Origin of the sequence: Massilia sp. ZL223 (assembly GCF_018119395.1) — a bacterium.
GTDB lineage: Bacteria > Pseudomonadota > Gammaproteobacteria > Burkholderiales > Burkholderiaceae_D > Telluria.
This window is the reverse complement of sequence record NZ_JAGPWD010000022.1, coordinates 1-57,440: the sequence shown is the minus strand read 5'-3', so window position 1 is coordinate 57,440 and position 57,440 is coordinate 1. Positions and strand designations below refer to the sequence as shown.

The window sequence follows — 57,440 nt, the reverse complement described above, 5'->3', positions numbered from 1 at the left end:
TAAATGATTGTAAGGGCGGTTGAGGCTGAGGGAGTATTCGCGTTACCATGCAGCATTCCCTCACTCTCGACCGTCCCATGAAGCGTTTTCTCGTCGTAGCAAGTCTGCTGTTCTGCTCCGTGGCCCACGCCGATCCGCTGGCCGACGCCCACGCCCTGTTCGCCAAAAAAGCCTATCCCGAAGCCCTCCAGGCCTATACCAAGCTCGCCAATGCCGGCAATGTCGAAGCGCAGCAGGCGCTCGGCCAGATGTACTGGTATGGCGAAGCGGGGCAGGTGGACGAAGCCAAGGCCAGGGAATTGTTCAAGAAAGCGGCCGCGAAAGGCAACAAGATCGCCGCCGCCTCGCTGGACGTGATGGACCAGCGCGTCAAGCGCCGCACGGAGATCGATTACTGGATCAGGGAGTACGACGGCGCGGAACTCAAATCGGGCGAATTCCGCTGCCCGGCGCCGCGCATTCCGGCGATGTCGAAGCTGAATGACGAAATCGACCGCGTCAGCGGCGCGGTGGCGACCTGGCAGAACTGCTACAACAAGTTCGTCACGAACCTGAACGCATCCTCGCCGCTGTCGAAGAAGATCCCGGCGGATATCGCCAAGCTGATGAACAAGCAGGAGACCGATGCGGCGCACGCTCACCTGGAGCGGGTGCGCGAGAACCTGGCGGAGGAAGCGAAGGTGAGTTCCAAGCTGATCCTCGCGGACTTCGCGGCCTGGCGTGCGGCGACCGAGGCGTATGTGTCGGAGCACAACGCGATGATCAAGCAGAATAAATAAGGTGGGGAGCTGAAGGGGCCGGAGTTAAGTTTCCGGCTGCTCGGGGAAACTTGGTCCCGGCCCCCGCCGGGACCCAAGTTTGCAGGGCAGTGTTATCGCAGCCGACGCGATCAGTGCCAGCTACGCATCAAGCCAACCGCCAGGCCCTCGAGCGCGAACTCGTCGCCCGGCTCCACGCGAATCACCTTGAAATCCGGATTCTCCGGCAGCAGCTCGACGGTCTCGCCCGTCTTGCGGTAGCGCTTGACGGTGACTTCTTCACCGAGGCGGGCCACGACGATCTGGCCGTTCTTGGCGCTGTCGATCTTCTTGACCGCCAGGAAGTCGCCGTCGCAGATGCCCGCATCGCGCATCGACCACCCCTTGACCTTCAGCAGGAAGTCCGGCCGCGCCGAGAACATGGCGGCGTCGACGCTGTAGGTGGCTTCCACGTGTTCCTGGGCCAGGATGGGCGAACCGGCGGCCACGCGGCCGACCAGGGGCAGGGACATCATGAGCGCAGGCGGCGGCATGGGGATCTGTTCGACGCTGGCGCCGACCAGGCGGATTCCGCGCGAAGTGCCCGGCGAAATCTCGATCGCGCCTTTGCGCGCCAGGGCCTGCAGGTGCTCCTCGGCGGCGTTGGCCGACTTGAAGCCCAGTTCCGCCGCGATTTCGGCGCGGGTCGGCGGGAACCCGGTGTTGTCGATCGCTTCCCTGATCAGGTTCAGGATCTGTTCTTGCCTTGCAGTGAGCTTGAGCATGTCGTGCGGCTGGATAGTTGTAGGACCAGACTGTATTTTTATACAGTATTTCGCAAGACGCAAGGGAAAACAGGAATATTTTTAGGGCGGGAGCGGCCGCGTTGGTTTTTTCCACGCGCACCGCTCCCGCGCGCCCGGCTGCCCTGGCCGCCGGGTACGAAGCCTCAGCTTACCACTCGCAGCCTTCTTCGGTGTAGTCGAAGTATGCGGTCTGCTGGCCGGTGGTGATCATGTAGCCGCGGCAAGTGAAGGTCTGCGAACCGACCTGGGTGGTCATGGTGGAGTCCGAATAATAAACCCGGGTCCAGGTGCTCGAGGGCCAGGCGTAGGCCGCTGCGGATACCGTGATCGCCAATACTGCAACGTACAGTTTCTTCAGTTTCATATTGTCTCCAGGTGTGTGCGACATGTCGTTTCTTAGGCTGAACTTGTGTTCAGCCAGGACATGCTAGCACCGCACATGAAACAAAAATGATGTGAGAATTCACATTCTTGCATATTATGCAGCAGCCATCTTTTCGCACGGGCGTGGGAAAAGCGAAGGCATCCGGGACCGACCGGTTGCCTGCGGCTTGTGCACGTGTTACCATAGCAGGCTTTCCCTTCCCACACTCGTCTTGACGCCGAGGTGGGCATTTGTTTAAACGTCCTCAAGGAGTGTTGCATGCGTCATTATGAAATCGTTTTTATCGTCCACCCGGACCAGAGCGAACAAGTTCCGGCGATGATCGAGCGTTACAAGACCACGGTGACCAGCCGCGGCGGTAACATCCATCGCGTGGAAGACTGGGGCCGTCGCCAGATGGCTTACCAGATCCAGAAGCTGCCGAAGGCTCACTACATCTGCATGAACATCGAGTGCGACAACGAGACCCTGGTCGAGCTGGAAACCGCATTCAAATTCAATGATGCTGTCCTGCGTCATCTGACCGTTAAGATGAAGAAAGCTGAAACCGCACCGTCGCCGATGATGAAGTCGGTCCAGCGCGAAGACGCAGCCAAGAGCCACCGCGCAGAAGCAGCAGCCGCTGCCCCGGCCGCAGCTGCCTAAGTTTTTCTCCAGGAATTCGTAGTAAACGGAATTAGTGAACCAGCTCGAGCTCGAAGCGACCATCGCCGAGCGTGATGTCCTGCGCTACACCCCGGCCGGCGTACCCATCGTGTCCGCCATCCTGATGCACAGTGGGCAGCAGGAAGAGGCCGGCGTCGCAAGGCAGGTCGAGTTCGAGATCCCCGCCTTCGCCGCGGGTGAGATCTCGGGCAGGTTCGGCAGCGCGGAACTCGGCGCCAGCTACCGTTTCAGCGGATTCCTCGCAAAGAAAAACCGCAACAGCAAAGCCCTGGTGTTTCACATCATTGATTTTCAAGCCGCCTAAGCGGCACTAGATAGATACAGGAGCCTCAAAATGGCATTCGGTAAAAAGTTCGACAAAAACAAAGCTAAAGAAAAACTCAAGCGCAAACAGCAGAACCCGCTGTTCAAGCGCAAGAAGTTCTGCCGCTTCACCGCCGCCGGCGTGGAACAGGTGGACTACAAGGACGTCGACACCCTGAAGGACTTCGTCCAGGAAAACGGCAAGATCATGCCGGCACGCCTGACCGGCACCAAGGCGCACTACCAGCGCCAGGTCGACACCGCGATCAAGCGCGCACGCTACCTCGCGCTGCTGCCGTACACCGACCTGCACAACGCCTAATCGTCGGCCACGACAGTCAGATATCCTGGAGATAAAACATGCAAGTTATTCTGTTGGAAAAAGTAGTCAACGTCGGCAACCTGGGCGACGTCGTCAAAGTCAAGGACGGTTACGCACGTAACTTCCTGATCCCGCAAAAGATGGCACGCCGCGCGACCCAGTCGGCTGTGGCCGAGTTCGAAGCCAAGCGCGCCGAACTGGAAAAAGCCGCCGCTGAAAAGCTGGCTGCTGCCCAGGCGCAAGGCGACAAGCTGAGCGGCATGACCGTCACCATCGCCCAGAAGGCGGGCGTGGACGGCCGTCTGTTCGGTTCGGTCACCAACTTCGACATCGCCGAAGCTCTGAGCAAGCAAGGCTTCCCGGTCGAGAAGTCGCAGGTTCGCCTGCCGACCGGCCCGCTGAAGACCACCGGCGAATTCCCGGTGGCCGTCGCCCTGCACACCGATGTGGTCTCGGAGATCACCATCGCCGTCGTGGGCGAAGCAGCCTAAGCTGTTGTTGTATAAAAGAAAAAAGCCGGGTTCGCCCGGCTTTTTTTATTGGCAAGATTCACCAATTATTTCAGCCGCGTGACCGGAGCAGGTATAATGCCGCCCATGAATTCCGCACCCGCCGATCCGCAAATCGAATCCCTGCGCATCCCGCCGCACTCCATCGAAGCAGAACAGTCCGTCATCGGCGGCCTGCTGCGCGATAACGCGGCCTGGGACCGCATTGCCGATTTCATGCATGCGGACGACTTCTACCGCTACGACCACCGCATCATCTTCGAACAGATGATCCGCCTGATCAACTCGGGCAAGCCGGCGGACGTGATCACGGTCTACGAGGCCTGCAACCAGCTCGGCAAGGCCGAGGAAGTGGGCGGACTGCAATACCTGAACGCGATGGCGCAGAACACGCCGTCGGCGGCCAACATCCGCCGCTACGCCGAGATCGTGCGCGACCGCGGCATCCTGCGCAAGCTCATCACCGTCGCCGACGAGATCTCCGGCAATGCCTTCAATCCGCAAGGCAAGGAAGTCAAGCAGATGCTCGACGAGGCCGAGTCCAAGATCTTCGCGATCGCGGAGCAGGGCGCCCGCGGCGCCCAGGGCTGGACCGCGGTGCAGCCGCTGCTGACCCAGGTGGTGGAGCGCATCGACGAACTGTATTCGCGCGAGAACCAGGGCGAGATCACCGGCGTGCCGACCGGCTTCATCGACCTCGACCGCATGACTTCCGGCCTGCAGCCGGGCGACCTGGTCATCGTGGCCGGCCGTCCGTCGATGGGCAAGACCGCGTTCTCGGTCAACATCGGCGAGAACGTCGCCATCGAAGCGGGCCTGCCTGTCGCCGTGTTTTCCATGGAAATGGGCGGCGCCCAGCTGGCCATGCGTATGCTGGGCTCGGTCGGCCAGCTCGACCAGCACCGCCTGCGTACCGGCCGCCTGAACGACGAGGACTGGCCCCGCCTGACGCACGCCATCCAGAAGATGAACGACGCCCAGCTCTACATCGACGAGACGCCGGCGCTGAACCCGATCGAGATGCGCGCACGCGCGCGCCGCCTGGCCCGCCAATGCGGCAAACTGGGCCTCATCATCGTCGACTACCTGCAGCTGATGCAGGGCAGCCAGCCGGGCGACAACCGCGCCTCCGAGATCTCGGAGATTTCGCGTTCGCTCAAGGGCCTGGCCAAGGAATTGCATTGCCCGGTCATCGCGCTGTCCCAGCTGAACCGCTCGCTGGAACAACGCCCCAACAAACGTCCCGTCATGTCCGACTTGCGCGAATCCGGCGCTATCGAACAGGATGCGGACGTGATCATCTTCCTGTATCGCGACGAGGTCTACAACCCGGACTCGCCCGACAAAGGAACCGCCGAGATCATTATCGGCAAGCAGCGTAACGGTCCTATCGGCGCGATTCGCCTGACCTGGATCGGCCAGTACACCAAGTTTGGCAATTACAGCGGTAACCTCGCCATCTACCAGGGCGATTAAGCCGTCGAATACTTTGCCGCTGCCGACCGGTCCAGCGGTTTCGAAGTCCCAAGAGATTCACAACGGAGAACAATATGTTTGGACGCCTGATGCCCCAGGAGGGCAAGTTTTTTGATCTGTTCAACCAGCACGCCGCATTGTGCGTGAAGGGTGCGCAGGAAATGGTTGGCCTGATGACCAATTTCGACGACCTGGAAAACCGCACCCACGCTGTGGAGAGCATCGAAAAACAGGCTGACAAGATCACCTACGCCTGCGTCGACCTGCTGCACAAGACCTTCATCACCCCGCTCGACCGCGACGACATCCACAAGCTGATCACCCGCATGGACGACATCCTCGACATGATGGAAGACGCGGCCCAGACCATCTCGCTGTACGACCTGCATGCGGTGACCCCGGAAGCCAAGCGCCTGGCCGAGCTGTGCCTGTCGGCTTGCCTGAAGGTGCAGGACGCTGTCGCCCTGCTGCACGACATGGGCAACGCCCAGAAGATCGTCGCCATCTGCGAAGAGATCGACCGCTTCGAGTCCGACGCCGACCACGTGATGCGCGCCGCCATGTCCAAGCTGTTCCGCGACGAGCCGGACGTGCGCAACCTGATCAAGATGAAAGCCATCTACGAGATCCTCGAAACCGTCACCGACCGTTGCGAAGATGTCGCCAACATCATCGAAGGCATCATTGTCGAGAACGCGTAACGCGGCCACAGAACAAGAATAACTATGGAAACTCTACACATCAGCATTTACGTGCTGGGCATGCTGGTGCTGCTGGCGCTGGTGTTCGACTTCATGAACGGCTTCCACGATTCGGCGAACGCGATCGCGACCGTCGTCTCGACCGGCGTCCTGAAGCCGCAAACCGCAGTCGCCATGGCCGCGTTCTTCAACTTCATCGCGATCTTCGTGGTCAGCATGAAGGTGGCGCAAACCATCGGCAAGGGGACCATCGATCCGCATGTGGTGGACCACTATGTGATCTTCGGCGCCCTGGTCGGGGCCATCGTCTGGAACATCATCACCTGGTACTACGGCATTCCGTCCTCGTCCTCGCACGCGCTGATCGGCGGCCTGGTCGGCGCCGCGGTGGCCAAGTCCGGCACCGGCGCCCTGATCTCGGCGGGCCTGATCAAGACCGTGATGTTCATCGTGCTGGCGCCGCTGCTCGGCTTCGTGCTCGGCTCGGTCATCATGCTGATGGTGTCCTGGATCTTCGTGAAGTCCACCCCGCGCAAGGTCGACGTGTGGTTCCGCCGCCTGCAGCTGGCCTCGGCCGCCGGCTATTCGCTGGGCCACGGCGGCAACGACGCGCAAAAGACCATGGGCATCATCTGGATGCTCCTGATCGCGGCAGGCTATACCAGCCCGACCGATGCGCTTCCGCCGACCTGGGTCATCATCTCCTGCTATGCGGCGATCAGCTTCGGCACGCTGTTCGGCGGCTGGCGCATCGTCAAGACCATGGGACAGAAGATCACCAAGCTCAAGCCGGTCGGCGGCTTCTGCGCCGAGACCGGTGGCGCCATGACCCTCCTGATGGCCAGCTTCTGGGGCATCCCGGTCTCGACCACCCACACCATCACCGGCGCGATCGTCGGCGTGGGCGCCTCGCAGAAGGCTTCGGCCGTGCGCTGGGGCGTCGCGGGCAACATCGTCTGGGCCTGGATCTTCACCATCCCGGCGTCGGCCTTCATGGCGGCGGTGGCGTGGTGGATCGGCACCCACATCATGTAATTCCCGGCTGGTCCGGTACGAAAAAGCGGAGCGCATGCTCCGCTTTTTTTTCGCCTGTCGCGCAATCGCCGCAGCGTGCATACTTCTTTACATTTTTGCTAACGCTAGTAGTAATATTACACAGTGACCGCTGGCCACCGCTGCCGCCGGTACTGAAGCCTCGCTATGAAGGCAGCGCAGACAAAAATACAGAGGAGACACAATGTTCGATGCACGTAGTTTCACTTCACGGCTGCGAGTGCTTGCCGCTGTGCTCGCCGCAGGCGGCCTGCTGGCCGGGTGCGGGGGAGGAGAGGATCCCGCCGTGTCCGGCATGTCCGCCAACCGCAGCCTGGCCGGCACCACCGCGGCAGCAAGCAGCGAAGCGCTGGCGCCCGGCAGCATCCGCGTCCACTTCCGCCGCGTCCAGAACGATACCGCCGAGTGGGGCGTGTACTCCTGGGACGGCCCGCAAAACCCGAGCACGGCCTGGATCACCACCCGCTTCATGTTCACGAAAACGGACGGCTTCGGCGGCTACGTCGACATCCCGCTGGCCGCGGGCAAGAGCGCGTTCTGGTTCCTGGTCACGGACGGCAACGGCACCAAGAACTGCGGCAATGACCAGGGCGCGGCCCTGAACGCCGACGTCTGGCAGAAAGGCCAGGAGATCTGGCTGCTGGAAGGCGACTGCACGATCTACAACTCGCCGCCGGCGATCAGCTTCGGCAACCTGTCCAGCGCCAGCGCCCACTGGCTGTCCGCGCGCCACCTGGCCTGGCCGGGCGTGCCGTCCAGCGGCAGCTACCGCCTGTATTACGCGCGCGAAGGGGGCCTGGGCTCCGGCATCGAGGGCGTCACCGGCGCCGACGGCACCTTCGCGCTCCAGCCGGCGAGCCTCCCCGAATCCGTGCGCCAGAAATTCCCGCACCTCGCCGGCGCCACCGGCCTGGCCCTGTCGGACGCGGACGCCGCCCAGGCTGCAGGTTTGGCCAGCGCCCAGTTCGCGATCGCCCAGTTCGGCGCCGACGGCCGCCTGGTGCAGGTGACCTCGCTGCAGAACGCCGGCATGCTCGACGAGGTCTTTGCGGCCAAGGCCATGAACGCCCAGCTGGGCCTCACCTTCGACCGCGCCGGCGTGCCGACCTTCCGCGTCTGGGCGCCGACCGCGCGCTCCGTCAGCCTCGACATCTATGCGGATGCGTCCGCTCCCGCCGCCACCCAGGTGGCGATGCGGCGCGACGCCGCCAGCGGCCTGTGGACCTATACCGCCCCGAACGCCGACTGGACCAACCGCGCCTGGTACACCTACACGGTCAAGGTGCTGTCGCGCTGGGCGAACAATGCGGTGGTGACGAATACCGTGACCGACCCGTATTCGGTCAGCCTCAACGCCAACGGCCGCCGCAGTTTCGTCGGCAACCTGGACAGCGCCGCGCTCAAGCCGGCCGGCTGGGACGACCAGCGCAGCCCCAAGCTCGCGCATCCGGCCGACATCTCGCTGTACGAGCTGCATGTGCGCGACTTCAGCGCTGTTGATGCCACCGTGCCCGCCGGCCACCGCGGCAAGTACCTGGCCTTCGCCGACCGCGACTCGAACGGCATGCGCCACCTGAAATCGCTGCAGAAGGCGGGCCTGAGCCACGTGCACCTGCTGCCGGTGTTCGACATCGCCAGCGTCGACGAAACCGGCTGCGTCAGCCCGGCCATCCCGAACGCGGCGCCGGACTCCGAGAGCCAGCAGGCGGCGGTGGACGCGGTGCGCGACAGCGACTGCTTCAACTGGGGCTACGACCCGGTCCACTACAACGCCCCGGACGGCAGCTACGCCACCGATGCCAACGACGGCGCGGCCCGCGTGCGCGAGTTCCGTTCCATGGTCCAGGCCCTGCATGAAACCGGCCTGCGCGTGACCATGGACGTGGTCTTCAACCACACCAGCGGCTCGCAGCAGGGCCCGACATCGGTGCTGGACAAGATCGTCCCGGCCTATTACTACCGCCTCAACAACAGCGGCTCGATCCTGAACGACAGCTGCTGCGCCGACACCGCCGCCGAGCACGCGATGATGGGCAAGCTGATGATCGACTCGGTGTCCCTGTGGGCGAAGCACTACCAGGTCGACAGCTTCCGCTTCGACATCATGGGCTTCGCGCCGCTGGACCTGATGAAGCGCCTGCAGGCCGAGGTGAACCGCTCCGCCGGCCGCGAGATCTACCTGTACGGCGAAGCCTGGAACTTCGGCACGGTCGGCAACGACGCGCGCTTCGTGCAGGCGCGCCAGGCCAATATGTTCGGCAGCGGCATCGGTTCCTTCAACGACCGCCTGCGCGACGCGGTGCGCGGCGGCGGCTGTTGCGACGGCGGCGGCAACCTGGTGAGCCAGCAGGGCTTCATCAACGGCGCGTGGTATGACCCGAACGCCTGGGCCAGCCAGTCGAAGGACGATGCGCTGCGCCTGGCCGACCTGGTGCGCGTCGGCCTGTCCGGCACCCTGCGCGACTACCGCTTCGTCGACCGTTTCGGTTCGCTGCGCAGCAATGCCCAGATCGACTACTTCGGCCAGCAGGCGGGCTTCGCGGCCGCGCCCAGCGAGACCATCAACTACATCGAAGCCCACGACAACCAGACCCTGTTCGACATCAACGCCTTCCGCCTCCCGCAGAACACCAGCGTGGCGGACCGGGTGCGGGTGCAGAACCTGGGCGCGGCCATCGTGCTGCTGTCGCAGGGCGTGCCTTTCATCCACGCGGGCCAGGAAATCCTGCGTTCCAAGTCGCTCGACCGCGACAGCTATAACGCCGGCGACTGGTTCAACCGCCTGGACTACAGCTACGCGTCGAACAACTTCGGCGTGGGCCTGCCGATGGCGGGCGTCAACCGCGACAACTGGTGGGTGATGCAGCCTATCCTGGCCAATCCGCTGATCAAGCCGGACAGCGGCGCGATCCAGTCGGCCAAGGCGGTGTTTGAGGAATTCCTGGCGATCCGCAAGGACAGCAGCCTGTTCCGCCTGCGCAGCGCCCAGGACGTCAGCGAGCGCCTGACTTTCCTGAATACGGGTCCGGACCAGGTGCCTGGCCTGGTGGCGATGCGCATCGCGGGCGACCAGCCGAGCCGCTACCCGGAGGCCCAGTACCGCAGCGTGGTGGTGCTGTTCAACGTGGACAAGGCGGCCAAGACCATCGCCATCCCGGAACTGCGCGGCGCCCGCCTGTCGCTGCACAAGCTGCAGCGCAAATCGGCTGACGCGGTGGTGCAGGGCTCGCGCTTCGATCCGGCCAGCGCCAGCTTCACGGTGCCGGCGCGTACGGCGGCCGTGTTCGTCGAGCAGTAAGCGGCATGAGCCGGCGGCGCGGTGCGCCGCCGGCCTTTATTTGATGCAGACGGCCCGCACCATCTTCATGTCGGTCAGGCCGGCCAGCACTTTTTCGACCCCGTCCATCTTGAGGGTCTGCATGCCGTCCTCGAGGGCGTTCGAGAGCAGGGCGGCCACGCGCGCGTGCTCGACGATCAGGCGCTTGAGGCCATCGGTGCCGAGCATCAGCTCGTGCAGGCCGACCCGGCCCCGGTAGCCCTTGGTGCAGGCATCGCAGCCGACCGCGCGGTACAAGGTGAAACGGCCTTCGCCGTCGGCGTGGCGGGCGCGCCAGCCCGCCAGCACCTTGTCGCGCGCGGCCACCGGATCGCTGCGGAAGGCGCTGGTGGCGACCAGGTCCTCGCAGTATTCGAACAGCAGGGCCTCGATCTCGTGCTCGTCCGGATGGTAGGCTGCGCGGCAGGAAGTGCACAGGCGCCGCGCCAGGCGCTGGGCCAGGATGCCGACCAGGGCGTCGGCGAAGTTGAACGGGTCCATGCCCATGTCCATCAGGCGCACGATCGATTCCGGCGCGCTGTTGGTGTGCAGGGTCGCGAACACCAGGTGGCCGGTCAGCGAAGCTTCGATGCCGGTGCTGACCGTTTCCTTGTCGCGCATCTCGCCGACCATGATGATATCGGGGTCGGCGCGCAGGAAGGCCCGCATCACGGCGGCGAAGTCCAGGCCGGCCTTGCGGTTCACCTGCACCTGGCGCAAGCCCTTCTGGGTGATCTCGACCGGGTCTTCCGCGGTCCAGATCTTGGTCTCGGGCGTGTTCAGGTGGGCCAGGATCGAGTGCAGGGTGGTGGTCTTGCCCGAGCCGGTGGGGCCGCACACGAAGAACAGGCCGTAGGGCTTCTCGATGGCCGGCACCAGGCGTTCCAGGTTGCCCGGGCTGATGCCCAGCTGGCCGAGCGGGATCGGCTCGCCCGCCTGCAGGATGCGCATCACCACGTCCTCGACCCCGCCGCTCGACGGGATGGTCGCCACGCGCAGCTCGATGTCGAGCGGCCCGTACTTGCGGAACTTGATCTTGCCGTCCTGGGGCTTGCGGCGCTCCGAGATGTCGAGGTCGCACATGATCTTCACGCGCGCCACCAGGGCGTTGCGGTAGCTGGACGGAATCTCGATATAGGGCACCAGGATGCCGTCCTTGCGGAAGCGGATGCCGGTCTTGCCCTTGCCGGGCTGGGGTTCGATGTGGATGTCCGATACGCCCTGGCGGTAGGCGTCCACGATCACCTTGTTGAGCAGCTTGACCAGTTCGTTCTCGACCGCTTCCGATACCTCGGATGAGCCTTCGCCGTCCTCGTCGTCCTCCAGCCCGGACAGCAGCTCGCCCACCGATTCGTTGCTGGCCGGGCCGGTGCCGAAGAACTGGTCGGCGGTCTGGCGGAATTCGCGGCGCGTGGTGACGCGCCAGAGCACCTTCGCCTTTGGGAAGAGCTGGGACACGATGCGCGATGCGCTGGTGCGGTCCGGGTCGATCGCCAGCACCACCAGGCCGTCGCGCCCGTCCTCGAGCGGCAGCCAGCCGCTTTCCTCGACATACTGGAGCTTCAGGTTGCGCAGCAGCTCGATCGGCTTGATCCGGTCGGCGCGGAAGGGTTCGTAGGGCACGCCGTAGTGGGCGGCCAGCGCGGCGCCGATCGCCGCGCGGCGCACGCGCAGTTCGTCGGCCAGCAGGTCCTCGATGTCGAGGTCGCGGTCGCGCGCTGCGCGGGTGGCCTGTTCCAGCTCGGCCGCGGACAGCACGGCTTCCTGCACCAGGGCGTCGTACTTGCCGCGCACCGGCTGCGGGCCCAGGCGCTTGTCGAGCGCCACCGCCAGCGTGTCGCACAGCTGGCGCACGCCGTCCAGGTAGAGGGCGGGGAAGGGTCCGCCGTCGCGGTGGTTGATGAACTGGACCACGCCCAGCAGCTCGCCGCCCTGCGCCACCAGGGGCGCCGCCAGCATCTCGCGGGTGCGGTAGCCGGTGCGCTGGTCGACCCCGCGCTGGAAGTGCAGCTCGGGCGAAAGGCGGCGCAGCTCGTCCTCGTCGTAGACGTCGGCGATCGAGATCGTCTGGCGCGTCAGCGCCGCATAGCCCGCCACCGAGCTGGGCGCGATGCGCAGGCGCAGGTCGCGGAAGGAGGTTAGCCCGGTCTTGACCTTGGAGACGATGTGCTCCTTGTCCGGCGCCACCGCGTACAGGGTGAAGCGGTCGCAGTGGAACAGGTCGCAGAAGTCCATGCCCAGGTCGAGCATGATCTCGTCCAGCTTGGAGGTGGCGTGGATCTTGGTGGTGGTGTGCTGGAGCTTGCCCAGGAAGTCCAGGCGCCGCTCGGCGTCGCCGGCGGAGGGGCTGAGGGCGTCGTTCATGGCAGTTCGACTTCCAGGCCTTCGTAGGCCAGGTGGACCCGCAAGCCGCCCAGCTTGTGCGCGTAGCGCGCCAGCACGTCGGCGAACACCGCTTCGAGCTCGTCGTCGCCGCGCGTCGGTTCGTGATGGGTGCAGTAGAGCGCGCGCGCGCCGACCCGCAGCGCCATCTCGATGGCGGCGTCGAAGGTGCCGTGGCCCCAGCCCAGCTTGGACGGGTATTCCTCACGGGTATAGGAGCAGTCGACGATCAGGGCGTCCACGCCGCGCATGGCGGCGTCGATCTCGCGCTCGCGCGCGGCCAGGTGCTCTTCGAAGGCGGCGTGCTCGCTGCCGCCCGGCGGATGCGGGTTGTGCCAGGGTTCGTGGTCGCCGGTGAAGAACACCGATTTGCCGCCGCAGGCGATGCGGTAGCCGAGGTTGGTGACCGGGTGGTTCATCAGGACATTCGAAACCCGCGCATCGCCGACCTCGATCGCCTGGCCGATCTCCAGGGTGCGGTATTCGATGGTGGCGTCCATCTGGGTCTCGCTGACCGGGAAGTAGCTGTTCTGCAGCTGCACCGCCATCACGTGCTCGATGCCCTTGCCGGTGACCGGGTCGTAGGCGCCGTGCAGGCGCACCCGGCTGCCCTTGACGAACAGCGGGGTGAAGAAGGGCAGGCCGTGGATGTGGTCCCAGTGGCTGTGGGTGATGAAGATGTTGGCGGCGATCCCGCCTTCGCGCGCAGTTTGCTGACTGCGGGCGAGGAGGTGCTGGGCCAGCGGGAACAGGCCGGTGCCGCCGTCCAGCACGATCAGGGTGTCGTCGTCGGTGCGCACTTCGATGCAGGTCGTGTTGCCGCCGTAGCGTGCGGTGCGGGGACCCGGTGACGGGATCGATCCCCGTACGCCCCAGAAGCGGAATTTCATCAGGACACTCCTGCCAGAACTTGTCTTTTTGTTGTGAAAACAGGTTCGATGATAGCGGGTTTGTGTCTCTGTGGCTCTAAAAATTGCGACTCATCACCAGAATATGTGGTCAGCCTGCCGTAAGAAAGCTACACTGCGGAAAGATACCATTTTGCAATTCACATTGCCGTCGAAACATGGAAGAGCTGACCCCGTCCCAACTCGCGCAACGTCTGCATCAGCTGACCGAGGTCAGCGTGGCGCTCGGCGGCAACCGCGACACCGCCGCGCTGCTCGACCGCATCCTGCGCGTCGCCAAGCAGATGACCGACGCCGACGGCGGCACCCTGTACCGCCCGAGCGAGGACGGGGAGCACCTGTGCTTCCACATCTCGATCAACGACACGCTCGGCATCTACCAGGGCGGAGTGAGCGGCAAGCCGATCGACATCCAGCCGGTGCCGCTCTACGACAGCTACGGCAACAAGAACCTGGCCTCGGTGGCGGCTTATGCGGCCAACTTCAACCAGTCGGTCAACATCGAGGACGTGTACAAGGCGGACGTCTTCAATTTCTCCGGCATGCGCGCCTTCGACGCGGCCTTCGGCTATCACTCGCAATCCTTCCTGACGGTGCCGATGACCGACCACGAGGGCGAGCTGGTGGGCGTGCTCCAGCTGGTCAACGCCAAGGACCGCGAGACCGGGACCATCCGCGCCTTCACCCAGACCGACCAGCGCTTCATCGAGGCCCTGGCCGCGCAGGCCGCGGTGGCGCTGACCAACCAGCAGCTGGTCAAGCAGCTCGAAGGCCTGCTCGAAGCCCTGGTCAACCTGATCAACATCGGCATCGACGAGAAATCGCCCTATACCGGCCGCCATTGCCAGTTCGTGCCCGAGCTGACCATGATGCTGGCCGAGGCCGCACACGGTTCCGGCAGCGGGCCGCTGGCGGCCTTCAGCATGACCGACGCCGACCGCCGCGAGCTGTGGCTTGCCGGCCTGCTGCACGACTGCGGCAAGATCACGACCCCGGTGCACGTGGTCGACAAGGCCACCAAGCTGCAGACCATCTTCGACCGCATCCACCTGGTCGACACCCGCTTCGAAGTGCTGCTGCGCGACGCCGAGATCCGCGCCCTGCGCGCCAGGCTGGAGCCGGACGCCGACACTGCCGCCATCGAGGACCGGCTGCTGTCGGAACAGAACCGCATCCGCGCCGACCGCGACTTCCTGCGCCGCGCCAACGTCGGCGGCGAAGGCATGGCGCCGGAAGACCAGGAACGCGTGCGCCGCATCGCCCGCACCCCGTGGACCGGGCCGGATGGGCAGGAACAGGACTTCCTCAGCGCCGAGGAGGTGCTGAACCTGACCGTGCGCTTCGGCACCCTGACCGAGGAAGAGCGCAAGATCATCAACAACCACATCGTGGTGACGATCCGCATGCTGGAGTCGCTGCCCTGGCCCAAGCACCTCAAGAACGTGCCGGAATACGCGGGCGGCCACCACGAACGCATGGACGGCAAGGGCTATCCGCGCGGCCTGACGCGCGAGCAGATGTCGGTCCAGGCGCGCATCATGGCCATCGCCGACATCTTCGAAGCGCTCACCGCGCGCGACCGGCCCTACAAGAAGGGCAAGACCCTGTCGGAGTCGCTGCACATCCTCGGCAAGTTCGCGCTCAACGGCCACATCGACCCCGACCTGTTCGACGTCTTCGTGCGCCGGAAGGTCTACCTGGAGTTCGCCCGCAAGAACCTGGACCCGTCGCAGATCGACGAGGTCGACGAGGCGGCGATTCCCGGCTACCAGCCCTGAGCTGCGGGGAAGGGCATGGGAAGCATCCGGCAGGCTTTCGGCCGCGCGTGGTCGAAATACGGTGTCCGCTGGACCGCCGGTGTGCTGCTCACCCTGGTCGCGGCGCTGTACCCGCTGGATGTCTGGACCAGCCACACGATCGCGCGCCAGGACACGATCATCTCGGACCTGCGCATGCGCCTGGAACCCTTCGAGCTCGATCCTTCGATCGTCATCGTCGATATCGACAGCAAGAGCCTGGACGAGATCGGGCGCTTTCCATGGCCGCGCCATGTGCTGGCCAGGCTGGTGGAGCAGCTCACGCGCCATTACGAAACCGGCGCCGTGGGCTTCGACATCTCGTTCCCGGAACCGGACCTGAGCTCCGGCTATGCCGTGCTGGAGCGCCTGGCCGCGCGCGAGCTCAAGGACGTGCCGGGCCTGCAGCGCGAACTCGGCCAGATCAAGGGACAGCTCGACTACGACGGGCGCTTCGCCGAGGCCTTGCGCGGGCAGCCGGTGGTGCTCGGCTTTAACCTGTCCGCGGAAGTGAAGAAGGGCGTGCTGCCCGCGCCTTCGTTCACCGGCGAAGACCTGAACGGCCGCTCGCTGCTGAGCTACGCGGGAACGGGATATGAAGCGAACATCGCGCGCCTCCAGGAGGCCGCGGCCGGCGCCGGCATCTTCACGACCCTGCCGGGCGCGGATGGACTGATCCGTTCGTCGCCCCTGATCTTCCGCATCGGCGATGGCTACTATCCCTCGCTGTCGGTGGCCACGGCCGCCGTCTTCGCCGAGGCCACCGCGGTCAAGCCGCGTTTCACCGAGACGGTCGATACGCTGTCGGCGCTCGAGCGCGAGGCCGATTCGGTCGAGTACCTCGATATGTTCTTGCCGGGACGGCGCGCGACAGGCATCCCGGTCGGCCAGGCGATGACGGTCGCCGTCCAGTACCGCGGCAGCGGCGGACCGGAAGGCGGCGCTTTCCGTTACGTTTCCGCCGCCGACGTGCTGGCCGGCCGGGTGCCGAAGCAGGTGCTGGAGGGGACGATCGTCCTGGTCGGCACCACGGCGCCGGGCCTGCAGGACTTGCGCGCCACGCCCGTGAACCCGGTCTTCCCCGGGGTCGAGGTGCACGCCAACCTGATCAAGTCGATGCTGGACGGCCGCTTCAAGACCCGTCCCTGGTGGGCGCAATCGGTGGAGGCGATCCAGGTCGCCGTGGTCGGCCTGGTCCTGAGCGCGGCGCTGGCGCTGCTGTCGCCCGCCTGGTCGGTGCTGCTGGCCGGCGCGGTGTTCGCCCTCTGCGCCTGGTTCAACTTCTACCTCTACACCGAGCACGACATGGTGCTCGACATCTTCATCTGCCTGCTGCTGGTCGGCGCGCTGTTCGTGCTCAACCTGGCCTGGGGCTACTTCTTCGAATTCCGCAAGGGCAGGGCGCTGGTTTCGCGCTTCGGCGAATACGTCGCGCCCGAGCTGGTGGCCAGGATGGCCGAGGACCCGGCCGCCTACAACATGGACGGCGAAAGCCGCGAGCTGACCGTGATGTTCGTCGACGTGCGCGGCTTCACCACCATCTCCGAGGGCCTGAGCCCGAAGGAGCTGCGCGAGTACATCAACCTTTACCTGACCGCGATGTCCGAGGACATCCGTTCCAGCCACCAGGGCACGCTCGACAAGTACATCGGCGACGCCGTGATGGCCTTCTGGGGCGCGCCCGTGCACTTCGCCGACCACGCCAGCCGTGCGGTGGCGACGGCGCTCCTGATGCAGGAGAGCGCCGAACGCCTGAACCGCGAGTTCCTGCAGCGCGGCTGGCCGGCGCTCAGGATCGGCATCGGCCTGAACAGCGGCCTGATGCACGTGGGCGACATGGGCTCGGCGATCCGCCGCGCCTACACGGTGATGGGCGACGCGGTCAACCTGGGCTCGCGCCTGGAAGGCATTACCAAGGTCTACGGCGTGGGCATCGCGGCCGGCGAGGCGACCCGCCTGGCGGCGCCGGAATTCGCCTGGCGCGAGCTGGACCTTGTGCGGGTCAAGGGCAAGAACGAGCCGGTCGCGATCTTCGAGCCGCTCGGCAGGGCAGGCGAACTCGATGCGGCCGTGCATGGCGAGCTGGCGGCCTGGGACGCCGCACTGGCGCTGGTGCGAGCGCAGCAGTGGGACGCGGCGCAGGAAGCCATTCAGGCGCTGCAGGATCGGCATCCGCAGCAGGCCCTGTATGCCCTCTACCTGGAACGCCTTGCCCACTACCGGCGTCGACCTCCAGGGCCGGACTGGGACGGCGTCACCAGTTTCGAGACCAAATGACATCTGAAGTTGCATAAGAACAACAATGTGACGTCTTCCTTCCCCCTACGCGTGGGGGAAGTTGCTTTTCATACCTTACTTTTTCTCCATTGCAAGTTAAAGCTGGGTACACTCACCATGCATGCAGTCCCGCCAGCGCGCCTCCGGGTGCGCTCGGTCCGCGCCAAAAACAGATAAGAACAAACACCGTAGAGCTAACACATGAAACAACGCTTCGCACGCCTGCTCGCAGGCTCCGTGCTTGCCGTCGCCGTCGGCGCAGCCTGGGCCCAGGAAGGGCCCCAGGCCGCCGCGCCCGCGTCCGATGATATCGTCCGGTTCGAGATCAGCCGTTTCGACGTGGCCGGCAACACCCTGCTCGACCCGAAGGAGATCGAGCAGGCGGTCGCCCCCTACGCGGGACCGGACCGCGACTTCGGCGACGTCCAGCGCGCCCTGGAGGCGCTCGAAGCCCTGTACCACGCGCGCGGCTACAACGTCGTGACCGTGCAGCTGCCGGAACAGGAGCTGAATGGCGGGGTGGTGCGCCTGAAGGTGTTGCAGACGAAGATCGGCAGCATCAAGGTCGGCGGCAACGCCTGGCATAGCGAAGAGAACATCCGCCGCAGCCTGCCGGCCCTGGCCGCGGGACAGACGCCCAACCTCAAGGAGGTGTCGGCCAACCTCAAGCTGGCCAACGAGAACCCGTCCAAGAAGATCAAGCTGAGCCTGGGCAGCGGCGCGGCCGACGACAGCGTCGACGCCAGCATCGAGGTGCAGGACGAGAAGCCCTGGAGCGTGATGCTCAACCTCGACAACACCGGCACCGACGAAACCGGCAAGACCCACGCGGGCGTGGTGCTGCAGCATGCAAACCTGGGGGGGCGCGACCATGTCGGCAGCCTGCAGTACACCACCACCGTCGAAAAGCCCGACCAGGTCGCCGTCTGGGGCCTGGGCTACCACATTCCCCTGTATGCGCAAGGCGCGGCGCTGGACTTCTACGCCAGCTATTCGGACGTCGACTCCGGCGTGGTGAGCGCGGGCCTGTTCGACCTGGCCGTGAGCGGCCGCGGCGCCGTATATGGCGCGCGCTATACGAAGATCCTGCCCAAGAGCCTCCTGGGCGGGCGCGACTTCGAAGCGCGCCTGCTGCTGGGCGCCGACATCAAGGCCTACAAGAACAGCGTGCTGTTCGCGGACCAGGACTTCGGCAACGACGTCACCGTGCGTCCGCTCAGCATCGGCTACGCGGGCCGGGTAGCGCTCGACGGCGGCGAAGCGAATTTCGCCTTGACCCTGCTGCGCAACCTGCCGGGCGGATCGCGCGGTTCGGACGAGGATTTCAAGCGTGCGCGCCTGAACGCCAAGCCGGGCTACACCGCGCTGCGCCTGTCCGGCGCCTGGAGCCAGGCCCTGGGCGAGAGCGACTGGCAGGCGCGCCTGCTGGCCAACGGCCAGCTCAGCCCGGACGCTCTGGTGCCGGGCGAGCAGTTCGGCGCCGGCGGCTCGACCTCGGTGCGCGGCTTCCGCGAGCGCGAACTGTCGACGGACTCGGGCCTGAACGCCAACCTGGAACTGTACACGCCCAACTGGTGCAGCCGCGCCGGCTGGCAATGCCGCGCGCTCGCCTTCTACGACAGCGCCTACGGCAAGCGCAAGCATCCGCTGCCGGGTGAGCTGGACAGCACCACCATCGCCGGCGCGGGCCTCGGCCTGCGCTTCGCCGCCGGCAGCGCGGCTTCGCTGCAGGTCGATTACGGCCATGTCGTGAAAGCGGGCGCGCTGGGGACGGTCAGCAAGGGCAGCGACAAGCTGCACGTGCGTATCGGCCTGGCCTACTAAAGGAAGACCAGATGAACAAACCACTCTTCAAGATCCGCAAGGCGGCGCTGCTCGTGGCCGCCGCCGTGGCGGGCGTCGGCGGCGCCCAGGCAGCGCCGGCCTCGCCGCAGGTCGTCGCCGGCCAGGCCAGCTTCTCGCAGCAGGGCAACGTGTTCTCGATCACGAACACGCCCGGCACGATCATCAACTGGCAAAGCTTCTCGGTCAATGCGGGCGAGGTCACGCGCTTCATCCAGCAAAGCAGCGACAGCGCGGTGCTCAACCGCATCCTGGGCCAGGACCCGAGCCGCATCCTGGGCGCGCTGCAGTCGAACGGCAAGGTCTTCCTGATCAACCCGAACGGCATCGTGTTCGGCCGCGACGCGCGCGTCGACGTGAACGGCCTGGTGGCCTCGACCCTGAACATGAGCGACGCCGACTTCCTGGCCGGGAAGAAGCGCTTCAAGGAGGGAGCGGCCGCCGGTGCTGTGCGCAACGAAGGCGCCATCGCCACGCCGAACGGCGGCAAGGTGTTCCTGGTCGCACCGAACATCGAGAACAGCGGGGTGATCAGCGCGCCCAACGGCGAGATCGTGCTCGCTGCCGGGCGCAGCGTGGAGCTGGTCGACGCCGGCAACCCCGACCTGCACGTGGTCGTGTCGGCGCCCCAGGACCAGGCGATCAACCTGGGCCAGGTGGTGGCCAGCAGCGGCCGCATCGGCATCTACGGCGCCCTGGTGAACCAGCGCGGCGCGGTCAATGCCGACAGCGCCGTGGTCGGCGCCAACGGCAAGATCGTCCTCAAGGCCAGCCGCGACGCCGTGCTGGGGCAGGGCAGCGTCACCAGTGCGCGCGGCGCCGGCAAGGGCGGCGACATCCACCTGCTGGGCGAACGCGTCGGCCTGGCCGGCAACGCCGCGGTGGACGCGAGCGGCCAGCTGGGCGGCGGCACGGTGCTGGCCGGCGGCGATTACCAGGGCAAGAACCCGCTGCTGCCCAACGCGCGGCAGACCTGGTTCGGCAAGGACGCCAGCATCCGCGCCGACGCGCTCGCGCAGGGCGAGGGCGGCAAGGTGGTGCTGTGGTCGGATGGCGCGACCGCGGCCTACGGCAGCATCTCGGCGCGCGGCATGGGCCAGGGCGGCCTGGTCGAGACCTCGGGCCACGACCTGGACGTCGCCGGCATCCGCGTCGATGCGGGTTCCGCACAGGGGCGCCAGGGCACCTGGCTGCTCGACCCCTACGACATCGTGGTCGGGGCCGGCGGCGAGGCCAGCGCGCTCGAAGTCGCGGTGTTCGGCAGCGGACCGGCCAGCGGCGTGAGCCGGGTCTCGCCGCAGACCCTGCTGGACACCAAGGCCGACATCGTCCTCCAGGCCCAGCACGACCTGACATTCGAACTGGGCATCGACACGCCCTACAACCTGCGCGCCGAGGCGGGCAACGACATCGTCGTCAACGCGGCGCTGCGGGTCGGGGGCACCGCCGATTTCCGCGCCAAGGGCAGCTTCACGCTCGACCAGGAAGGCTCGGTCTCCAGCCCCGGCTACATCGACTTCAAAGCCTCCCGCATGAATTTCTTCGGCAAGGTCGGCGGTGTGAACGGCGTGTTGCCGACGGTGAGCTTCACCACCTATAACGACGCCACCGCCATCAAGGTGGCCGAGATCGGCAGCTATTACGACACCGGCTCCCTGAGCCTGCAGCCGTCCCAGCTGGCGAAGATGGACGTCTACCAGATCAGCATCGGCAATAGCGCCCACAACGGGATGGTCAGGATCGACAGTCCCGTGACCCTGGCGGGCAACCTGGTGATCGACACGCGCGGCGCGATCAGCATCGGCGCCCCGGTCACGCTCACCGGCGCCAACAGCCAGTTCGTCGGCAACCTGCACCCCAGGCTGGGCGGCGCAAGCGTGTCGGTGGACCGCGCCGCCACCATCGAGGCCAGCGCCGGCGTCAAGCTGAGCGGCAACGCGCTCAGCGTGGATGGCGCCATCAAGTCGAGCGACGTCGTGCTCGAGGCCGGCGAAAGCCTGAGCTTGTCGGGCGCGGTGAACGCGAGCGGCCTGGTGGACCTGAGCGCACGCGGTTCGATCAACGGGTCGGGCGCGATCACGACGCGCGACCTGGCCGTGCAGGGCGGCACGGTGTACCTGAGCGGCGCCAACAAGGTCGACGGCGCCCTGGCAGGCGCCGCGTCCGGCCACCAGTTTCATTTCAACTGGATCGACAGCCTGCGCGTCGCCACCCTGGGCGAGCTGGTGGGCGTGAAAGCAGGGGTGGAAGTGAACCTGCGCGGCGGCGACCTGCTCGTCGACAGCGCGCTCGAAGGAACCGCCGTGCTGATCGACGCGGATTCCATCGGCGGCGCCGGCGCGCTGAAGGGCAGCTACCTGTCGCTGACCTCGCGCGGCGGCATCGGCAGCGACAAGCTCCCGCTGCATACCAGCGCCAACATCCTCTCGGCCACCAATACGGCGGCCGGCATCGCCCCGATCAACATCGTCAACGACCGCCCGCTGATCCTGCAGGACGTGGTGCAGGCCGGCAGCGGCAACGGCGGCGCGATCGCGATCGAGAGCACCGGCGGCCTGACCGTGGCGGCGACCGAGTCCTATGAACAGGGCATCAAGACGGGCAGCGGCAACATCAGCCTGATCACCCACAGCCCGCTGACCATCGAAGGCAGCGTGAGCTCGGACAGCGGCAACATCCGCCTGTTCGCCGACAATGGCGGCGCGGTCACCATCGGCGCCGCCGCGCGCGTGAACACCGCCAGCGGCAGCGTGAGCGTGGAGGGCGGCTCGACCTCGATCGCACCGGGCAGCATCCTGGTGCCGGCGGACCGCCTCACGGTGACCACCACCGGTTCGGAGCCGGATCCGAAGCCGGACCCGCAACCGGACCCGAAGCCGGACCCGCAACCCGATCCGCAACCGGACCCGCAACCGGACCCGCAACCCGATCCGCAACCCGACCCGCAACCCGAGCCGCAGCCGGACCCGAAGCCGGATCCGCAACCCGAGCCGCAGCCGGATCCGCAACCGGACCCGAAACCGGATCCGCAACCTGAACCGGAACCGCTCCCGCCGCCGCCGCTGTCCGCCTGCCTGGTCAATCCGGCGCTGCCGGGCTGCGCCCCGGTGCTGGATGCCGCGCTGCAGGTTTGCATCGTCAATCCGGCCGGCCCGGACTGCGGCAGCATCCTGCCCCCGCTGTCCCAGTGCCAGCTCAACCCAAAGCAGCCGGGCTGCGAACCGGTGATCCGGCGCGCCACCTTCGAGGCTTGCCTGGTCAACCCGACGGGGCCGAACTGCGCCGTGGTGTTGCCGCCCATCGAGGTGTGCAAGGTGAATCCGGGCCAGGAAGGCTGCGCCCAGACCGTGCAGGTGACCTTCGATTCCTGCCTGGTGGACCCGGGCGCCCCGGTGTGCGAAGGCGTGCTGCCGACGCTGTCGGAGTGCATCGTCAAGCCAGGCGCGCCGGGCTGCGGCGTGGTGCTGCCGACCTTGGCGCAGTGCATCGGCAGCCCGTCCCTGCAGGGTTGCGAAGTGCGCCTGCCGAAGCTGGCGCAGTGCGTGGTGTCGCCAAACCTGCAAGGCTGCGAAGCGGTGCTGCCGACGGCCGTGCTGTGCTCGAAAGATCCGACCCTGCCGGCCTGCCAGGTATCGACCCCCGGCCAGGGCAAGGCGACCGCACCGATCGACGACACGCAGCGCGTGGCGGTCAACCTGATCAACCGCCAGAACGAGGCGAAGGCCGATGCGGGCCAGGGCGGTCCGGAACAGCCGGAGAAGAACGAGAAGCAGGCCGGTCCTGCGTCCGCGGAGAACACTGGAGTGAAGAATGAAAAACCTGCTGCAAAAATGTACTGCAATTAAGGCGCTGCTGTTCGCGCTGCTGCTCGGTGCCGGCGGCGCGGCCTGGGCGGCGCAGGTGGCCGGCATGGTGACGCACCTGAGCGGCCCGCTGCTGGCGAAGAAGGCGGACGGCAGCGTCAAGGTGCTGGCTCTGCGTTCCGAGATCGAAAGCGGCGACACCCTGGTGTCGGAGAAGAACACCTACGCCCAGATCAAGTTCGTGGACAACAGCGAGATCACGCTGCGCCCCGGCACCACTTTCAAGGTCGAGAACTTCTCCTATGACGAGAACAAGCCGGAAGCGGACAACGCCAGCTACAGCCTGGTGAAGGGCGGCCTGCGCTCGATCACCGGCCTGATGGGCAAGCGCAACAAGGAAAAGTTCTCGCTCAAGACGCCGACCGCGACCATCGGCATCCGCGGCACCACCTTCGTGGCGCAGTACGTGCCGCCCCCGCCGCCGGCCGGCATTCGCATCGAGTACAACACCAGTGCGCTGCCGCAGTCGAACCCGGCGGAGAAGACACCGATTGGCGCGGGCGGCAAGCTTCCCCGTGGTGCGGACGGTCCGGCGGCGCCGCCGCCCCTGGCCCCGGGCCTGCACCTGCAGGTGACCGACGGCGCCATCATCGTCACCAACAATGGCGGCGCGCTCGGCTTCCAGGCCGGCCAGTTCGGTTATGTGCCGAACGTGAACCAGCCGCCGGTGATCGTGCCGTCGAACCCGGGCATCCAGTTCGTTCCGCCGCCGAGCTTCGACGCCGGCAGCGGCGGTCCGGTGGCCAGCAATGGCGCAGGACCCGGACAGGGACAGTCGACCGACTGCATCGTACGCTGACCGTGTCCTCCACCAAAACCCCGCGGCTCCCGGCCGCGGGGTTTTGTCATTGTTGGGAGGCCGCGCGCTCGAGCAGCAGTTCGCGCTCGCGCGCGTTGGAAGTCAGGGCGGCGGCGCGTTCGAATTCTTGCTTCGCTTCGCGCCCGCGTCCGAGCTTGGCGAGCAGGTCGCCGCGCACGCTCGGCAGCCAGTGGTAGCCGACCAGCTTGCCGCCGGCGGCCAGCTGGTCGACCAGGGCCAGCCCGGCGGCCGGTCCGTCCGCCATGCCGACGGCGACCGCGCGGTTGAGCTCCACCACCGGCGAGGGCTGGATCGCGGCCAGCTCCGCGTACAGGTCCGCGATGCGGCGCCAGTCGGTCAGCTCGGCGCGGTGGGCGCGGGCGTGGCAGGCCGCGAGTTCGGCCTGCAGCACGTAGGGGCCGCGCGGCAGGTCCAGCTTCGCGGCGCGTTCCAGGGCTGCCAGCCCGCGCCGGATCAGCACCCCGTCCCAGCGCGCACGGTCCTGCTCGAGCAGCAGCACCGGCTTGCCGGCGCCGTCCAGGCGCGCATGCATGCGCGAGGCCTGCAGTTCCATCAGGGCCACCAGGCCGTGCACCTCCGGTTCGCCGGGCGCGAGTTCGGCCAGGATGCGGCCCAGGCGCAGGGCTTCCTCGAGCAGCTGCGGGCGCATCCAGTCTTCGCCGGCGGTGGCCGAGTAGCCTTCGTTGAAGACCAGGTAGACCACTTCCAGCACCGTCCCCAGGCGTTCGTCGAGTTCCTCGGGCGGCGGCAGCTCGAAGGCGACCCTGGCCTCGCCCAGGCTGCGCTTGGCGCGCACGATGCGCTGGGCCATGGTGGCTTCCGGCACCAGGAAGGCGCGCGCGATTTCCTGGGTCGACAGGCCGCCCAGCAGCTTGAGGGTGAGCGCCACCCGGGCGTCGGCCGGCAGCACCGGGTGGCAGGCGGTGAACATCAGGCGCAGCATGTCGTCCTGGAACACGTCGCGCCGCTTGTCGTCCAGGCTGTCGGAGAAGTCGGGCACCACGAGCGCCTCCTGGGCCTCGAGGTCGAGGCCGATCTGTTCCAGTTTGTCGCGCAGCGAGCGGTCGCGCCGCAGGCGGTCGAGGGCGTTGTTGCGCGCGGCGGTGAGCAGCCAGGCGCCGGGACGCTCGGGAATGCCGTCCCGGGGCCAGTGCTCGAGCGCCGCGACCAGCGCGTCCTGGGCCAGCTCCTCGGCCAGCCCGACGTCGCGCACGATGCGCGCCACGCTCGCGACGATGCGGGCCGACTCGATACGCCAGACGCCCGCAATCGCCTGATCGACGCTGGCGTCCATCAGGCCTGCGCCGGGGGCATCGACGCCATATAGGCCAGCTCCCAGATATGGCCGTCCGGGTCTTCGAAGCCGTGCTGGTACATGAAGCCGTAGTCGCGCGCTTCGGCCGGCACGCTGCCGCCGGCTTCGCGCGCCTTGGCCACCATCTCGTCGACCGCCGCGCGGCTGTCGCGCGACAGGCAGACCAGCACCTCGGTGCTGTCCCTGGCGCTTGAGATCGGCTTGCGCGTGAAGCCCTGGAAGAAGGGCTCGGCCAGCAGCATCACATAGGCGTCGGGATTGACGATCATGCAGGCGGCGTTCTGGTCGCTGAACTGGGGATTGAAGCTGAAGCCGAGCGCGCCGAAGAAGGCCTTGCTGCGTTCGAGGTCCTTGACCGGGAGGTTCACGTAGATCTGGGTATGCATCATTGCTCCTTGTGGGCTTGGGCGTAGGCGGGGAGGTCGTCCATCTCGTACAGCGGGCGCACTTCGATCTCGGCCGCGGCGCCCTCGCCGTGCGGGTTGGGGAAGCGGCGCGCCCATTCGAGCGCTTCTTCGCGCGAGCGGACCTGGATCAGGGTGTAGCCGGCGATCAGCTCCTTGGTCTCGGCGAAGGGGCCGTCGATCACGCTGCGCTGCTTGCCTTCGTAGCGGATGCGCCAGCCCTGGCTGCTCGGCTTGAGGCCGTTGGCGTCGAGCAAGACGCCGGCGCGGGCCAGTTCCTGGTGGTACTCGCCCATCGCGGCGAACAGGCTGGCGTCGGGCATGACGCCCGCTTCCGTCGCGCCGGTCGCCTTGACGATGATCATGAAACGCATGTCGTTCTCCTTGGTTGGAAAGCGGCGCATGCCGCCTTTCATTCCCTACGACGAACGGCGGCGCGGCGTTTCGACATCGCCGCTGATATTTTTTTATGTTTCGAAGCAGGGCGCCAAGGCGCGCACCTCGACCGTCGCCCATTCGGCGGCTGGGCAGGTCTGCGCCAGGGCCACGGCTTCCTCGCGCGTGTCCACGTTGACCAGGAAGAAGCCGCCAACCATTTCCTTGGCTTCCGCGAAGGGGCCGTCGACGATGCGCGCCCGGCCGCCGCCGGTGCTGACGCGCACTGCGTGCTCGGTCGAGGCCAGCGATTCGGCGCCCAGCAGCAGGCCGCGGGCTTTCAGGTCGTCGCCCCAGCGCAGCATGCGGTCGTAGACGGCGCGGCCTTCCGGATCGCTGCGGGTGGCGCGCTGGCCGACGGGTTCGTGGATCAGCAACATGTGGGGCATCCCGGTCTCCTTGTGTATGGTGAATCGAGCTATTTTAAGCGGGCCATGGCGGCGCGCAAGCCCAGCTGCACTGCCAGGGCGCACACCGTGGCCGCGAGGAAGGCCGGCGCCAGCGGCTGGGCGCGCAGCAGCAGGGCCAGCACCAGGCAGAACACGGCGAAGGCATAGTAGCCGCGCACCATGCCGCGCAGCAGGTCGACCGCGAAGCCGGGGCCGGAGCTGCGGTGCGAGAAGCCGACCAGCACCGTGCTCATGACCGGGAACATGGCGAACATGCCGCTCAGGCGCGGGCCCATCTGGGCGGCGGCGGCGGTGACGGCCAGGGTCAGGAACGCCCCGGCGGCCATGCGCCAGGGCAGGTCGCGGGCCGGGGCGGCGGAGGTCTTGCGCGCATCGATCTTGCCGATCAGGCGCGGGGCGGCGAGCAGGGCGGCGAGGACGGCGGCAAAGCCGGCCCACAGCGGGAATTCGAGGCTGCGCAGCAGGGCGACGCTCAGGGCCCAGGCGAGCAGGGCGGCGGTCATGGAGGCGAACACGCCCTGGCGCTTCGCCACGCGGGCGTAGGCGACGCTGAAAACCAGGATGGCCAGCACGGCGAGCAGGGTGTTGGCGGCGGCGGTGGCGGCGAAGTCGCTGCCCTGTTCGAGGGCGATGGCCAGCAGGATGGGGCCGGAGACGATGGGGAAGGCGGAGAGCCAGCCGGCGACCTTGGGGCCCCAGCGGCGGCCTGCGAGGGTGACGGCGGCGATGAGGGAGGGGACGAGCAGGAGTTTTAGTAAGAGGGGCATTCTTGTTGTTGTGGTGAACGGTGAAAATGGTGGTGTGCTGCGAACTTGGGTTCCGGCCTTCGCCGGAACGACGGTTTATGAGCTAGCGGCTAGCTCCAGCACGTCGTTCCGGCGAAGGCCGGAACCCAAGTCCGTCGCGTCGTGCTAACGCGGTTTCATCCGCACGGCATACAGGCAAATAAAAAGCCCGCCATCTGGCGGGCTCTCCGAAGCGAAAACGGTCAAAGCACGTCGCTCGCGTGATCGGCCAGGCGCGAGCGCTCGCCGCGCGCCAGGGTCACGTGCCCGCTATGCCCCCAGCCCTTGAAGCGGTCGACCACATAGGTCAGGCCGCTCGAGCCTTCGGTGAGATACGGCGTATCGATCTGCGCGATATTCCCCAGGCACAGGATCTTGGTGCCCGGGCCCGCGCGCGTGACCAGGGTCTTCATCTGCTTCGGCGTCAGGTTCTGCGCCTCGTCGATGATCAGGAACTTGTTCACGAAGGTGCGGCCGCGCATGAAGTTGAGCGACTTGATCTTGATGCGCGAGCGGATCAGGTCCTGGGTCGCGGCGCGGCCCCAGTCGCCGGCGTCGCCGTCGGACTTCATCAGCACTTCCAGGTTGTCGTCGAAAGCGCCCATCCAGGGCGACATCTTCTCTTCCTCGGTGCCCGGCAGGAAGCCGATGTCCTCGCCCACCGGCACCGTCACGCGGGTGACGATGATCTCGTTGTACAGCTTGGTCTCCAGCACCTGGGCCAGGCCCGCGGCCAGGGCCAGCAGGGTCTTGCCGGTGCCGGCCTGGCCGAGCAGGGTGACGAAGTCGCACTCCGGATTCATCAACAGGTTCAGCGCGAAGTTCTGCTCGCGGTTGCGCGCGGTGATGCCCCACACGTTGTTCTTGTTGTGGCTGTAGTCGCGCAGGGTCTCCAGCACGGCGGTCTTGCCGTTGATCTGCTTGACCTGGGCGTAGAAGGGCGAGTCGCCATCCTTCGGTTCCAGGTAGACGAACTGGTTCACCATCAGGCTGGGCACCACCGGCCCGGTGATGCGGTAGAAGGTCGAGGAATAGCCGTTGCGGTTCTCCTGCCACGACTCGATGTCCTTGCCATGGCTGTCCCAGAAGTCTTCCGGCAGCTGGACGATGCCCGAGTACAGCAGGTCGGTGTCTTCCAGCACATGGTCGTTGAAGTAGTCCTCGGCCGGCAGGCCCATGGCGCGCGCCTTGATGCGCATGTTGATGTCCTTGGACACCAGCACGATGGCACGGCCGGCCATTTCTTCCTCGAGCGCGCGCACCACGCCCAGGATCTGGTTGTCGGCCTTGCCCGAGGGCAGGCCTTCCGGCAGCGGGGCGGCGCCCAGCCTGGTCTGGAAGTACAGGCGGCCCTTGGCGTCCTTGTTGCCCAGCTTGGCCAGCGGGATGCCGGCCTCGATCGCGTCGTCGTCGACGTTGGCGATCAGGGCGTCGAGGGTGCGCGAGACCTGGCGCGCGTTACGCGCGACTTCCGACATCCCCTTCTTGTGGTTGTCGAGTTCTTCCAGGGTCATCATCGGCAGGTAGACGTCGTGTTCCTCGAAGCGGAACAGCGAGGTCGGGTCGTGCATCAGGACGTTCGTGTCGAGCACGAAGACCTTGGTGATGCCGGACTTGTCGGCCTTGCGGCTGGTGGACGACTTGACGGTGACTTCGACCGGCTTGTGCTTGGCTGGATGCGGCTGGTCGGCATCGGTCTCGCGCAGCTTGGCCACGGTGGCCGGGGCGCTGCGCTGGGTCTCGCCGCGTTCCGGCGCGGGCACGGCAGCAAGCGCAGGGGCCGGCGCGGCCTTCTTGCGCGGGCGAGTCTTGGGCGCAGGCACGGCCTGGCCGCTGATCAGCTCTTCGAGTTCGCTGTCGGTCTGGGTGGATGCGGGACGGACCGGCGACTTGCCGGGTTCCGCCTTCGGGTAATCTTTGGCCAGCAGCATGGTGGCTGGCTTGGTAGGCATTTTGGGCAGTGGCATCAGGGTCTCAATCTCAAAAAAGACGGGAAGGCCGAACACGCGCGGGCCACAGGGCCGCGCCGTCGTTCGGAATCGGTACTCGGGGAACTTGCTGCTTGCGAACGTGGCCCGGAATGTGCCCGGGCCGGCAGGCAGCCAGATTGGATTGATGCGGATGTGTTGCGGGTTGACTCAAAATAGGCGATAGCAATCCAGAAGTTGTTTACCTGGAGCCATCCTTTAAGGCTGGCTCTTCAAAAATTCCAGCACTTCGGCGACGTGATCATTGACTTTCACGCCACGCCATTCTTTCACCAATCGGCCTTGAGCGTCAATGACAAACGTACTGCGCTCGACCCCCCGTACCTGCTTGCCATACATATTCTTCATTTTCATGACATTGAACTGGTTGCAGACGGCCTCTTCCGGGTCGGAAATCAGTTCGAAGGGCAGGCCCAGCTTGCCTTTGAAGTTCTCGTGCGAGCGCAGCGAATCGCGGCTCAGGCCATAGATCTCGGCGCCCAGCGCCTGGAACTCGGGATAGGCTTCGCGGAAGTTGATGCTCTCGGTGGTGCATCCCGGGGTGTTGTCCTTGGGATAGAAGTACAGCACCGTGTACTTGGCGGGACGGCCGGCCAGCTCGAAGGTCAGGCCGCTGGTCATCGGCGCGGAGAAGGGGGCAATTGGTGCGGCGGTTGGGCTCTCGGCCACGGGCGTCTCCTGGGCAGTGGCAGCGCGGCGCGCTGCGCGTTCATCCTCCCTGGCGCGCAGGGAGCGGCAGTGCGCATGATAATCCCGCACCGCCACCGCAGGCTAGTCCCGGGCTGCCAAGGTAACAATTTTCGCCAAGATGGAGACGTGTTTCTTTATTTCAAGAGGCCTGCTCGATAATCAGCGCCAGGGTCACCTTGCGGCCTTCGCCCATCAGGATGTTATAGGTGCGGCAGGCGGCCTGGCTGTCCATGCATTCGACGCCGATGCGCAAGCTGGACAGGCTGGCGACCAGTTTCGGGTGCACGAAGCGCTGGCGCTCGCCGGTGCCGAGCACGACCACGTCCGGCGCGTCCTTGGCGATTTCCTCGAAATGGGCGTTCGTCAAATCTTCGAAACGCGCCACGTTCCAGGGGCGGGGCGGGACTTCGGGCATGACCGTCAGGCTGAAATCGAAGCGCTGGGCGTTGATTTCGACCCCCTTGGCGTCGTAACCGGTCACGGTCTGGTATTGTTGAGTGTTGTCGGAGTGGAGCTTCATTGTCGTGCTTTGTCAGAGGGCAGGGGATCGGTCATTGTACCGAAATCGGCAAGGTTGCTTGATTTGTGCGCTTGCGGCAGAATGGTATTTTTCGCACTGCAACATAACGCTTTCTTCCAGAGGATATCTTGCGACCGATTTCCAAATCAAACAAACTCGACGACGTTTGCTATGAAATCCGCGGCCCCGCCTTGGAAAAGGCGCGCCAGATGGAAGACGACGGGCAGAAGATCATCAAGCTCAACATCGGCAACCTGGCCGTGTTCGGCTTCGATCCGCCGGACGAGATCGTGCACGACATGATCCGCAACATGCAGGGCGCGGCCGGCTATACCGACTCCAAGGGCATGTTTGCGCCGCGCAAGGCGGTCATGCACTACACCCAGGAAAAGAACATCCAGGGCGTCGGCATCGACGACATCTACCTGGGCAACGGCGCCTCCGAGCTGATCGTGATGGCGATGCAAGGCCTGCTGAACAACGGCGACGAAGTGCTGGTGCCCGCGCCCGACTACCCGCTCTGGACCGCGGCCGTGAGCCTGGCCGGCGGCAGTCCCGTCCACTACGTGTGCGACGAGCAGTCCGGCTGGTTCCCCGACATCGAGGACATGCGCAAGAAGATCACGCCGAACACGCGCGCGATCGTCGTCATCAACCCGAACAACCCGACCGGCGCCCTGTACCCGCGCGAAGTGCTGCTCGAGATCGTGGAGCTGGCGCGCCAGCACCAGCTGATCGTCTACGCCGACGAGATCTACGACAAGACCCTGTACGACGAAGAAGAGCACGTCTCGATCGCCTCGCTCGCCGACGACGTGCTGTTCCTGACCCTGAACGGCCTGTCGAAGAACTACCGTTCCTGCGGCTACCGCGCCGGCTGGATGACGGTGTCGGGCGAGAAGCGCCACGCCAGGGGCTATATCGAAGGCCTGAACATGCTGGCCTCGATGCGCCTGTGCGCCAACGCGCCGGGCCAGTACGCGATCCAGACCGCCCTCGGCGGCTACCAGAGCATCGCCGACCTGGTGGGCCCGGGCGGCCGCCTGCTCAAACAGCGCGACCTCGCGCACAAACTGCTTACCGACATTCCGGGCGTGAGCTGCGTGAAGCCAAAAGCCGCGCTGTACATGTTCCCGCGCCTCGACCCGAAGATGTACCCGATCACGGACGACCAGCAGTTCATCTGCGAACTGCTGTCCGAGGAAAAAGTGCTGCTGGTGCAAGGCACCGGCTTCAACTGGATCGCCCCGGATCACTTCCGGCTGGTGTTCCTGCCCAATTCCGACGACCTGGCCGACGCTTGCGGACGCATCGCGCGCTTCCTCGACGGCTACCGACGGCGCCATGGACGCGCCTAGACTTCAACGAGAAACAACACCATGAAACCCATCAAAGTTGGCCTACTGGGGCTCGGCACTGTCGGTGCCGGCACCTTTAACGTTCTTCAGCGCAACCAGGAAGAGATCCGCCGCCGTGCCGGCCGCGGCATCGAAATTACCATGGCGGCAGTGCGCAATATTGAACGGGCACGCCAGCTGACCGGGAACAGCATTGAGGTGGTGGCCGACCCGTTCGCCGTGGTCAACCATCCCGACATCGACATCGTCGTGGAACTGATCGGCGGCTACGAACTGCCGCGCGAGCTGGTGCTCAAGGCGATCGCCAACGGCAAGCACGTGGTCACCGCCAACAAGGCCCTGTTGGCGCTGCACGGCAACGAAATCTTCGCCGCCGCCCAGGACAAGGGCGTGACGGTGGCCTTCGAAGCGGCGGTGGCCGGCGGCGTGCCGATCATCAAGGCGCTGCGCGAAGGCCTGACCGCCAACCGCATCGAATCGGTGGCCGGCATCATCAACGGCACCACCAACTTCATCCTGTCCGAAATGCGCGAGAAGGGCCTGGACTTCGCGACGGTGCTCAAGCAGGCGCAGGAGCTGGGCTATGCCGAGGCCGACCCGACCTTCGACATCGAAGGCGTGGATGCGGCGCACAAGCTGACCATCATGTCGGCGATCGCCTTCGGCATCCCGGTGCAGTTCGACAAGGCCTATATCGAGGGCATCAGCAAGCTGGAAGCGGCCGACATCCGCTATGCCGAGCAGCTGGGCTACCGCATCAAGCTGCTGGGCATCACGCGCCGCACCCGCACCGAAAGCGGCGACGGCATCGAACTGCGCGTGCACCCGACCCTGATCCCGGCCGCGCGCCTGATCGCCAACGTGGAGGGCGCGATGAACGCCGTGCTGGTGCAGGCCGACGCCGTCGGCGCCTCGCTCTACTACGGCAAGGGCGCCGGTTCGGAGCCGACCGCCTCGGCCGTGATCGCCGATTTGGTCGACGTGACCCGCCTGGCGACCGTGGACCCGTACTGCCGCGTGCCGCACCTGGCCTTCCAGCCGGGCGAGATGACCGACGTGGCGATCGTGCCGATGTCCGAGATCACCACCAGCTACTACCTGCGCGTGCACGTGAAGGACCAGCTGGGCGTGATGGCCGACCTGACCCGCATCCTGGCCGACGCCGGCATCTCGATCGACGCCGTGCTGCAGAAGGAGCCGGGCGACCAGACCGACCTCGACATCATCATGCTGACCCACCAGACGCGCGAGAAGAACATCGACGCGGCGATCGCCAAGATCGAGCAGCTGCCGGCGGTGATCAGCAAGGTCACCCGCATCCGTCTCGAAGCCCTGAGCTGATCCGGCGCCGCTGCGCGGCGAACATGATACGGAAACGACGGCCTGGGCCGTTTTTCCGTATCATTTTTTTTGCCCGGGTTTCGCCCAGGCCGCGTCAACAGATGGGCGGCATGTCCCACTGGACCGGTATCGTTCCCCGCACCGTATCGGGCAGGTGGCCGGGCAAATGGCGCTGTGGCTGGGCCTCGTCGTCGTCGAGGAGGGCGGTGGTCAGGAGGAGCAGATCCTGCTCGATGTGCTCGAACAGCGCGCTGGCGACGCTGGCGTAGCAAACGTGGAAGTTGGCGGAAGTCATCCGCGGATTCTACCTGCGCTGCACTGCAGCATGGCTCCGGAACGGGGCCTGCTTGAGCCATTTCAATCAGGTATTGTTTGAAACATACAGTTTGATTTCGCACGCCCGTCCAGCGCCACGATTCGTGTTCAATAGCGCGTCGCCAAGTGACATGGGTATCGAGACCTGCGACCGCAGGTATCCCTTCCGGCTACCGGATAATGAATGTGAGAAACAGCGTTTGTTTACCGGGGGCCGCCGTTGTACATTACGCACTCCCGTCCAGCGAACCTTTTTCAGCGAATTTGCGCATGAGCCAACCGAACCAGTTTTCCCTGCTGACGCAGCGCCGTTTTGGCCCCTTCTTCTGGACCCAGTTCCTGGGCGCCTTCAACGACAACCTGTTCAAGACCGCGCTGCTGGTCGTGCTGACCTATGACGCGCTGTCCTGGACCACGCTCGATCCGGCCCTGCTGAACAACCTGATCCCGGGCCTGTTCATCCTGCCCTTCGTGCTGTTCTCGGCCACCGCCGGCCAGGTCGCGGACAAGTTCGACAAGGGCCAGCTGGCGCGCTTCGTCAAGCTGCTCGAGATCGCCATCATGCTGGTGGCCTGCATCGGCTGGCTGACCCACACGCTGTGGCTGCTGGTGGCGGCCGTGGCCGGCATGGGCCTGCATTCGACCCTGTTCGGCCCGGTCAAGTACGCCTACCTGCCGCAGCAGCTCAAGCCCGAAGAACTGGTGGGCGGCAACGGCGTCATCGAGATGGGCACCTTCGTCGGCATCCTGCTGGGCGAAGTCGCCGGCGCCGTGCTGGTGGCCACCAAGCCTTTCGGCATCGAGCTGGTGGCGGGCGCCACCCTGGGCTGCGCGGTGCTGGGCCTGCTTGCCAGCTGGCGCATTCCGCCGTCGCCGGCCCCGGCGCCGGAGCTGAAAATCAGCCGCAACCCGTTTGCCGAATCGATCCGCAACCTGAACTTCTCGCGCCAGAACCGTACCGTGTTCCTGTCGATGCTGGGCAATTCCTGGTTCTGGTTCTACGGCGCGCTGGTGCTGGCGCAATTCCCGCTGTTCGCCAAGGACTACCTGCACGGCGACCACAGCGTGTTCGTGCTGCTGCTGACCGTGTTCTCGCTCGGGATCGGCGCCGGCTCGCTGCTGTGCGAGCGCCTGTCGGGCCGCAAGGTCGAGATCGGCCTGGTGCCCTTCGGCTCGATCGGCCTGTCGGTGTTCGGCATCGACCTGTATTTCGCCAGCAGCGCCTATGCCGGGACCGCCGCGGTGGACGCCTTCGCGCTGCTGGCCCAGCCGGGCGTGCCGCGCATCCTGGCCGACATCGTCCTGATCGGCATCTTCGGCGGCTTCTTCATCGTGCCGCTGTTCGCCCTGATCCAGACCCGCTGCGACCAGAAGCACGTCTCGCGCACCATCGCCGGCATGAACATCCTCAACGCCCTGTTCATGGTGGCCTCGGCCGGCGTGGCGATCCTGCTGCTGGGGCAGGGCTTCACCATTCCCGAACTGTTCCTGGTCACGGCCCTGCTGAACGCCCTGGTGGCGGTCTACATCTTCTCGCTGGTGCCGGAATTCCTGATGCGCTTCCTGGCCTGGCTCCTGATCCACACCGTCTACCGCGTGCGTACCGTGGACATGGCGCGCATTCCAGAACAGGGCCCGGCGGTCCTGGTGTGCAACCACGTCAGCTACGTCGACGCGCTGGTGATCGGCGCCGCCAGCCCGCGCCCGATCCGCTTCGTGATGGACCACCGCATCTTCAAGACGCCTTTCCTGAGCTGGCTGTTCCGCGCCGCCAAGACCATCCCGATCGCGCCGGCCAAGGAAGACCCGTGGGTGATGGAGAAGGCCTTCGTGGACATCGCCCATGCGCTGCACGACGGTGAACTGGTCTGCATCTTCCCGGAAGGGAAGCTGACCTCGACCGGCGAGATCAGCGAGTTCCGCGCCGGGATCGCCAAGATCGTCGCGCGCAGCCAGGTGCCCGTGATCCCGATGGCCCTGCGCGGCCTGTGGGGCAGCATGTTCACCCGCGACAAGGCCAACCTGTTCGAGCGCCGCATCGAGCGTGGCGTGCGCTCCAAGCTGGCGCTGGCGGTCGGCCTGCCGGTCACGCCGGACAAGGCCACGCCCGAGTACCTGCAGGAGCAGGTGCTGGCCCTGCGCGGCGACTGGAAATAAGAGGAGCCGCCTTCCATTCGCCTCTCCGGTGGGCTGAAAGCTGATTGAAAGCTTGAGGCCCATATAGTTGATCAAACAGCAGCGCACCGCGACTGCCACGATTACAACAACCGGAGACCTTATGAAGAAGTCGGCCCTCGCGCTCGCCGTCCTGGCAGCGCTTTCCCTGAACCAGTCCGCCAACGCCCAATCGAACGTCCAGGTCTATGGCCTGATCGACGCCGGCGTGGAAGTCGTCAACCATGCCGACGCCGACGGCGGCAGCATGGCGCGCGTCGTCTCGGGCGGCAAGAATACCTCGCGCTGGGGCCTGCGCGGCAGCGAAGACCTGGGCGGCGGCCTGAAGGCCGTCTATACCCTCGAAGGCGGCATCCTGATGGACACCGGCGCATCGGACGGCCCGCTGTTCAAGCGCCAGGCCAACGTCGGCCTGGAAGGCGGTTTCGGCCGCGTGATCATCGGCCGCTCCTTCACCACCACCTATGACCTGGTGATCAAGTTCGACCCGATGGGCTTCGCGCCCAACTATTCCTGGGCCACCACCGGCGGCGCCACCGGCCCGTCGAAATACGGCATGACCACCGCCTTCGACAACCTGGTCAAGTACACCGGCACCACCAAGTCGGGCGACAGCACCTTCACCTACGGCGCCAGCATCGGCCTGGGCGAACAGCCGGCCCACGAATCCGACGGCCGCAAGGTCGCGGTCGGCGGTTCCTGGTTCGCCAACGGCGTCGGCCTGATGGCGTCCTGGGAGCAGGTCAACGGCCTGACCCTGGCCGCCACCGGCCGCCGCGACCAGACCAATGTCTTCCACTTGGGCGCCGACTACAAGACCGGCCCGTGGCGCTACACGGCCGGCATGCGCGGCTACAAGCTGGAATCGGGCAAGGCGGCCACGCCGGACCTGCGCGCCGATACCTACTGGGGCGGCGTCAGCTTCGTGACCGGCAAGGCCACTCTGACCGGCGCCGTCTATCACATCAACACCAGGAACCTGCCGGCGGCGCGCGACGCCAACCCGACCATGCTCGTGGCGCGCATGCTGTACGCGCTGTCCAAGCGCACCGACTTGTATCTGTCGGCGGCGCACGCCAAGGCCGACAACGGCCAGCTGGTCGGCCTGTCGCGCGACGACGCGGGCATGGGCACGACGCAGACCGGCGTCACCGCAGGCATCCAGCACCGCTTCTGATGCGCAGGCGCGGACCCACGGTTCCGATGCACGCCATGACCATCCTGCGATTCCTCTCCAGCGCTTTGCTGTGCGCGGCCTGCATGGCAGGTTCCGCGCACGGCGGCGAGGCCGAGTGCATCGTGCCGTCCAAGCCGGGCGGCGCGATGGACCTGACCTGCAAGCTGGCGCGCAAGGCCCTGCCGGAAGGGCCGGGCGATCCCCGCTTGAGGCTGAGCTACATGCCGGGCGGGATCGGCGCCGTGGCCTGGCACGCGCTGGTCTCGCAGCGGCGCGCCGAGCCCGACACCCTGGTCGCGTTCTCCGGCGGCTCGCTGCTCAATCTCGCCCAGGGCAAGTTCGGCAAGGCCACCGCCGACGACGTGCGCTGGGTGGCCGCGCTGGGCGCCGACTACGGCATGATCGCGGTCCGCGCGGATGCGCCCTGGCGCAGCCTGGGCGAGCTGGTGGAGGCGATCCGGCGCGATCCGCAGGCCGTGCTGATCGGCGTATCCGGCACCATCGGCAGCCAGGACTGGATGAAGATGGCGCTGCTGGCGCGCCTTGCAGGCATCGACCCGAAGCAGCTGCGCTTCGTCGCCCTCGAAGGCGGCGGCGAGGGCTTTACCGCGATGGCCGGCGGCCACGTGCAGGCGATATCGGGCGACGCCTCCGAAGCCTCGCTGTACGCCGGCCCCGGCAAGGTGCGCGTGCTGGCGGTGCTGTCCGAAAAGCGCCTGCCGGGCGTGCTGGCGAAGGTGCCCACCGCGCGCGAGCAGGGCTACGACCTGGTCTGGCCGGTGATCCGCGGCGTGTGGATGGGGCCCGACGTGCCGGACGCCGACTACCGCCGCTGGGTCGCCGCCTTCGAGCGCATGCAAGCCGCGCCCGGCTTCGCGCGCCTGCGCGAGCAGGCCGGCCTGACTCCCTTTTCCCTCACCGGGGAGGCCCTGACCCGGTACATCAAGCAGGCAGTCACCGACTACAACCGGCAAGCCAGGCAGTTCAAGCTGGTACGCCAACACTAACGAAAAACACAAGGAGACAACATGAACATCAAGCACACCCTGATCGCCGCAGCCGTCGCCGCCTTCATCGCCGCCCCGGCCCTGGCGCAGGTGCCGGCCGGCTATCCGGCGGCCTACCAGCAGATCGTCGACGGCGCCAGGAAGGAGGGCAAGCTGGTCGTCTACGGCGCCACCGACAGCAAGGCCGCGCAGCCGCTGATCAAGGACTTCAACGTCCTCTATCCGGGCATCACGGTCGAGTACAACGACATGAACTCGACCGAAGTCTACAACCGCTTCATTTCCGAGAACGCGGCCGGCGGCGACACCGCCGACGTGCTGTGGTCCTCCGCCATGGACCTGCAGATGAAGCTCGCCGCGGGCGGCCATGCGATGCCGTACAAGTCGGTCGAAGCGGGCAAGATCCCGGGCTGGGCGGTGTGGAAGGACACGGCCTACGGCACCACCTTCGAGCCGGCCGCCTTCGTCTACAACAAGCGCCTGGTGACCGGCGCCGACATTCCGCAGACCCATGCCGACTTCGCGCGCATCATCGCGCAGCCGAAGTTCCAGGACAAGGTCACCACCTACGACATCGAGAAATCCGGCGTCGGCTTCATGTTCATCACCCAGGACGAGCGCGACTTCCCGCAGTTTAAGCCGCTGCTGCAAGCCTTCGGCACGGCCCGGGTGCGCGTGCAGTCCTCGACCGGCACCATGCTCGAGCGGATCTCGTCGGGCGAGAACCTGATCGGCTACAACGTGCTGGGCTCCTACGCGCTGGTGCGCGCCAAGACCGATCCCTCGCTGGGCGTGGTGCTGCCGAAGGACTACACCCTGATCATCTCGCGCGTCCAGTTCATCAACAAGGCGGCCAAGCATCCGAACGCCGCCAAGCTGTGGATGGACTACCTGCTGTCCAAGCGCGGCCAGACCGTGATCTCCGACGCCTCGAAGCTGTATGCGATCCGCGCCGACGTCACCGGCGAGACCACCTCGAGCGACTTGATCAAGATGGTGGGCGAGAAGAACATCAAGCCGCTGCCGGTCAGCCCGGCCGTGGCGGAATACCTGGATCCGGCCATCCGCATGGCCTTCCTCAAGGAGTGGAAAGCCACCGCCGGCAAGAAGTAAGAAGCGCGGTTCCCATGGCGGGCCGCCGGCCCGCCGATTTGCTGCCTGATCGGATCTCCCCATGTCTACCTTCTCCCTGCCTGGCGCACGCCTGCCGTCGCGGGCCGCGCCGCATGCGCCCAAGGCGCGCAAGCCGCGCCTGAACTGGCCGCGCGCCATCGTCGTCCTGCTCGCCTGCCTGGCGATCTTCCTGCCGCTGTTCCTGGTGTTCTACCAGAGTGTCCTGACGGCGCCTTTCTTCATGCCGGACAAGGCGCTCGGCCTGGACGCCTACCGCTTCATCTTCGACGACAGCGACTTCTGGATGGCCTTCAAGAACGGCCTGCTGCTGGCCACCGGCCTGGCCGCGATCGCCGTGCCGCTGGGCGGCATGCTGGCCTTCCTGATGGTGCGCACCGACCTGCCGGGCCGCGGCTGGATCGCGCCGCTGCTGCTGGTGCCGATCTTCGTGTCGCCGATGGTCATGGGCTTCGGCTATGTGGTGGCGATGGGCCCGGTCGGCTTCTATTCGACCTGGGTGCACGGACTGATCGGCGTGGTGCCCTGGAACGTGTATTCCTTCACCAGCATCGTCGTGATCGCCGGCCTGACCCACGTGCCGCACGTCTACCTGTACGCCTCGTCCGCCCTGAAGAGCCTCGGCTCGGACGTCGAGGAGGCGGCGCGCGTCTCCGGCGCTTCGCCGCTGCAGGTGATGTTCAACGTCTCGCTGCCGATGATCATGCCGGCCCTGGCCTATGCCGGCGTGCTGGTGTTCTTCCTCGGCTTCGAGGTGTTCGGCCTGGTGCTGGTGCTGGGCGACCCGGAAGGCCACCTGGTGCTGGCCACCTACCTGTACAAGCTGACCAACAAGCTCGGCACCCCGTCCTACCACCTGATGGCGGCCGTCGCCGTGTGCCTGGTGGCGGTGACCATGCCGCTGGTGATGCTGCAGCGCTGGCTGCTGAAGTCGGCCAACAAATACGTCTCGATCAAGGGCAAGGGCGCGCGCCAGAAGCCGCTCGCCCTGGGCAAGTGGAAGTGGCTGGCGCTGGCCCTGCTGGGCGGCTGGGTCGCGGTCACCATCGTGGTGCCGCTGTCGGGCATCGTGCTGCGCTCCTTCGTCCAGTACTGGGGCGAGGGTGTGAACCTGGCCGACGTCCTGACCCTGCAGCACTTCCGCGACATCTTCGAACAGCACTCGCTGGTGCGCGGCATCATCAATACGATCCTGATCGGCGTGATCGGCGGCGCCCTGGCCGTGGTCTGCTACACCGCGATCGCCCTGGCCATGCACCGCAAGCCGGACGGCGTGACCCGCCTGCTCGACTACAGCGTGCTGGTGCCGCGCGCGGTGCCGGGCCTGCTGGCCGGCCTGTCCTTCCTGTGGGTCTTCCTGTTCGTGCCGAGCTGGCTGGACGAGATCCTCAAGGGCATGGACAGCGGCATCGCCACCTGGCTGTCGGAACACTTCATTCCCCAGTTGCGCCAGCTGCGCTCGACCATCTTCGCCCTGTGGCTGGCGTATTCGGTGGTCTGGCTGGCCTACGGCATGCGCCTGGTCTCGACCTCGCTGCTGCAGGTCGGCCCGGAACTGGAAGAGGCGGCGCGCGCTGTCGGCGCCAGCCGCGGCCGCGTCACCCGCGACGTCACGCTCCCGCTGATCAAGTACGGGATGCTGGGCGCCTGGCTGATGGTGTTCCTGATCTTCGAGCGCGAATACTCGACCGGCGTCTACCTGCTCACGCCCGGCACCGAGGTGATCGGCGCCATGCTGGTCTCGCTGTGGGCCGGCGGCTCGACCGACCTGGTGGCCGCGCTGTCCTTCATCAATATCACGCTCGTGGCCATCGGCCTGGGCATCGCGCTGCGCTTCGGCGTCAAGCTGCACAACTAATCAATCTGCGAGACATCTATGAACGTTTTGACCGTCAACGACCTGCATCTCGACTACGGCAGCGGCGCTTCCGCCAATCCGATCCTGAAAGGCGTGTCGATGCACCTGCAGCGCGGCGAAGTGGTGGCGCTGCTGGGGCCCTCGGGCAGCGGCAAGACCACGCTGCTGCGCGCCGTGGCCGGCCTGGAAAGCCCGAAGTCCGGCACCATCGACATCGGCGAGCGGCGCGTGTTCGACGGCGCCGCCCGGCTCGAACTGCCGGCCGAGGCGCGCAGCCTGGGCCTGGTGTTCCAGTCGTATGCGCTGTGGCCGCACAAGACCGTGTTCGACAACGTGGCCTACGGCCTCAAGCTGCGCAAGATGGCGGCGCGCGAGATCGAGCCGAAGGTGCGCGAGGTGCTGGAACAGCTCGGCCTGGGGCACCTGGGCGAGCGCTATCCGCACCAGCTTTCGGGCGGCCAGCAGCAGCGCGTGGCGATCGCGCGGGCGCTGGTGTACAACCCGCCGGTGATCCTGCTCGACGAGCCGCTGTCCAACCTGGACGCCAAGCTGCGCGAAGAAGCGCGCGCCTTCCTGCGCGAACTGATCGTGCGCCTGGGCTTGTCGGCCCTGATGGTGACCCACGACCAGGCCGAGGCGATGGCGATCGCCGACCGCATCCTGCTGCTCAACAACGGCAGGATCGAGCAGCAGGGCACGCCGCAATCGATGTACGAGTCGCCGGAGACCCTGTTCACGGCCGAATTCATGGGCAGTAACAACCGCCTGCCGGCGCAGGTGGTGGGGCGCGAGGGCGATGCTGCGCGTCTGCAGGTCGAGGGCATGCAGCTGAAGGCCACCGCGCGCGGCGCCGCCAGAGGGAAGGCCGATGCCGCGGCCCTGATCCGCGTCGAGGAGGTGCGGATCGGCCGCGCTCCGGTCGACAACGGCATCCAGCTGCCGCTGTCGACCTGCATGTACCTGGGCGACCGCTGGGAGTGCCTGTTCAAGGGCGAGGCGGCCAGCGTGCGCGCCTACTCCAAGCACCGCATCGATCCGGGCCAGTACTGGCTCGAGATGCCGGCCGAGAAGCTTTGGGTGTTCTGAGTCCGCCGCCGCCAGGCCTGCGGCGGTTCGCGCCGGCGCTGCTGCTGGCGCTCGCCGCGGCCCAGGCCTGCGTGGCGCTCGACACGCCGCTGCCGTGGATGATCGGGCCGCTGTTCTCCACCGCGCTCGCCTGCATGGCCGGGGCGCGCATGGCCGCGCCGGTGCAGGCGCGCGAGGCAGGGCAGTGGGCGATCGGCAGCGCGCTCGGGCTGTACTTCAGCGCGCCGGTGCTGGCGGTCCTGGCGCGCAATATCGGATGGATCGCGCTGGCGGTGGCCTTCGCGATCTGCCTCGGCATGGCGGCGGGCGCGCTGCTGCGCCGGCTGGCCGGGGTGGACGAGGCGACCGCCTTCTTCGCGATGGCGGTCGGCGGCGCGTCCGAGATGGCGGTGCAGGGCGAGCGTCATGGCGCCGCCGTGGACCGCGTGGCCGAGGCGCACAGCCTGCGCATCATGATGGTGGTGGGATTGATTCCCTTCGCGGTGCGCTGGCTGTCGGGCCACGGCTGGGGCGAGGGACATGATCCTTTCGTGCCGCTAGCGGCCACGGTCCATGTGCCGGGACTGATCCTGTTGATCCTGCTGACCGGCGCCGCCGCCTTGCTGCTCAAGCGGCTGCAATTGCCGAATGCCTGGGTGATCGGGCCGCTGGCGGTCAGCCTGATGCTGACCGCAGCCGGCGTGGAACTCTCGCGCCTGCCCGAGTGGATGATCCGCGCGGGCCAGCTGTTCATCGGCATTTCGCTCGGCACCCGCTTCACGCCGCACTTCGTGCGGACCGCGCCGCGCTACCTGGGCGGGGTGGCGGCATGCACGCTGGTCACGATGCTGCTGGCGGGGCCGTTCGCCTTCCTGGTCGCCATGGCCGCCGGGCTGCATCCGGGGACCATGATCCTGGCGGCTTCACCGGGCGGGATCGCCGAGATGTCCCTCACGGCGCGCGTGCTGCACCAGGGTGTGCCGGTGGTGACGGCTTTTCATGTGTCGCGCATGGTGGTTGTGGTGGTGGCCATCGGGCCGCTGTACAGGGTCTGGCGCCGCCTGGGGTGAAAGAGGGCCCCCGCATCCGAGGCCGGCGCCGGCGGTCAGCCCATGAGCGCTCCGGCGAGCACGCTTGACGCATGCCGGCACACGCATTTGCGTGAAAACGTATAACAAAAACTCAAGCAATTTTTCTGTCTCTGATATAATTGTTGGCTCGTCGGGGCGTAGCGCAGCCTGGTAGCGTACCTGCATGGGGTGCAGGGGGTCGGAGGTTCGAATCCTCTCGCCCCGACCAATAGAATCAAAGAGATAGGCCAGCTTTCGAGCTGGCCTTTTTCTTTTTCTGGCCTTGCGCAGCACTTCCGCCTGCCTCAGCGAGCTTCCTCATGCTCGGCGATCAGGCGCGCCGCGCTATAGAGGTCGGGGGCGATGCGCGTCGGCAGGCGCCGAGGTCCGAGCCGCCATTCGGTTTCGTTGCCGTTGTCGATCAGGAGCGTGCGGCACCCTGCACGGTTGCCCGCCTCGACGTCGTGGAGGACGTCGCCGATCATCCAGGAAGTCCGCAAGTCGATCCCGTGTTCATGCGCAGCCCGCAACAGCATGCCGGGCGAGGGCTTGCGGCAATGGCAGGCCATCGCGTAGTCCCGAACGGTGCCAAGCGGGTGGTGCGGGCAGTAATAATAGCCGTCGAGCGCGACCTGTTCACGGAACAAGAGGTCGGACAGGCGCTCGGCCACCGGCTCCATGGCTTCTTCCCCGAAACAGCCATGCGCGATGCCGGACTGGTTCGTGACCACGAACAGCCGGTAGTCCATGTCGGCCAGCAGGCGCAGCGCCAGGCCCGCGCCGGGCACCAGGTGAATGCGGCGCGGTTCGACGTTATAAGGCAGGTCATCCACCAGGGTGCCGTCCTTGTCCAGGAAGATTGCTTTCATCCTGCCTCTCCGTACGGCAGCCACGCCGGCTGCCGATCGTCGTCGAGGGCGGCAGGGCGGGCCTGAATGTCTTCGCAGCCTACCTGTGGCTGGCCGCTGCGGCGCGCGCGCAAGTGCCGGCGTCCCGCTGCGCCCATCGCGTCGGCTTGCGCGGGCTGGCGGTGGAAGGCTGCAAGGCGCGCGGCGAGCGCCTCGGCATCGCGCGGCGGGATGAGGTAGCCTGTCAAGCCATCGACGACCATGTCCTCGACGCCGCCGACGCGCGTGCCGATGATCGGGCGGGCGCAGGCCATCGCGGCCGCAGTGGTCGTGCAGGCGGATGCATACCAGGGCGTGACGGCGACCGCGTTCGCCGCGCCGTGGTACGCGCGCATCTGCGCGGGGGCCGCCAGCATGGTAAAGCGCACCTGCGCCGTGATGCCGAGATCGGCGGCGGCAGTGCGCAGGCGGTTCAGCTGCGGCTTCCAGGCCGTGGCTCGCCCCAGGTCCTCGTATACGACGATCAGATCGGCATGCACGCCCCAGCACGTTCGCAGCATGGCAAGCCCCAGGATTGCCGTATCGGCGCCGGCGCGTGGCGCCAGGCCCGCTGCGTGCAGAATGAGGAAGCGGTCTTGCGCAAGTCCCAGGCGGCGCCGCAAAGTGGCCATGCGGGAGGCGGAGTGGCGAAGTCCTGGCATCGCGGACTCACGCGAAGCGGACGCGGTAGCGCACCGCGCCGGCCAGCCGCCAGAATACCGCCAGCGGCGGAAGCAGCATCGAGGTAAGGATCACGTCGGCCACGTGCGAGGGAGTGCGCGTGCTTCCTCGCAGGCGCTGCGCGCACAGGCGGGCAGTGAGGACCAGCCAGGCGGCGCCAGCCGCGTAGGCCAGGGCCTTGGCGCCGGCTGCCAGGGCCGCGAGCGCCAGCAGCAGCACGGCGACGGTGGCGTAGTGCTCCCAGCACGGACGCGGTTCGACCTTCTGGCGGTAGAGCGCCGGATGCTTCTTGTACAGCAAGGCGTCGAAGACGGCGTGGCGAATCTGCAGCAGGCTCGCCCCCCAGGGCGCAGGGCGCATCGGATGCTCGGCCAGCGCCTGCGGCGCGCGCTTGACCTGGATGCCGCTCTCCAGCAGGCGGAAATGCAGGTCGGCGTCGGTGCCGCGGCGGACGCTGAAGCGTTCGTCGAACCCGTCCATGCGTTCCAGGACAGGCTTGCGGATGAAGCAGTTGGCGCTGGTGAAATCGAGCCGATCATGGGCATGGGCATGGGCAGGCGTTTCGATGCGGCCGCAAACGACGTCGATATCGTCGCGGAAGGCCGCCAGTCCCTGGGCCAGCCAGTCGGCGGCCGGGACCGCGTCGTCGCTGGTGAAGGCGACGATCGCCGCGCGCGCCGCGCGCCAGCCGCGATTGCGGGCCGCCGCCGGACCGCGCGGCCCCGGGTTGGCGACGTAGGCCAGTCGCGGTCCCCGCTCGAGGGTGCGGCTGCGCCAGCCGGCGACCAGGTGCAGGGTGTTGTGGTTCGGTTCGTCGTCAACGACGATGACTTCGTAGCTGCGCGGGTCCAGGCTCTGCCGCATCAGCGCATCCAGGCTGCGGTCGAGCAGGTCCATGCGGCCGCACGCCGGCAGTACGACCGAAACGGCAATCAGTGCGTCATCCGTTGCTGACATTGTGGTCTCCGCTGATGCTTGCAAGCGCACCGTCCGCCGTGCCGGACTGGCGCCCCGCAGGGCATGTTCACGAGGGTGTCGAGTGCGGTTCGAGTGCTTGCTTACTGCCGGGTTCCTGCCCGGCGGAGCAGCTTGGATGTGGATCAAAAGCTGTGCTGGACAGGACCGCGGAAGGCATTTCGGACGGGTATGCTGGCGACCTTTGTTACACTGCCGCCTGTGAACAACATGACAAGCAGGGACCGAGCATGAAACAACTGTATATCGATGGCCAGTGGATCGACGGCGCAGGCGTGACCACCACCCGGAATCCGTCCGACCGCAGTGACGTGATCGACGAGTACGCGAGCGCGGGTGCGGAGCAGGCCGCGCTGGCGGTGGCCGCCGCGCACGCGGCCGCGCCGGCCTGGGGCCTGTCGGGCGTGCAACAGCGCGCCGACGCCCTCGACGCGATCGGTTCCGAGATCCTGGCGCGCAAAGTGGAACTGGGCACGCTGCTGTCGCGCGAGGAAGGCAAGACGCTGCCGGAAGGGATCGCCGAGGCAGGCCGCGCCGGCGCCATCTTCAAGTTCTTCGCCCAGGAAGCGCTGCGCGTGCGCGGCGACCACCTGGCCTCGGTGCGCCCGGGCATCGACGTCGACGTCACGCGCGAGCCGGTCGGCGTGGTCGGCATCATCGCCCCATGGAATTTCCCGATCGCGATTCCGGCCTGGAAGATCGCGCCGGCACTGGCCTACGGCAACACGGTCGTGTTCAAGCCGGCCGAACTGGTGCCGGGCAGCGCCTGGGCGCTGGCCGAGATCATCAGCCGCGCCGGCCTGCCGGCGGGCGTGTTCAACCTGGCGATGGGACCGGGGCGCGTGGTGGGCGAAGCCATGCTGAACGACAGCCGGGTCAATGCGGTCAGCTTCACCGGCTCGACCTCCACCGGCGAGCGCGTGCTGCTCGCCTGCGCCCGCCGCCGTGCGCGCGTCCAGCTGGAAATGGGCGGCAAAAACCCGCTGGTGGTGCTGGCCGACGCCGACCTGGACGTGGCCGTCAACGCCGCGCTGCAGGGTTCGTTCTTCTCGACCGGCCAGCGCTGCACCGCGTCCTCGCGCCTGATCGTCGACGAGCAAATCTACGGCAAGTTCATCGATGCACTGGCAAGCCGCATGGCGGCGCTCAAGGTCGGCCATGCGCTGCAGCAGGGCATCGACATCGGCCCGGTCGTGGATGCCTCGCAGCTGGAGCAGGACCTGTCGTACATCGAGATCGCGAAAGGCGAGGGCGCACGCCTCGTGTGCGGCGGCGAGCGCCTGCAGCGCGACACGGACGGCTATTTCCTGAGTCCGGCGCTGTTCGCCGACTGCGAGCCGGGCATGCGCCACGCGCGCGAAGAGATCTTCGGGCCGGTGGCCTCGGTCATCCCGGCCAAGGGCTATGAGCATGCATTGGCGCTGGCGAACGATACCGAGTTCGGCCTGACGTCCGGCATCTGCACGACCTCGCTCAAGCATGCCACGCACTTCAAGCGCAATGCGAAGGCCGGCATGGTGATGGTGAACCTGCCGACCGCAGGCGTCGACTACCACGTGCCCTTCGGCGGCACCAAGGCGTCGAGCTTCGGACCGCGCGAGCAGGGGACCAACGCAGTCGAGTTCTTCACGACCGTCAAGACCAGTTATACCGGGGCCTGACCGGCCTTCCATCCCGGCTGCCCCAGGCGCAGGCCATGGCGGGATGAGCGGGAGAAGTGAAGCGGGGAGGTGCATGCCAAGTGGAGTGCACCTCCCCGCCAGACGGCCCCATGCTTGCGGGGACGTCGTCAAACACCCGGCTTATATCAGGCCGGTCACGCCTTATTTGCGCGAGAAGCCGGTGTCGTCATCCATCTTGCGGTCGCCCGCCAGCTGGTTGGCGCCGGCGGGGCTGCGCGGCAGGCCGCCGATGGTGTCGTTCGATTCATGCACGGCAGGGTCGCGCTGCATGCTGCCGCCTGGCTTCCAGCCCGGATTGTCGCTGCGCGGGCCGCTGTTGCCCGGGCTGCGCGGCAAACCGCCCGCGACGTCGTTCGACAGGTGGACATCTTCGGTACCCTTGTCGCGAGCCTGTTCACCGGTCTGGGAACCGTCACGGTCGGCGCTGTATTGGGAGTGGCCGCCGCTTCGCTGCTCGTTGGCGTACTCCCTTTGATCGGACTGGCCGCTGTCCGATTGCGTATTGCCGGACTGCACGCTGCCCGACTGCATGCTGCCTGGCTGTACGCCACGCGAAGACGCGCTGCCCGATGGAGCGCTCCCCGACGGGGCGCTTCCTGACGCTGCGCTACCGGACTGCCTGCTGCCGGACTGCATGCTGCCGGAGTGCATGCCGCCACCCTGCTGGGACTGCCGTGACTGCTGCTCCCCGCCACCCGACTGCATGTTCCGCGGTCCGGCCTGCATCGCATTGCGCGGCGCATGCACCTGGTCGCGGCCGTAGAGTTCCTCGTGCGGCGTCGCCGACAGGTCGGCCTGCGCGCTGCGCAGCGGCGACTCGCCGACCACCTGCGGCGCGTCGTAGTGGTGGTGATGGTGACCCAGCGAGCCGCCCTGCAGCTCAGGCTGGTTAATATTCTGGGGATTCATGTCATGCACGGCCTGGCTGTTGCCCGTATGCGGGTGGACGTCCACGCCGCCGTGCTTGTCGCGGCGGCCAACCGGCTGCTCCAGCAGGCCCCAGGCCTCCGAATGCATCTCCATCTGGCGCTGGTGGCTGTCGGTAATACCCTGCTGCGGACCGGAACCGCCGGTCTGCTGGCTCTGCATCGAGCCGCCATGCAGGTCGCCGCCGGTCGTCGGGAACTTGCTGTCGTCACGGTTGAACCAGTTCTGCTCCGACGCCCCCGGATTCAGGTCCGCCTGCTGGGCGCCAACCAAGCCCGACCCCGGTTGCACCTGCTGCATGGTGTCGCCATTCGGATAGGTGTGATCGTTCGGCCCGCTCGTGGTATTACCTTTCGATCCCGGGGTCCATTTCTCGTTGGCGCCATTGTTGGTCTGGTTATTGGTTTCGCTGCGTTGGTTCGCATCCATCTTGGCCTCCTGTTGGAATGGTGGCGGCGCGAGACAAGCACCGCCTGATATTGCCATGATGCTCGTCCCTCCCTCTGCTATGTATAGGAAGACGTAGGGGGGCTGTGTAGGACTGCTTCTGATCAGCTGGCTGCGCCTTTATTGACGACTGGAAGTACATTTTCGCAACTGCATTTTCTGTCGCGTGTAGTCCTACAAAGTCATCTGAAAACGTCCTATACCCTCATCCATCACCCGTGCCTAAGATGACTTCGACCCTCGCTCATCGGCGCTTTGCCGCAAGCCGGGTTAAGCCTGCCGCAGGACGCGGCGGTTTCTAAAAGCGAACAGGGAGAAGACCATCATGGCCTCAAGCAATCAAGGTAGCAAACAGGGCGGCAATCAGGGCGGCAGCAGCCAGAGCAGCGGTACCCGCAATCGCGGTTTCGCTTCGATGGATCCGGCACGCCAGCGCGAGATCGCCAGCCAGGGCGGCAAGGCTGCCCACGCAAAAGGAACGGCACACGAATTTACTTCGGAAGAAGCACGCCGTGCCGGCAGCATGAGCCACGGCAATCGCCAGTCGGCCAGCGCCAGCGCCGGCGGCGCATCCCGTACCAGCAGCAAGAGCGGCGGCAACCGCCAAAGCTCGTCGAGCGGCAACCGCGGCGGCTCGAAAGAGTAAGCCGGCAAGGTCAGCCGCTTGCCTGGCCTGCCGGACGTCGCGGCAGGCTGACACCACATCCAGCAGGGGGCCTTCGAGGCTCCCGCTTTGTTATTGGCCATCCCTTTCCTGCTTTCTCTCCTGACATTGGCTTTCTGGCCACACAAAACGCCGATGGGATGCGGTAGAATCGCTGCGCCTTTTTCAATCTTCCCTAAGGAACAACGTCGTGAAACCAGCGGTTATCCGTCAAGTCAAGAGCCTCTCCATGTCGTGCGACCGTGTCGGCAACCTGTTGCTGACCAAGTTCTCCACCCAGGGCGCCAGCGACCTCGCCATCTACGTGCCGGCGACCATCGTGTTCTGGCTGCTCAAGCACCTGCCGGTGAACCGCGATCCGAGCCTGGTCGCGCCGCCGCCGGGCCCGGCGATCACGCAGCACGACTGGGACAATCCCTACACGCCGCGCGCGCAGTACGTGAACTGCAAGGAACTGCCGGGCGCACTGCGCATGCACTTCGTCCTCGACAGCAAGCAAGACCTGACCGTGGTGCTCGACCGCGCCAACGTCGAGTTGATGCGCCAGATCATGGGCTTGTACACCAAGGACCTGATCGACCTCGAAGCCCAGTAATCTAGGCAAGGCGCGGCGCCGGATGGCAGGGGCCGGTCCGGCGGCCGCCATTCGGCATTTTGCCCGCGGCACGATCCTCGGTAATATGCTCGGTATTGTTGACTCGGCCACGAAAGGATCCTCCATGCCCATCAAAATCAGCCAGATGTTCGACTCCGGCGCCATCGACGTCGTCCGCGCCGATCACCCCAAGCAGATCGAACTGAATCTGCGCAGCGATTCACACGCCGACATCCACCAGTGGTTCCATTTCCGCCTGCAGGGCGCGCGCGGCCAGGCTTGCACGATGCGTTTCCTGAACGCGGGCCAGGCCACCTACCCGAAGGGCTTCGAGGATTACCAGGTGGCCGCGAGCTACGACACCGAGAACTGGTTCCGCGTGCCGACCTCTTTCGACGGCCAGGTCATGACCGTCAACCATACCCCTGAGCTCGACAGCGTCTACTACGCCTACTTCGAGCCCTACACCTGGGAACGCCACCTGCGCCTGCTGGGCGAAGTCGCCGAAAACCCGATCGCGCGCGTGCACGACATCGGCACCACGGTCGACGGCCGCGACATGAACCTGGTCGTGATCGGCAATCCGCAGGCCGAAAAGAAGATCTGGGTGATCGCGCGCCAGCATCCTGGCGAGACCATGGCCGAGTGGTTCGTCGAAGGCATGATGGATGCGCTGCTGGACAATGCCAATCCGATCTCGCGCAAGCTGCTTTCCCGCGCCGTGTTCTACATCGTCCCCAACATGAACCCGGATGGCTCGGTACGCGGCAACCTGCGCACCAATGCCGCCGGCGCCAACCTGAACCGCGAGTGGATGACCCCGAGCCTCGAGCGCAGCCCGGAAGTGCTGTGCGTGAAGAACAAGATCCACGAGACCGGCGTCGACATGTTCTTCGACATCCACGGCGACGAGGCGCTGCCCTACAACTTCGTGGCCGGCAACGAGATGCTGGAAGACTTCACGCCGGAACGCATGGCGCGCCAGAAGGCCTTCGTGGAGCAGTACATGGCGTCCAGCCCGGATTTCCAGAACGTGTACGGCTACGCGGCCAGCAAGTACAACGACGAGCTGCTGACCCTGGCGTCGAAATACATCGGCCACACCTTCAAGTGCCTCTCGCTCACCCTCGAGATGCCGTTCAAGGACAACGCCGACCTGCCCGATCCGCACACCGGCTGGAACGGCGCCCGCAGCGCGGCGCTCGGCGCGGCGATCCTGCAGCCTATCCTGCAATCGCTGGATTGATGCCATGGGCCTCGAGATCGAGCGCAAGTTCCTGCTGGTAGGCGACGACTGGCGCTCGCTCGGCGAGCCCGTGCTGCTGCGCCAGGGCTACCTGTGCGCCGACCCGATGCGCACCGTGCGTGTGCGCATCGAAGGCGGGCAGGGCGTCCTGACCATCAAGAGCAAGAGTATCGGCGCCACGCGCGGTGAATGGGAGTACCCGATCCCGCTGGATGAGGCGGCCGAGTTGCTCGACCGCCTGTGCGAGCGTCCGCTGGTCGAGAAGACCCGGCGCCGCATCGAGCATGCGGGCTTCGTCTGGGAAGTCGACGAATTCCTGGGGGAGAACGCGGGCCTGGTGGTGGCCGAGATCGAGCTGCCCTCCGAAGACACCGCCTTCGAGCGGCCAGCCTGGGTCGGCCACGAAGTCACCGGCGACAAGCGCTATTACAACTCCAGCCTGATCCGCAATCCTTATTCCACCTGGACCAATCCATGACGAATCTGTCGCGCCGCTGCCTGCTGGCGCTCGGTGTCGCCATACTGCTGCCTGCCTGCGGCACCCCCGGCACTGCCACCACCGCTGCCTCGGCCTACTTCCCGCCTGCGGGAGACTGGGCGCGCAGATCGCCTGAACAGCTGGGCCTGGACCCGGCGGCCCTGGCGGCGGCGGTGCAGTATGCGCAATCGCACGAGACCACCCGCGCCCTCGATTTCTCCGACCAGGAAGCCACCTTCGGCACGCGCCTCGGCTCGATGCCGACCAAGCGCGCCCGCACCAATGGCCTGGTGATCTACAAGGGCTATGTGGTGGCCGAGTTCGGCGATACGCAGTTTGTCGATCCGACTTATTCGGTGGCCAAGAGCATGCTGGCGACGGTCGCCGGCGTGGCCGTGCGCGACGGCCGCCTCGGCGTCGACGAGCCGGTCGCCAGGCGCGTGAACGACGGCGGCTATGCGACCAGCCACAATGCGCAGGTCACCTGGAAGCAGCACCTGCAGCAGGAATCCGAGTGGGAAGGCAGCATGTGGGGCAAGAACGGCGACTTCGTCGGCAAGACGGAGTTCGGCGCCGGCGAGCGCAAACCGCGCGCGTTAAAGGCACCGGGGGGCTTCTACGAATACAACGACGTGCGCATCAACCGCTTCGCACTGTCGCTGCTGCGCGTGTTCGAGCAGCCGGTGCCGGAGGTGTTCCAGGAGCAGGTGATGGACCCGATCGGCGCCTCCAGCACCTGGAAATGGGTTCCCTACCATAACAGCTATGTCGAACTGAAGGGCAAGCAGGCGCCTTCCGTCAGCGGCGGCACACGATGGGGTGGCGGCATGTGGATCAACAGCTGGGACATGGCCCGCTTCGGCTACCTGTGGCTGCGCGGCGGCGCATGGAACGGCCGGCAGATCGTGCCTCCGGCCTATGTCCAGGCGGCATTGACGCCCAGCGAGCACGGCCCGGACTACGGCTACCTGTGGTGGCTGAATACCAAGGGCAAGAACCTGCCGGGCCTGCCGCCGAACGCCTACGCGGCGCTGGGGGCAGGGCAGAACACCATCCTGGTCTCGCCCGACCACGACCTGGTGATCGTATGGCGCTGGCACGCGGGCAACCCGGCCGAATTCGCCACCAGGGTCATTGCCGCCATCCGCAAATAAGCGCCCGGGCGGCCGGACCGAAGCCCGGCCGCCTTCCTGCACCGTGCATGGCCCTGTGTATGCGCTTGTCCACACTCTGTGGCAGGCTGCTTAAATTTCTAGCGATTTTATCCACCCCACATATAAAATGAATGGTGGAAATTTAAATTGTTAGAATGACATGATCAACCGCGCTTTCTCTCTCGCTTCGCTCCTCTTCCTGGGCGCGAGCGCAACCCTGTCCGGCGCCGCCTGGGCAGCCGACCTTCCTTCCGCCGTCTCCGCCTGCAGCCCGGGCCAGGAAGCCCAGGGAACCCAGTATGAGCGGCGCGCGCGTGGCGAAACGCCGGCCACCATCGAAGGCGTCGTGACGGTCTCGCCGCGCGAAGCCCGCTGCCTCATGAAAAAGCTCGGCACGGAACTGACCGTGGTCGCCGCGGTCGGCGATCAGCGCAAGCTCCCGGGCGCGATCCCCATGCCCTGGGCGGCAGGCAACAGCCCGGCCGCGCTTGCCAAGCTGGCCGAGGATCTTGGCAAGCTGACCCAGGGGCGGCGCACCCAGCCGGTCTTGGTGTACTGCCACCACACCCATTGCGCCTTGTCGCAGCTTGCCGCGGCCAACATGGTGCAGGCCGGGTACAGCAAGGTCTACTGGCTGCGCGCGGGCATGGATGGCTGGCAGAAGGCCGGATACGCCTTCGAAGGCGAAACCGAGACAGATCCGGCGGAACGCTATGCCAGCCTGCTGAAGGATTGCGCGTACACCTATGCTGGCGAGAACGTCGCTGCAGGCGTCGCCTCGTTCGCCTCGAACGAGGTGGAAGCCGAGCTGGAGGTGAATGCCAGGCGAATCCGGCAGGCACGCAAGCTCTGCCTGGAGAAGATCCGGCCCGAAGTCGAGGACCACAAGGGGCGCAAGGCCGACCTGGCGCAGCGCATTGCCGGCAACGATGCCGAAGTGGCGCGCAGCCTGAAGGCGGCGTGGGCGGAGTTCGATGCGAACCCGGCCAAATACCTGACGGTGGTCGTGGACGACGCACCGCTTGCCAGCCTGGGCGGAATGATCGAGCGTGCGCGCGCGATGAAGCCGCTGTCGGCCAGCTGCGGCAGTTTCAACTACCAGGTTCCGCACCTGAACAACGGCGTGATCGACGCCCTGAGCCAGCGCACGGATTCCTACCGCGCCTGCATGGACAGGGTCGAATCGATGGTGAACGGCATGCCAAGTCTCGACGCCGGCCAGTTCGGTGTCTATGTGGAGAGGGCGGAACGGACTCACCCCTATACCTGCTCCATGAAGCGTGGGCGCAATTGCCTGCCCGACGAAGCATGGGGACGCTTCGGCAGGGTCGCCAGCCGCGACAACCTGAAGCTGATCGAACAGGCCGCCGCGCTGGAAAAGCAGCTTGCCGGCGAGATCGTCAGGGAGCGCAGGCGCGTGAACGACTTCGTCGACAGCGTCAACGTCCTGGTCGCCCAGGGGAACGCGGCCGCGGAGCAGCGCGAGAGCCAGCGCAGCTACAGCGGCAACGGCGGCTACTATGCACCGCCGGCGCCGCCCGCCACCCCTTACCGCCGGTCCTCGGACGCGAGCGCTTCCGGAATTCGTTGACGCGGCGGGCAGGGCGGCTGCAGGCTGCCCTGGCCCCTCAGAACGTGATCTTCACGGAAGGCGCGCTGCGCTGCGCTGCGCCGTGGTGCACGGCCTCGATGTTGTTGCCGTCCGGGTCGAGCACGAAGGCCGCGTAATAACCGGGGTGATAGGGCCGCTCGCCCGGCCCGCCGTTGTCCTTGCCGCCATTCGCTAGCGCCGCCCGGTAGAAGGCGTCGACCATGGCGCGGTCCTCGGCCTGGAAGGCGAGATGGTGGCGCCCGGTCAGCACGCCCTGGGCCGCCTCGCTGTCGGCGGTCGAGACGAACAATTCGTCGGCCCAGAAATACCCCTCTCCCGTGCCGCCCATCGGCACCTTCAAGACCTCGAATACCGCCTCGTAGAACGCCTGCGAGGCCGGCAAGTCGCGCACCACCAGCTGGATATGGTCGATCAGCCGCCCGCGGTGCAGTTCCTGAGTTTCCATGCCGTTCTCCTTGTCGAGTGAGACACCAAATGGTCCAGCGATGATACCGCTCCGGACAACCGAACGCATTCGCCCGCATTTTACTTAACGCGCATGAGAATAAGAATGATTCTCGTTTACTTAGCTTTACTTTTTCTTTACAATGCTGCCATCCCATAAGGTTCAGTCATCGATCGTTCCGTCCACTTGTCGAGAGAAGGTTTGTAATGAAAGCAATAAAAAGCCGTAAGCGCCTGCCTGCCAACCCCCACGTGATGGGCACCGCCCTGGCGGCCATCCTGCTGCCGCTGGCCGCCCAGGCGGACAACGTCGCGCCGCCGCCGGACGACGTCAAGCCGGCCGCGACCGTGGCTGTGGTGGGCCAGGGCGCCAACGGTTTCCGCGCCGAGCATGCTTCCTCGCCCAAGTACACCGAGAAACTGGTCGACACCGCCCAGACCGTGCAGGTCATCAAGAAGGAATTGTTCGAGCAGCAGGGCGCCCAGACCCTGACCGAAGCGCTGCGCAACACCCCGGGCGTCGGCGCCTTCTTCCTCGGCGAGAACGGCAACACCAATACCGGCGACGCGATCTTCATGCGCGGCTTCGATACCTCGGGCAGCGTGTTCGTGGACGGCGTGCGCGACGTCGGCTCGATCTCGCGCGACGTCTTCAACCTGGAGCAGATCGACGTCCTCAAGGGCCCGGCGGGCACCGACACCGGGCGCGGCGCGCCGACCGGCTCGGTCAACCTGGTGAGCAAGAAGGCCCATATGGCGCAGGCGGCTTCGGCCTCGGCCACCGTCGGCAGCGCTTCCCAGAAGCGCGCCACCGCGGACCTCAACACCGTGCTCAACGCCGAGCGCGGCATCGCCCTGCGCCTGAACGTGATGGCCCAGGAAGCCGGCAATCCGGCGCGCAACGTGGTCAAGAACCAGCGCTGGGCAGTGGCCCCGAGCATCGGCTTCGGCCTGAACGGCGCGACCCGCGTGCACCTGGACTACCTGCATGTCGATCAGGACAATATCCCGGACGGCGGCGTCTCGACGGTGGGCCTGCCTGGCTACAGCAGCCCGGACCCGACCCGCGCCTTCATCGGCGCCGCGGCGCCGGTCGATCCCGAGAACTTCTACGGTTCCAGGAGCGACTTCGACAAGATCAAGGCCGACATGGCCACCGTGCGCGTCGAGCACGAGTTTTCGCCGGGCCTGCGCCTGCAGAACACCAGCCGCTACGGCCGTACCCGCCAGGACTACATCCTGAGCGCCTGGCTGGCCAACGCGGTCAACCTGCAGACCCCGGTGCAGAACGACCCGTCCACCTGGACCGTGGCGCGCAGCACCCGGACCTCGAAGGATCAGGAAAACAAGATCCTGACCAACCAGACCACCCTGACCGCGGACTTCGCGACCGGCGCGCTGGCGCATACGCTGGTCGGCGGCCTCGAGCTGGCCAACGAACGCCAGATCAGCTATGGCCGCACCGGCCTCGGTTCGCTGCCGGCGGCCAACCTGTATCGTCCGAATCCGGCCGATCCGGTCACCGGCTTCGCGCCGAGCCGCACCGGCGCCTACAACAAGGGCGATATCGACACCCAGGCCGTGTACGTGTTCGACACCGTCAAGCTGGGCGAGCGCTGGATCTTCAACGCCGGCGTGCGCGCCGAGCGCTACGAGGGCGACTATTCGGTGGTCACCCTGACCAACAACGTGCTCGTGCCGACCCACTTCACCGTGTCCGACACCCTGGTCAACGGCAAGGCCTCGCTGCTGTACAAGCCGACCGCCAACAGCAGCGTGTATGCGATGGTGGCCAGCTCCAAGCAGCCGCCGGGCGCGAACTTCACCGTGTCGGGTAACCTGAACAACGCGCAGAACCCGATCTACGATCCGCAGAAGACCACGACACAGGAAGTGGGCGGCAAGCTGGACCTGCTGCGCCAGAAGCTGTCCCTGACCGCCGCGCTGTTCCGCACCGAGGTCAAGAACGAAGTCGAGCAGGATCCGGTCGACCTGACCTGGCACCAGACCGGCCGCAAGCGCGTACAGGGCGTGGAGCTGGGCGCCACCGGCGCACTGGCCACCAACTGGCTGGTCAGCGCGGGCTACCTGTACCAGGACTCCAGCGTCGAGCGCGGCCGCATGGTCACGGCCTCCGGCGAGAACAGCCTGAGCTACACGCCCAAGCAGTCCTTCACCCTGTGGACCTCGTACGACCTGCCTTTCGGCCTGAAGATCGGCGGCGGCGCCCGCTTCAGCGACAAGCTCAAGCGCGGCACCGACGGCGCCATCGGCACCCCGGCCTTCACCGAGTCCTACTGGGTGTTCGACGCCATGGCGTCGTACAAGCTCAACGACAACATCGACCTGCGCCTGAACGTCTACAATCTGGCTGACGAGCGCTACGTGGCCAGCATCAACAAGAGCGGCTACCGCTACACGCCGGGCGCGCCGCGCTCGGCC

General features: G+C 66.4%; 49 protein-coding genes and 1 tRNA gene. 32 read left to right on the top strand and 18 right to left on the bottom strand.

The genetic code is table 11. From position 1 onward, the window contains the following. Positions 1-77 precede the first annotated feature (77 nt). Positions 78-779, top strand: a complete 702-nt coding sequence (locus KBW95_RS14630) for an SEL1-like repeat protein (RefSeq protein WP_211523381.1) — start codon at positions 78-80, stop codon at positions 777-779. 110 nt (positions 780-889) lie between these two features. Here KBW95_RS14630 and lexA read toward each other — a convergent pair whose 3' ends face one another. After that, the gene (gene lexA / locus KBW95_RS14625) at positions 890-1,522 is read right to left on the bottom strand and encodes a transcriptional repressor LexA (protein WP_211528609.1); all 633 of its coding nucleotides are present in this window, start codon (positions 1,520-1,522) and stop codon (positions 890-892) included. Between the two features lie 169 nt (positions 1,523-1,691). After that, positions 1,692-1,907: a DUF6289 family protein gene (locus tag KBW95_RS14620; protein ID WP_211528608.1), complete on the bottom strand. Its 216-nt coding sequence runs from the start codon at positions 1,905-1,907 to the stop codon at positions 1,692-1,694. Between the two features lie 279 nt (positions 1,908-2,186). Between KBW95_RS14620 and rpsF the strand changes: the two genes are divergently transcribed. The 8 genes from rpsF to pulA all read left to right on the top strand — a co-directional run bounded on the left by rpsF (position 2,187) and on the right by pulA (position 10,256). Continuing rightward, a complete protein-coding gene (gene rpsF, locus KBW95_RS14615) occupies positions 2,187-2,573 on the top strand; it encodes a 30S ribosomal protein S6 (RefSeq protein WP_020656856.1) in 387 nt (128 codons plus the stop codon). Between the two features lie 34 nt (positions 2,574-2,607). Next, positions 2,608-2,898: a primosomal replication protein N gene (priB, locus tag KBW95_RS14610; RefSeq protein ID WP_211523384.1), complete on the top strand. Its 291-nt coding sequence runs from the start codon at positions 2,608-2,610 to the stop codon at positions 2,896-2,898. A 30-nt stretch (positions 2,899-2,928) separates the two neighbouring features. After that, the gene (rpsR, locus tag KBW95_RS14605; RefSeq protein ID WP_036249492.1) at positions 2,929-3,219 is read left to right on the top strand and encodes a 30S ribosomal protein S18; all 291 of its coding nucleotides are present in this window, start codon (positions 2,929-2,931) and stop codon (positions 3,217-3,219) included. A 38-nt stretch (positions 3,220-3,257) separates the two neighbouring features. Next, a complete protein-coding gene (rplI, locus tag KBW95_RS14600) occupies positions 3,258-3,710 on the top strand; it encodes a 50S ribosomal protein L9 (RefSeq protein ID WP_211523385.1) in 453 nt (150 codons plus the stop codon). Between the two features lie 96 nt (positions 3,711-3,806). Beyond that, complete coding sequence (locus KBW95_RS14595; RefSeq protein WP_373888805.1) at positions 3,807-5,204, top strand: replicative DNA helicase; 1,398 nt, start codon at positions 3,807-3,809, stop codon at positions 5,202-5,204. A gap of 74 nt (positions 5,205-5,278) precedes the next feature. Then, positions 5,279-5,905 (top strand): DUF47 domain-containing protein, encoded by a 627-nt coding sequence (locus tag KBW95_RS14590; protein ID WP_211523387.1) that lies wholly within the window; start codon positions 5,279-5,281, stop codon positions 5,903-5,905. Positions 5,906-5,929: 24 nt separating this feature from the next. After that, positions 5,930-6,940, top strand: a complete 1,011-nt coding sequence (locus KBW95_RS14585) for an inorganic phosphate transporter (protein WP_211519124.1) — start codon at positions 5,930-5,932, stop codon at positions 6,938-6,940. 313 nt (positions 6,941-7,253) lie between these two features. Next, positions 7,254-10,256: a pullulanase-type alpha-1,6-glucosidase gene (pulA, locus tag KBW95_RS14580; protein WP_229429762.1), complete on the top strand. Its 3,003-nt coding sequence runs from the start codon at positions 7,254-7,256 to the stop codon at positions 10,254-10,256. A 36-nt stretch (positions 10,257-10,292) separates the two neighbouring features. Here the strand turns inward: pulA and KBW95_RS14575 are convergent, their stop codons facing one another. Both KBW95_RS14575 and KBW95_RS14570 read right to left on the bottom strand, forming a co-directional pair. Continuing rightward, positions 10,293-12,638 (bottom strand): GspE/PulE family protein, encoded by a 2,346-nt coding sequence (locus KBW95_RS14575; RefSeq protein WP_211528606.1) that lies wholly within the window; start codon positions 12,636-12,638, stop codon positions 10,293-10,295. After that, positions 12,635-13,546, bottom strand: a complete 912-nt coding sequence (locus tag KBW95_RS14570; RefSeq protein ID WP_211528605.1) for an MBL fold metallo-hydrolase — start codon at positions 13,544-13,546, stop codon at positions 12,635-12,637. The genes KBW95_RS14575 and KBW95_RS14570 overlap by 4 nt, the downstream gene beginning before the upstream one ends. 176 nt (positions 13,547-13,722) lie before the next feature. Here KBW95_RS14570 and KBW95_RS14565 point away from each other — a divergent pair, with 176 nt between their 5' ends. The 5 genes from KBW95_RS14565 (at position 13,723) to KBW95_RS14545 (ending at position 24,141) form a co-directional block, all read left to right on the top strand. Beyond that, positions 13,723-15,342 carry an HD family phosphohydrolase gene (locus KBW95_RS14565; RefSeq protein ID WP_211523391.1) on the top strand — a complete coding sequence of 540 codons (1,620 nt, stop codon included), beginning with the start codon at positions 13,723-13,725 and terminating at the stop codon, positions 15,340-15,342. 15 nt (positions 15,343-15,357) lie between these two features. After that, positions 15,358-17,637: a CHASE2 domain-containing protein gene (locus KBW95_RS14560; RefSeq protein WP_211523392.1), complete on the top strand. Its 2,280-nt coding sequence runs from the start codon at positions 15,358-15,360 to the stop codon at positions 17,635-17,637. Positions 17,638-17,838: 201 nt separating this feature from the next. Continuing rightward, positions 17,839-19,461 (top strand): ShlB/FhaC/HecB family hemolysin secretion/activation protein, encoded by a 1,623-nt coding sequence (locus KBW95_RS14555; RefSeq protein ID WP_211523393.1) that lies wholly within the window; start codon positions 17,839-17,841, stop codon positions 19,459-19,461. Between the two features lie 11 nt (positions 19,462-19,472). Beyond that, positions 19,473-23,324: a filamentous hemagglutinin N-terminal domain-containing protein gene (locus KBW95_RS14550; RefSeq protein ID WP_211528604.1), complete on the top strand. Its 3,852-nt coding sequence runs from the start codon at positions 19,473-19,475 to the stop codon at positions 23,322-23,324. Continuing rightward, a complete protein-coding gene (locus tag KBW95_RS14545) occupies positions 23,290-24,141 on the top strand; it encodes a FecR domain-containing protein (RefSeq protein ID WP_211528603.1) in 852 nt (283 codons plus the stop codon). Before KBW95_RS14550 ends, KBW95_RS14545 begins: the two co-directional genes overlap by 35 nt. A gap of 46 nt (positions 24,142-24,187) precedes the next feature. On the opposite strand, the gene KBW95_RS14540 is transcribed toward KBW95_RS14545, so the two are convergent. From KBW95_RS14540 to KBW95_RS14505, 8 genes are all read right to left on the bottom strand, one after another. Next, positions 24,188-25,456, bottom strand: coding sequence for an RNA polymerase sigma factor (locus KBW95_RS14540; RefSeq protein WP_211528602.1), 1,269 nt, complete (start codon positions 25,454-25,456; stop codon positions 24,188-24,190). After that, a complete protein-coding gene (locus KBW95_RS14535) occupies positions 25,456-25,863 on the bottom strand; it encodes a VOC family protein (protein WP_211523397.1) in 408 nt (135 codons plus the stop codon). Before KBW95_RS14535 ends, KBW95_RS14540 begins: the two co-directional genes overlap by 1 nt. After that, on the bottom strand, positions 25,863-26,255 hold the full coding sequence (locus tag KBW95_RS14530) for a YciI family protein (RefSeq protein ID WP_211528601.1): 393 nt from the start codon (positions 26,253-26,255) through the stop codon (positions 25,863-25,865). The genes KBW95_RS14535 and KBW95_RS14530 overlap by 1 nt, the downstream gene beginning before the upstream one ends. Before the next feature lie 93 nt (positions 26,256-26,348). Then, positions 26,349-26,705, bottom strand: a complete 357-nt coding sequence (locus KBW95_RS14525; RefSeq protein ID WP_211528600.1) for a YciI family protein — start codon at positions 26,703-26,705, stop codon at positions 26,349-26,351. Positions 26,706-26,734: 29 nt separating this feature from the next. After that, positions 26,735-27,493: a hypothetical protein gene (locus KBW95_RS14520; protein WP_211528599.1), complete on the bottom strand. Its 759-nt coding sequence runs from the start codon at positions 27,491-27,493 to the stop codon at positions 26,735-26,737. 221 nt (positions 27,494-27,714) lie between these two features. Next, positions 27,715-29,478 (bottom strand): PhoH family protein, encoded by a 1,764-nt coding sequence (locus KBW95_RS14515; protein WP_211523401.1) that lies wholly within the window; start codon positions 29,476-29,478, stop codon positions 27,715-27,717. A 219-nt stretch (positions 29,479-29,697) separates the two neighbouring features. Next, positions 29,698-30,168 (bottom strand): peroxiredoxin, encoded by a 471-nt coding sequence (locus tag KBW95_RS14510; RefSeq protein ID WP_373888804.1) that lies wholly within the window; start codon positions 30,166-30,168, stop codon positions 29,698-29,700. 160 nt (positions 30,169-30,328) lie between these two features. Further along, complete coding sequence (locus KBW95_RS14505; RefSeq protein ID WP_211523402.1) at positions 30,329-30,709, bottom strand: Mth938-like domain-containing protein; 381 nt, start codon at positions 30,707-30,709, stop codon at positions 30,329-30,331. Positions 30,710-30,837: 128 nt separating this feature from the next. On the opposite strand from KBW95_RS14505, the gene KBW95_RS14500 reads away from it, so the two are divergent. Then, positions 30,838-32,067, top strand: a complete 1,230-nt coding sequence (locus KBW95_RS14500) for a pyridoxal phosphate-dependent aminotransferase (protein ID WP_211523403.1) — start codon at positions 30,838-30,840, stop codon at positions 32,065-32,067. A gap of 21 nt (positions 32,068-32,088) precedes the next feature. After that, a complete protein-coding gene (locus KBW95_RS14495; RefSeq protein WP_211523404.1) occupies positions 32,089-33,408 on the top strand; it encodes a homoserine dehydrogenase in 1,320 nt (439 codons plus the stop codon). A 94-nt stretch (positions 33,409-33,502) separates the two neighbouring features. Here the strand turns inward: KBW95_RS14495 and KBW95_RS14490 are convergent, their stop codons facing one another. Beyond that, on the bottom strand, positions 33,503-33,703 hold the full coding sequence (locus tag KBW95_RS14490; protein WP_211523476.1) for a hypothetical protein: 201 nt from the start codon (positions 33,701-33,703) through the stop codon (positions 33,503-33,505). Positions 33,704-33,993: 290 nt separating this feature from the next. Between KBW95_RS14490 and KBW95_RS14485 the strand changes: the two genes are divergently transcribed. The 8 genes from KBW95_RS14485 (at position 33,994) to KBW95_RS14450 (ending at position 43,435) form a co-directional block, all read left to right on the top strand. Further along, positions 33,994-35,880: an MFS transporter gene (locus KBW95_RS14485; protein WP_211528598.1), complete on the top strand. Its 1,887-nt coding sequence runs from the start codon at positions 33,994-33,996 to the stop codon at positions 35,878-35,880. Positions 35,881-36,001: 121 nt separating this feature from the next. Further along, positions 36,002-37,075, top strand: coding sequence for a porin (locus tag KBW95_RS14480; RefSeq protein ID WP_211523406.1), 1,074 nt, complete (start codon positions 36,002-36,004; stop codon positions 37,073-37,075). 35 nt (positions 37,076-37,110) lie between these two features. Then, on the top strand, positions 37,111-38,082 hold the full coding sequence (locus KBW95_RS14475) for a tripartite tricarboxylate transporter substrate binding protein (RefSeq protein WP_211523407.1): 972 nt from the start codon (positions 37,111-37,113) through the stop codon (positions 38,080-38,082). 21 nt (positions 38,083-38,103) lie between these two features. After that, the gene (locus KBW95_RS14470) at positions 38,104-39,195 is read left to right on the top strand and encodes an ABC transporter substrate-binding protein (RefSeq protein ID WP_211523408.1); all 1,092 of its coding nucleotides are present in this window, start codon (positions 38,104-38,106) and stop codon (positions 39,193-39,195) included. A 61-nt stretch (positions 39,196-39,256) separates the two neighbouring features. Further along, complete coding sequence (locus KBW95_RS14465; protein ID WP_211528597.1) at positions 39,257-41,071, top strand: iron ABC transporter permease; 1,815 nt, start codon at positions 39,257-39,259, stop codon at positions 41,069-41,071. Positions 41,072-41,089: 18 nt separating this feature from the next. Beyond that, positions 41,090-42,157 (top strand): ABC transporter ATP-binding protein, encoded by a 1,068-nt coding sequence (locus tag KBW95_RS14460; protein WP_211528596.1) that lies wholly within the window; start codon positions 41,090-41,092, stop codon positions 42,155-42,157. After that, positions 42,145-43,206: an AbrB family transcriptional regulator gene (locus KBW95_RS14455; protein WP_229429761.1), complete on the top strand. Its 1,062-nt coding sequence runs from the start codon at positions 42,145-42,147 to the stop codon at positions 43,204-43,206. The genes KBW95_RS14460 and KBW95_RS14455 overlap by 13 nt, the downstream gene beginning before the upstream one ends. 152 nt (positions 43,207-43,358) lie before the next feature. Beyond that, positions 43,359-43,435, top strand: a tRNA-Pro gene (locus KBW95_RS14450). Positions 43,436-43,511: 76 nt separating this feature from the next. On the opposite strand, the gene KBW95_RS14445 is transcribed toward KBW95_RS14450, so the two are convergent. From KBW95_RS14445 to KBW95_RS14435, 3 genes are read right to left on the bottom strand one after another with little or no spacing between them, the layout of a single operon-like run. Further along, positions 43,512-44,075 carry an HAD-IIIA family hydrolase gene (locus KBW95_RS14445; RefSeq protein ID WP_211523411.1) on the bottom strand — a complete coding sequence of 188 codons (564 nt, stop codon included), beginning with the start codon at positions 44,073-44,075 and terminating at the stop codon, positions 43,512-43,514. Next, on the bottom strand, positions 44,072-44,725 hold the full coding sequence (locus KBW95_RS14440; protein WP_211523412.1) for a glycosyltransferase: 654 nt from the start codon (positions 44,723-44,725) through the stop codon (positions 44,072-44,074). Before KBW95_RS14440 ends, KBW95_RS14445 begins: the two co-directional genes overlap by 4 nt. A gap of 37 nt (positions 44,726-44,762) precedes the next feature. Continuing rightward, positions 44,763-45,731 carry a glycosyltransferase family 2 protein gene (locus KBW95_RS14435; RefSeq protein WP_229429760.1) on the bottom strand — a complete coding sequence of 323 codons (969 nt, stop codon included), beginning with the start codon at positions 45,729-45,731 and terminating at the stop codon, positions 44,763-44,765. A 248-nt stretch (positions 45,732-45,979) separates the two neighbouring features. Between KBW95_RS14435 and KBW95_RS14430 the strand changes: the two genes are divergently transcribed. Beyond that, positions 45,980-47,410 carry an aldehyde dehydrogenase family protein gene (locus KBW95_RS14430; protein WP_211523414.1) on the top strand — a complete coding sequence of 477 codons (1,431 nt, stop codon included), beginning with the start codon at positions 45,980-45,982 and terminating at the stop codon, positions 47,408-47,410. A 162-nt stretch (positions 47,411-47,572) separates the two neighbouring features. On the opposite strand, the gene KBW95_RS14425 is transcribed toward KBW95_RS14430, so the two are convergent. Continuing rightward, positions 47,573-48,787: a hypothetical protein gene (locus KBW95_RS14425; protein ID WP_211528595.1), complete on the bottom strand. Its 1,215-nt coding sequence runs from the start codon at positions 48,785-48,787 to the stop codon at positions 47,573-47,575. 343 nt (positions 48,788-49,130) lie between these two features. Between KBW95_RS14425 and KBW95_RS14420 the strand changes: the two genes are divergently transcribed. The 6 genes from KBW95_RS14420 to KBW95_RS14395 all read left to right on the top strand — a co-directional run bounded on the left by KBW95_RS14420 (position 49,131) and on the right by KBW95_RS14395 (position 54,533). Further along, the gene (locus KBW95_RS14420) at positions 49,131-49,451 is read left to right on the top strand and encodes a KGG domain-containing protein (RefSeq protein WP_211523416.1); all 321 of its coding nucleotides are present in this window, start codon (positions 49,131-49,133) and stop codon (positions 49,449-49,451) included. Positions 49,452-49,698: 247 nt separating this feature from the next. Further along, positions 49,699-50,064, top strand: coding sequence for a hypothetical protein (locus tag KBW95_RS14415; protein WP_211523417.1), 366 nt, complete (start codon positions 49,699-49,701; stop codon positions 50,062-50,064). Positions 50,065-50,188: 124 nt separating this feature from the next. Further along, the gene (locus KBW95_RS14410; protein ID WP_211523418.1) at positions 50,189-51,310 is read left to right on the top strand and encodes a M14-type cytosolic carboxypeptidase; all 1,122 of its coding nucleotides are present in this window, start codon (positions 50,189-50,191) and stop codon (positions 51,308-51,310) included. 4 nt (positions 51,311-51,314) lie between these two features. After that, positions 51,315-51,788: a CYTH domain-containing protein gene (locus KBW95_RS14405; protein ID WP_211523419.1), complete on the top strand. Its 474-nt coding sequence runs from the start codon at positions 51,315-51,317 to the stop codon at positions 51,786-51,788. Then, the gene (locus KBW95_RS14400) at positions 51,785-52,942 is read left to right on the top strand and encodes a serine hydrolase (protein ID WP_211528594.1); all 1,158 of its coding nucleotides are present in this window, start codon (positions 51,785-51,787) and stop codon (positions 52,940-52,942) included. Before KBW95_RS14405 ends, KBW95_RS14400 begins: the two co-directional genes overlap by 4 nt. Positions 52,943-53,102: 160 nt before the next feature. Continuing rightward, positions 53,103-54,533 (top strand): rhodanese-like domain-containing protein, encoded by a 1,431-nt coding sequence (locus KBW95_RS14395; RefSeq protein ID WP_211528593.1) that lies wholly within the window; start codon positions 53,103-53,105, stop codon positions 54,531-54,533. Positions 54,534-54,570: 37 nt separating this feature from the next. On the opposite strand, the gene KBW95_RS14390 is transcribed toward KBW95_RS14395, so the two are convergent. Then, positions 54,571-54,999 carry a VOC family protein gene (locus KBW95_RS14390; protein WP_211523422.1) on the bottom strand — a complete coding sequence of 143 codons (429 nt, stop codon included), beginning with the start codon at positions 54,997-54,999 and terminating at the stop codon, positions 54,571-54,573. Between the two features lie 206 nt (positions 55,000-55,205). Between KBW95_RS14390 and KBW95_RS14385 the strand changes: the two genes are divergently transcribed. After that, the coding region (locus tag KBW95_RS14385) for a catecholate siderophore receptor Fiu (protein WP_211528592.1) at positions 55,206-57,440 on the top strand (2,235 nt) is incomplete at its 3' end.

Bases quoted from the DNA above. Each gene is read 5' to 3' on its own strand.
- KBW95_RS14630 (WP_211523381.1), top strand. From the start codon at position 78: ATGAAGCGTTTTCTCGTCGTAGCAAGTCTGCTGTTCTGCTCCGTGGCC.
- lexA (WP_211528609.1), bottom strand. From the start codon at position 1,522: ATGCTCAAGCTCACTGCAAGGCAAGAACAGATCCTGAACCTGATCAGG.
- KBW95_RS14620 (WP_211528608.1), bottom strand. From the start codon at position 1,907: ATGAAACTGAAGAAACTGTACGTTGCAGTATTGGCGATCACGGTATCC.
- rpsF (WP_020656856.1), top strand. From the start codon at position 2,187: ATGCGTCATTATGAAATCGTTTTTATCGTCCACCCGGACCAGAGCGAA.
- rpsR (WP_036249492.1), top strand. From the start codon at position 2,929: ATGGCATTCGGTAAAAAGTTCGACAAAAACAAAGCTAAAGAAAAACTC.
- rplI (WP_211523385.1), top strand. From the start codon at position 3,258: ATGCAAGTTATTCTGTTGGAAAAAGTAGTCAACGTCGGCAACCTGGGC.
- KBW95_RS14595 (WP_373888805.1), top strand. From the start codon at position 3,807: ATGCCGCCCATGAATTCCGCACCCGCCGATCCGCAAATCGAATCCCTG.
- KBW95_RS14590 (WP_211523387.1), top strand. From the start codon at position 5,279: ATGTTTGGACGCCTGATGCCCCAGGAGGGCAAGTTTTTTGATCTGTTC.
- KBW95_RS14585 (WP_211519124.1), top strand. From the start codon at position 5,930: ATGGAAACTCTACACATCAGCATTTACGTGCTGGGCATGCTGGTGCTG.
- pulA (WP_229429762.1), top strand. From the start codon at position 7,254: ATGTCCGCCAACCGCAGCCTGGCCGGCACCACCGCGGCAGCAAGCAGC.
- KBW95_RS14575 (WP_211528606.1), bottom strand. From the start codon at position 12,638: ATGAACGACGCCCTCAGCCCCTCCGCCGGCGACGCCGAGCGGCGCCTG.
- KBW95_RS14570 (WP_211528605.1), bottom strand. From the start codon at position 13,546: ATGAAATTCCGCTTCTGGGGCGTACGGGGATCGATCCCGTCACCGGGT.
- KBW95_RS14565 (WP_211523391.1), top strand. From the start codon at position 13,723: ATGGAAGAGCTGACCCCGTCCCAACTCGCGCAACGTCTGCATCAGCTG.
- KBW95_RS14560 (WP_211523392.1), top strand. From the start codon at position 15,358: ATGGGAAGCATCCGGCAGGCTTTCGGCCGCGCGTGGTCGAAATACGGT.
- KBW95_RS14555 (WP_211523393.1), top strand. From the start codon at position 17,839: ATGAAACAACGCTTCGCACGCCTGCTCGCAGGCTCCGTGCTTGCCGTC.
- KBW95_RS14550 (WP_211528604.1), top strand. From the start codon at position 19,473: ATGAACAAACCACTCTTCAAGATCCGCAAGGCGGCGCTGCTCGTGGCC.
- KBW95_RS14545 (WP_211528603.1), top strand. From the start codon at position 23,290: ATGAAAAACCTGCTGCAAAAATGTACTGCAATTAAGGCGCTGCTGTTC.
- KBW95_RS14540 (WP_211528602.1), bottom strand. From the start codon at position 25,456: ATGGACGCCAGCGTCGATCAGGCGATTGCGGGCGTCTGGCGTATCGAG.
- KBW95_RS14535 (WP_211523397.1), bottom strand. From the start codon at position 25,863: ATGCATACCCAGATCTACGTGAACCTCCCGGTCAAGGACCTCGAACGC.
- KBW95_RS14530 (WP_211528601.1), bottom strand. From the start codon at position 26,255: ATGCGTTTCATGATCATCGTCAAGGCGACCGGCGCGACGGAAGCGGGC.
- KBW95_RS14525 (WP_211528600.1), bottom strand. From the start codon at position 26,705: ATGCCCCACATGTTGCTGATCCACGAACCCGTCGGCCAGCGCGCCACC.
- KBW95_RS14520 (WP_211528599.1), bottom strand. From the start codon at position 27,493: ATGCCCCTCTTACTAAAACTCCTGCTCGTCCCCTCCCTCATCGCCGCC.
- KBW95_RS14515 (WP_211523401.1), bottom strand. From the start codon at position 29,478: ATGCCACTGCCCAAAATGCCTACCAAGCCAGCCACCATGCTGCTGGCC.
- KBW95_RS14505 (WP_211523402.1), bottom strand. From the start codon at position 30,709: ATGAAGCTCCACTCCGACAACACTCAACAATACCAGACCGTGACCGGT.
- KBW95_RS14495 (WP_211523404.1), top strand. From the start codon at position 32,089: ATGAAACCCATCAAAGTTGGCCTACTGGGGCTCGGCACTGTCGGTGCC.
- KBW95_RS14490 (WP_211523476.1), bottom strand. From the start codon at position 33,703: ATGACTTCCGCCAACTTCCACGTTTGCTACGCCAGCGTCGCCAGCGCG.
- KBW95_RS14485 (WP_211528598.1), top strand. From the start codon at position 33,994: ATGAGCCAACCGAACCAGTTTTCCCTGCTGACGCAGCGCCGTTTTGGC.
- KBW95_RS14480 (WP_211523406.1), top strand. From the start codon at position 36,002: ATGAAGAAGTCGGCCCTCGCGCTCGCCGTCCTGGCAGCGCTTTCCCTG.
- KBW95_RS14475 (WP_211523407.1), top strand. From the start codon at position 37,111: ATGACCATCCTGCGATTCCTCTCCAGCGCTTTGCTGTGCGCGGCCTGC.
- KBW95_RS14470 (WP_211523408.1), top strand. From the start codon at position 38,104: ATGAACATCAAGCACACCCTGATCGCCGCAGCCGTCGCCGCCTTCATC.
- KBW95_RS14465 (WP_211528597.1), top strand. From the start codon at position 39,257: ATGTCTACCTTCTCCCTGCCTGGCGCACGCCTGCCGTCGCGGGCCGCG.
- KBW95_RS14460 (WP_211528596.1), top strand. From the start codon at position 41,090: ATGAACGTTTTGACCGTCAACGACCTGCATCTCGACTACGGCAGCGGC.
- KBW95_RS14445 (WP_211523411.1), bottom strand. From the start codon at position 44,075: ATGAAAGCAATCTTCCTGGACAAGGACGGCACCCTGGTGGATGACCTG.
- KBW95_RS14440 (WP_211523412.1), bottom strand. From the start codon at position 44,725: ATGGCCACTTTGCGGCGCCGCCTGGGACTTGCGCAAGACCGCTTCCTC.
- KBW95_RS14435 (WP_229429760.1), bottom strand. From the start codon at position 45,731: ATGTCAGCAACGGATGACGCACTGATTGCCGTTTCGGTCGTACTGCCG.
- KBW95_RS14430 (WP_211523414.1), top strand. From the start codon at position 45,980: ATGAAACAACTGTATATCGATGGCCAGTGGATCGACGGCGCAGGCGTG.
- KBW95_RS14425 (WP_211528595.1), bottom strand. From the start codon at position 48,787: ATGGATGCGAACCAACGCAGCGAAACCAATAACCAGACCAACAATGGC.
- KBW95_RS14420 (WP_211523416.1), top strand. From the start codon at position 49,131: ATGGCCTCAAGCAATCAAGGTAGCAAACAGGGCGGCAATCAGGGCGGC.
- KBW95_RS14415 (WP_211523417.1), top strand. From the start codon at position 49,699: ATGTCGTGCGACCGTGTCGGCAACCTGTTGCTGACCAAGTTCTCCACC.
- KBW95_RS14410 (WP_211523418.1), top strand. From the start codon at position 50,189: ATGCCCATCAAAATCAGCCAGATGTTCGACTCCGGCGCCATCGACGTC.
- KBW95_RS14405 (WP_211523419.1), top strand. From the start codon at position 51,315: ATGGGCCTCGAGATCGAGCGCAAGTTCCTGCTGGTAGGCGACGACTGG.
- KBW95_RS14400 (WP_211528594.1), top strand. From the start codon at position 51,785: ATGACGAATCTGTCGCGCCGCTGCCTGCTGGCGCTCGGTGTCGCCATA.
- KBW95_RS14395 (WP_211528593.1), top strand. From the start codon at position 53,103: ATGATCAACCGCGCTTTCTCTCTCGCTTCGCTCCTCTTCCTGGGCGCG.
- KBW95_RS14390 (WP_211523422.1), bottom strand. From the start codon at position 54,999: ATGGAAACTCAGGAACTGCACCGCGGGCGGCTGATCGACCATATCCAG.